Annotated in this window: 52 protein-coding genes and 1 tRNA gene (1 of these 53 cut by a window edge); 29 read left to right on the forward strand and 24 right to left on the reverse strand. The window is 59.6% G+C overall.

Annotation, left to right across the window (positions count from 1 at the left end; translation table 11 throughout):
- Positions 1–139: 139 nt before the first annotated feature.
- A complete protein-coding gene (locus K8U03_05875) occupies positions 140–3,805 on the reverse strand; it encodes a protein kinase (GenBank protein MCE9604419.1) in 3,666 nt (1,221 codons plus the stop codon).
- Between the two features lie 229 nt (positions 3,806–4,034).
- Here K8U03_05875 and K8U03_05880 point away from each other — a divergent pair, with 229 nt between their 5' ends.
- The 11 genes from K8U03_05880 to K8U03_05930 all read left to right on the forward strand — a co-directional run bounded on the left by K8U03_05880 (position 4,035) and on the right by K8U03_05930 (position 16,304).
- Entirely contained in the window at positions 4,035–4,784 is a 750-nt protein-coding gene (locus K8U03_05880) for a sigma-70 family RNA polymerase sigma factor (protein ID MCE9604420.1), read from the forward strand.
- 137 nt (positions 4,785–4,921) lie between these two features.
- Positions 4,922–6,127, forward strand: a complete 1,206-nt coding sequence (locus K8U03_05885) for a type VI secretion protein ImpB (GenBank protein ID MCE9604421.1) — start codon at positions 4,922–4,924, stop codon at positions 6,125–6,127.
- A 36-nt stretch (positions 6,128–6,163) separates the two neighbouring features.
- A complete protein-coding gene (locus tag K8U03_05890) occupies positions 6,164–6,415 on the forward strand; it encodes a hypothetical protein (GenBank protein ID MCE9604422.1) in 252 nt (83 codons plus the stop codon).
- A gap of 86 nt (positions 6,416–6,501) precedes the next feature.
- Positions 6,502–6,777 carry a hypothetical protein gene (locus tag K8U03_05895; protein MCE9604423.1) on the forward strand — a complete coding sequence of 92 codons (276 nt, stop codon included), beginning with the start codon at positions 6,502–6,504 and terminating at the stop codon, positions 6,775–6,777.
- 351 nt (positions 6,778–7,128) lie between these two features.
- Complete coding sequence (locus tag K8U03_05900) at positions 7,129–10,629, forward strand: class I SAM-dependent DNA methyltransferase (GenBank protein MCE9604424.1); 3,501 nt, start codon at positions 7,129–7,131, stop codon at positions 10,627–10,629.
- A gap of 265 nt (positions 10,630–10,894) precedes the next feature.
- Entirely contained in the window at positions 10,895–11,635 is a 741-nt protein-coding gene (locus K8U03_05905; GenBank protein ID MCE9604425.1) for a hypothetical protein, read from the forward strand.
- A gap of 183 nt (positions 11,636–11,818) precedes the next feature.
- On the forward strand, positions 11,819–12,097 hold the full coding sequence (locus K8U03_05910) for a helix-turn-helix domain-containing protein (GenBank protein ID MCE9604426.1): 279 nt from the start codon (positions 11,819–11,821) through the stop codon (positions 12,095–12,097).
- Positions 12,098–12,296: 199 nt separating this feature from the next.
- A complete protein-coding gene (locus K8U03_05915; protein MCE9604427.1) occupies positions 12,297–13,538 on the forward strand; it encodes a bifunctional DNA primase/polymerase in 1,242 nt (413 codons plus the stop codon).
- Between the two features lie 76 nt (positions 13,539–13,614).
- A complete protein-coding gene (locus K8U03_05920) occupies positions 13,615–13,815 on the forward strand; it encodes a helix-turn-helix domain-containing protein (GenBank protein ID MCE9604428.1) in 201 nt (66 codons plus the stop codon).
- Complete coding sequence (locus K8U03_05925) at positions 13,812–14,462, forward strand: hypothetical protein (GenBank protein MCE9604429.1); 651 nt, start codon at positions 13,812–13,814, stop codon at positions 14,460–14,462. The genes K8U03_05920 and K8U03_05925 overlap by 4 nt, the downstream gene beginning before the upstream one ends.
- A gap of 30 nt (positions 14,463–14,492) precedes the next feature.
- Entirely contained in the window at positions 14,493–16,304 is a 1,812-nt protein-coding gene (locus K8U03_05930) for a site-specific integrase (protein ID MCE9604430.1), read from the forward strand.
- A gap of 175 nt (positions 16,305–16,479) precedes the next feature.
- Here the strand turns inward: K8U03_05930 and K8U03_05935 are convergent, their stop codons facing one another.
- The 8 genes from K8U03_05935 to K8U03_05970 form a co-directional block, all read right to left on the reverse strand.
- The gene (locus K8U03_05935) at positions 16,480–16,896 is read right to left on the reverse strand and encodes a hypothetical protein (protein ID MCE9604431.1); all 417 of its coding nucleotides are present in this window, start codon (positions 16,894–16,896) and stop codon (positions 16,480–16,482) included.
- A 10-nt stretch (positions 16,897–16,906) separates the two neighbouring features.
- Complete coding sequence (locus K8U03_05940) at positions 16,907–19,945, reverse strand: phage tail length tape measure family protein (GenBank protein ID MCE9604432.1); 3,039 nt, start codon at positions 19,943–19,945, stop codon at positions 16,907–16,909.
- Positions 19,945–20,523: a hypothetical protein gene (locus K8U03_05945; protein ID MCE9604433.1), complete on the reverse strand. Its 579-nt coding sequence runs from the start codon at positions 20,521–20,523 to the stop codon at positions 19,945–19,947. The genes K8U03_05940 and K8U03_05945 overlap by 1 nt, the downstream gene beginning before the upstream one ends.
- A complete protein-coding gene (locus K8U03_05950; GenBank protein ID MCE9604434.1) occupies positions 20,523–21,107 on the reverse strand; it encodes a hypothetical protein in 585 nt (194 codons plus the stop codon). Before K8U03_05950 ends, K8U03_05945 begins: the two co-directional genes overlap by 1 nt.
- On the reverse strand, positions 21,107–22,657 hold the full coding sequence (locus tag K8U03_05955; protein MCE9604435.1) for a phage terminase family protein: 1,551 nt from the start codon (positions 22,655–22,657) through the stop codon (positions 21,107–21,109). The genes K8U03_05950 and K8U03_05955 overlap by 1 nt, the downstream gene beginning before the upstream one ends.
- The gene (locus K8U03_05960) at positions 22,650–23,033 is read right to left on the reverse strand and encodes a hypothetical protein (protein MCE9604436.1); all 384 of its coding nucleotides are present in this window, start codon (positions 23,031–23,033) and stop codon (positions 22,650–22,652) included. Before K8U03_05960 ends, K8U03_05955 begins: the two co-directional genes overlap by 8 nt.
- Before the next feature lie 78 nt (positions 23,034–23,111).
- Positions 23,112–24,497 carry a phage major capsid protein gene (locus tag K8U03_05965; GenBank protein ID MCE9604437.1) on the reverse strand — a complete coding sequence of 462 codons (1,386 nt, stop codon included), beginning with the start codon at positions 24,495–24,497 and terminating at the stop codon, positions 23,112–23,114.
- Between the two features lie 196 nt (positions 24,498–24,693).
- Positions 24,694–24,996, reverse strand: a complete 303-nt coding sequence (locus tag K8U03_05970) for a helix-turn-helix domain-containing protein (GenBank protein MCE9604438.1) — start codon at positions 24,994–24,996, stop codon at positions 24,694–24,696.
- 367 nt (positions 24,997–25,363) lie between these two features.
- Between K8U03_05970 and K8U03_05975 the strand changes: the two genes are divergently transcribed.
- Positions 25,364–26,773 carry a DUF5906 domain-containing protein gene (locus K8U03_05975; GenBank protein MCE9604439.1) on the forward strand — a complete coding sequence of 470 codons (1,410 nt, stop codon included), beginning with the start codon at positions 25,364–25,366 and terminating at the stop codon, positions 26,771–26,773.
- 73 nt (positions 26,774–26,846) lie between these two features.
- On the opposite strand, the gene K8U03_05980 is transcribed toward K8U03_05975, so the two are convergent.
- The 5 genes from K8U03_05980 to K8U03_06000 all read right to left on the reverse strand — a co-directional run bounded on the left by K8U03_05980 (position 26,847) and on the right by K8U03_06000 (position 30,309).
- Positions 26,847–27,368 carry a ParB N-terminal domain-containing protein gene (locus K8U03_05980; protein MCE9604440.1) on the reverse strand — a complete coding sequence of 174 codons (522 nt, stop codon included), beginning with the start codon at positions 27,366–27,368 and terminating at the stop codon, positions 26,847–26,849.
- Positions 27,369–27,470: 102 nt separating this feature from the next.
- On the reverse strand, positions 27,471–27,692 hold the full coding sequence (locus K8U03_05985; GenBank protein ID MCE9604441.1) for a hypothetical protein: 222 nt from the start codon (positions 27,690–27,692) through the stop codon (positions 27,471–27,473).
- Positions 27,693–27,778: 86 nt separating this feature from the next.
- Complete coding sequence (locus K8U03_05990) at positions 27,779–28,186, reverse strand: hypothetical protein (protein ID MCE9604442.1); 408 nt, start codon at positions 28,184–28,186, stop codon at positions 27,779–27,781.
- A gap of 651 nt (positions 28,187–28,837) precedes the next feature.
- Positions 28,838–29,956: a site-specific integrase gene (locus K8U03_05995; protein ID MCE9604443.1), complete on the reverse strand. Its 1,119-nt coding sequence runs from the start codon at positions 29,954–29,956 to the stop codon at positions 28,838–28,840.
- Between the two features lie 279 nt (positions 29,957–30,235).
- Positions 30,236–30,309: transfer RNA gene (locus tag K8U03_06000), tRNA-Val, on the reverse strand.
- A 369-nt stretch (positions 30,310–30,678) separates the two neighbouring features.
- Here K8U03_06000 and K8U03_06005 point away from each other — a divergent pair.
- The 3 genes from K8U03_06005 to K8U03_06015 all read left to right on the forward strand — a co-directional run bounded on the left by K8U03_06005 (position 30,679) and on the right by K8U03_06015 (position 33,233).
- On the forward strand, positions 30,679–31,419 hold the full coding sequence (locus tag K8U03_06005) for an NTP transferase domain-containing protein (protein MCE9604444.1): 741 nt from the start codon (positions 30,679–30,681) through the stop codon (positions 31,417–31,419).
- A 16-nt stretch (positions 31,420–31,435) separates the two neighbouring features.
- Positions 31,436–32,380 (forward strand): ribose-phosphate pyrophosphokinase, encoded by a 945-nt coding sequence (locus tag K8U03_06010; protein MCE9604445.1) that lies wholly within the window; start codon positions 31,436–31,438, stop codon positions 32,378–32,380.
- Between the two features lie 142 nt (positions 32,381–32,522).
- Entirely contained in the window at positions 32,523–33,233 is a 711-nt protein-coding gene (locus K8U03_06015; protein MCE9604446.1) for a hypothetical protein, read from the forward strand.
- A gap of 115 nt (positions 33,234–33,348) precedes the next feature.
- Here the strand turns inward: K8U03_06015 and K8U03_06020 are convergent, their stop codons facing one another.
- The 3 genes from K8U03_06020 to K8U03_06030 all read right to left on the reverse strand — a co-directional run bounded on the left by K8U03_06020 (position 33,349) and on the right by K8U03_06030 (position 34,648).
- Positions 33,349–33,603, reverse strand: coding sequence for a hypothetical protein (locus K8U03_06020; GenBank protein ID MCE9604447.1), 255 nt, complete (start codon positions 33,601–33,603; stop codon positions 33,349–33,351).
- Between the two features lie 3 nt (positions 33,604–33,606).
- Positions 33,607–34,440: a hypothetical protein gene (locus K8U03_06025; protein MCE9604448.1), complete on the reverse strand. Its 834-nt coding sequence runs from the start codon at positions 34,438–34,440 to the stop codon at positions 33,607–33,609.
- A gap of 82 nt (positions 34,441–34,522) precedes the next feature.
- The gene (locus K8U03_06030; GenBank protein MCE9604449.1) at positions 34,523–34,648 is read right to left on the reverse strand and encodes a hemin uptake protein HemP; all 126 of its coding nucleotides are present in this window, start codon (positions 34,646–34,648) and stop codon (positions 34,523–34,525) included.
- Positions 34,649–35,419: 771 nt separating this feature from the next.
- On the opposite strand from K8U03_06030, the gene K8U03_06035 reads away from it, so the two are divergent.
- From K8U03_06035 to dnaB, 6 genes are all read left to right on the forward strand, one after another.
- The gene (locus K8U03_06035) at positions 35,420–36,040 is read left to right on the forward strand and encodes a 50S ribosomal protein L25 (GenBank protein ID MCE9604450.1); all 621 of its coding nucleotides are present in this window, start codon (positions 35,420–35,422) and stop codon (positions 36,038–36,040) included.
- A 53-nt stretch (positions 36,041–36,093) separates the two neighbouring features.
- Positions 36,094–36,663: an aminoacyl-tRNA hydrolase gene (gene pth, locus K8U03_06040; GenBank protein MCE9604451.1), complete on the forward strand. Its 570-nt coding sequence runs from the start codon at positions 36,094–36,096 to the stop codon at positions 36,661–36,663.
- Positions 36,664–36,789: 126 nt separating this feature from the next.
- Complete coding sequence (gene rpsF / locus K8U03_06045; GenBank protein MCE9604452.1) at positions 36,790–37,221, forward strand: 30S ribosomal protein S6; 432 nt, start codon at positions 36,790–36,792, stop codon at positions 37,219–37,221.
- An 88-nt stretch (positions 37,222–37,309) separates the two neighbouring features.
- Entirely contained in the window at positions 37,310–37,831 is a 522-nt protein-coding gene (ssb, locus tag K8U03_06050; protein MCE9604453.1) for a single-stranded DNA-binding protein, read from the forward strand.
- Between the two features lie 152 nt (positions 37,832–37,983).
- Entirely contained in the window at positions 37,984–38,523 is a 540-nt protein-coding gene (rplI, locus tag K8U03_06055; protein MCE9604454.1) for a 50S ribosomal protein L9, read from the forward strand.
- A gap of 162 nt (positions 38,524–38,685) precedes the next feature.
- Positions 38,686–40,104 carry a replicative DNA helicase gene (gene dnaB, locus K8U03_06060; GenBank protein ID MCE9604455.1) on the forward strand — a complete coding sequence of 473 codons (1,419 nt, stop codon included), beginning with the start codon at positions 38,686–38,688 and terminating at the stop codon, positions 40,102–40,104.
- A 105-nt stretch (positions 40,105–40,209) separates the two neighbouring features.
- Here the strand turns inward: dnaB and K8U03_06065 are convergent, their stop codons facing one another.
- Positions 40,210–41,292, reverse strand: a complete 1,083-nt coding sequence (locus tag K8U03_06065) for a hypothetical protein (protein MCE9604456.1) — start codon at positions 41,290–41,292, stop codon at positions 40,210–40,212.
- A gap of 53 nt (positions 41,293–41,345) precedes the next feature.
- Positions 41,346–42,068: a hypothetical protein gene (locus tag K8U03_06070; protein ID MCE9604457.1), complete on the reverse strand. Its 723-nt coding sequence runs from the start codon at positions 42,066–42,068 to the stop codon at positions 41,346–41,348.
- Positions 42,069–42,342: 274 nt separating this feature from the next.
- Here K8U03_06070 and K8U03_06075 point away from each other — a divergent pair, with 274 nt between their 5' ends.
- Positions 42,343–42,870: a redoxin domain-containing protein gene (locus K8U03_06075; GenBank protein MCE9604458.1), complete on the forward strand. Its 528-nt coding sequence runs from the start codon at positions 42,343–42,345 to the stop codon at positions 42,868–42,870.
- A gap of 77 nt (positions 42,871–42,947) precedes the next feature.
- Here K8U03_06075 and ligA read toward each other — a convergent pair whose 3' ends face one another.
- The 3 genes from ligA to K8U03_06090 are packed head-to-tail and all read right to left on the reverse strand — an operon-like array spanning position 42,948 to position 45,684.
- The gene (gene ligA / locus K8U03_06080) at positions 42,948–44,972 is read right to left on the reverse strand and encodes an NAD-dependent DNA ligase LigA (GenBank protein ID MCE9604459.1); all 2,025 of its coding nucleotides are present in this window, start codon (positions 44,970–44,972) and stop codon (positions 42,948–42,950) included.
- Positions 44,969–45,361: a cupin domain-containing protein gene (locus K8U03_06085; protein ID MCE9604460.1), complete on the reverse strand. Its 393-nt coding sequence runs from the start codon at positions 45,359–45,361 to the stop codon at positions 44,969–44,971. The genes ligA and K8U03_06085 overlap by 4 nt, the downstream gene beginning before the upstream one ends.
- Positions 45,358–45,684, reverse strand: coding sequence for a hypothetical protein (locus K8U03_06090; GenBank protein MCE9604461.1), 327 nt, complete (start codon positions 45,682–45,684; stop codon positions 45,358–45,360). Before K8U03_06090 ends, K8U03_06085 begins: the two co-directional genes overlap by 4 nt.
- 183 nt (positions 45,685–45,867) lie before the next feature.
- Between K8U03_06090 and uvrA the strand changes: the two genes are divergently transcribed.
- The 7 genes from uvrA (at position 45,868) to K8U03_06125 (ending at position 55,541) form a co-directional block, all read left to right on the forward strand.
- Positions 45,868–48,759: an excinuclease ABC subunit UvrA gene (gene uvrA, locus K8U03_06095; GenBank protein ID MCE9604462.1), complete on the forward strand. Its 2,892-nt coding sequence runs from the start codon at positions 45,868–45,870 to the stop codon at positions 48,757–48,759.
- Positions 48,760–48,765: 6 nt separating this feature from the next.
- Positions 48,766–49,764: a hypothetical protein gene (locus K8U03_06100; protein ID MCE9604463.1), complete on the forward strand. Its 999-nt coding sequence runs from the start codon at positions 48,766–48,768 to the stop codon at positions 49,762–49,764.
- Entirely contained in the window at positions 49,761–50,807 is a 1,047-nt protein-coding gene (locus K8U03_06105; protein MCE9604464.1) for a ThiF family adenylyltransferase, read from the forward strand. The genes K8U03_06100 and K8U03_06105 overlap by 4 nt, the downstream gene beginning before the upstream one ends.
- A 203-nt stretch (positions 50,808–51,010) precedes the next feature.
- The gene (locus K8U03_06110) at positions 51,011–52,018 is read left to right on the forward strand and encodes a sugar-binding protein (protein ID MCE9604465.1); all 1,008 of its coding nucleotides are present in this window, start codon (positions 51,011–51,013) and stop codon (positions 52,016–52,018) included.
- A 22-nt stretch (positions 52,019–52,040) separates the two neighbouring features.
- A complete protein-coding gene (locus K8U03_06115; protein MCE9604466.1) occupies positions 52,041–53,552 on the forward strand; it encodes a sugar ABC transporter ATP-binding protein in 1,512 nt (503 codons plus the stop codon).
- Complete coding sequence (locus K8U03_06120; protein MCE9604467.1) at positions 53,549–54,493, forward strand: ABC transporter permease; 945 nt, start codon at positions 53,549–53,551, stop codon at positions 54,491–54,493. The genes K8U03_06115 and K8U03_06120 overlap by 4 nt, the downstream gene beginning before the upstream one ends.
- 130 nt (positions 54,494–54,623) lie before the next feature.
- A complete protein-coding gene (locus tag K8U03_06125) occupies positions 54,624–55,541 on the forward strand; it encodes a serine/threonine protein kinase (protein ID MCE9604468.1) in 918 nt (305 codons plus the stop codon).
- Between the two features lie 22 nt (positions 55,542–55,563).
- Here the strand turns inward: K8U03_06125 and K8U03_06130 are convergent, their stop codons facing one another.
- Both K8U03_06130 and K8U03_06135 read right to left on the reverse strand, forming a co-directional pair.
- Positions 55,564–56,991 carry a (Fe-S)-binding protein gene (locus tag K8U03_06130; GenBank protein MCE9604469.1) on the reverse strand — a complete coding sequence of 476 codons (1,428 nt, stop codon included), beginning with the start codon at positions 56,989–56,991 and terminating at the stop codon, positions 55,564–55,566.
- Between the two features lie 16 nt (positions 56,992–57,007).
- Positions 57,008–57,671: the 3' portion of an FAD-binding oxidoreductase gene (locus tag K8U03_06135; GenBank protein MCE9604470.1), read on the reverse strand. It continues 605 nt past the right edge of the window; only the last 664 of its 1,269 coding nucleotides appear in the window; its start codon lies off the right edge, out of view; its stop codon occupies positions 57,008–57,010.

Here is a 57,671-nt window from a genome sequence, read left to right on the forward strand (position 1 = left end):
TAATAACGCATTTTTCGGTAACGAAGAAGTCGCCATTCAGATCGTATCCGAACGTGTTTTCCAGGCGCTCCCTGCAAGTAATATCGCCTCGCACGATCGCGAGTTAATAGCCTCGCAGAACGCCCGAGCACTCGGCGCGTTATCGCTCGCTCGGGCGTGCGCCGAATAGCCAGCGGCGAGCCCAAGTCGTATACGAGTCGGTTTCCGTCGAGTCCTTGAGACGGCGCTCGAGGTTGATGAAGCTCTCCGACGGCACGCTCTCGGCGCGATCCGCACCCGCCGCGAAGCGCTGACCGGCGACCGCCTCCAACAATTCGGGAAACCAAGCCGGCGCTTTCCTGGAAGGGGTCGAGAAGTTCCACATCTTCGCTTGGAAACTATCCATGGAGACGACCGCCGACCGACCATCGGGGCTGACGGCGAACCGCGTACTGGTACCTTGAAAGCCGGTGCCGCCGTTGATGAATTGCTCGAGATGTACCGTCAGCGGATGGCACGTCTCGACATCCCACACTCGCAAACCGCGAAAGTCGAGCGTCAGCAAGCGTTCGCCATCGGCGCTGAATCGCAAGTTGCGCACTCCTTGCTCGTGCCGTAAGCCGCGCGAGTGAGGAAGCCCCGTCTCGGCGTCCCAGATCATGGCCGTCCGATCGCGCGAGGCCGTGGCTACATAGCGGCCGGTCGGCGAGTAGGCCGTGTCGATCACATCTCCCTGGTGAGGAAGAATCGCGAGCTCTTTCCCCGTGGCCGTGTCCCAGATTCGCCCGGTGAAATCGAGCGATCCGGTGAGCAACCGCCGACCGTCGGGACTGAAGAAAACCGTCATCACTTCATTTCCATGTCCGACGAATTCACGAACCAACTCTCCGGTCGAGGTGTCCCAGAGCCGTACGACGCGATCCTCTCCCGCACTCGCCAACTGAAGCCCATCGGAGGAGAAGGCGAGCGCGTTGATCTCCGAACCATGCCGCTTTTCCCACAAGGGTCGGCCGGTCGTCGCATCCCACACGCGCACCATCATGTCGGTCGATCCCGTGGCGAAGCGTTTCCCGTCCGGAGAGATTTCCGCGGGTTGAATCGTCGTGGGAAACACGACGCGCTCGGTCGCGAGCTTGCCTTCCGGGATCGACCAGAGCGAAACTTGGCCGCGCGAAGTCGTGGTGATGAGGCGACTCCCGTCGGGTGAAAACATAATTCCCCAGGCTCCGCCGGCGACTCGCAACGGCCCGGAAACGACCGCACCGGTCGCGCGATCGTAAATCCAGACTTCGCTCGTCGTCTTCGCCACCGCGACGAGGCGGCCGTCGGGACTGATCTTGCAGGCGTCGTGCGCGCCGGGATCGTCTGCTCCGAAGGAGCGGTCGAGTGGATTGCGACCATCGACGATTCTCCATAGTTGCGCGGCCCCGGTCTTCGTGTCGGACGACCGCGACTTCAGATGCGATACCGTTGTCAAACAAACCTCGTCGGTCGCGCGACGGTCGTACTCCGCATGGACGACCCGATGCTGATGGCGCATTGGTTCGCAATAGCTTCGGCCCGTCGCGACGTTCCAAATCTGCGCGCGAGAGTCGTCGGCCCAAGACAACAAATGCCGGCCGGCGTTGAGAAACGCGGTTCCTTCGAGCAAATAATAATGGGGGAGCGGAGGAGAAATCGGCCGAGCGGTACGTGCATCCCAGACCCGAGCGTAGTGGCTCAGTCCGATGCCGGCGATCTGGTCGTTGCCCGTTCCGAAGGCCGCATTGACCAGAATTCCATCGACGCCGATAAACTCTTTGCGGTTCTTTCCCGAAGGGAAATCCGAAATCCAACCGCGCCCTCGCGCATCGACCACGACGGCGCGCGTGAGATCGTCGCTGACGTCGGCATCGCGAAACGGCCCGACTTTCAAACCGGCTTGTTCTTCGCCCGACGGAAGTTTCCAAACGCGCAGTCGGGATTCTTCGCCGTTCAATTGAGAAGTGAAGAACGCTTTCTCTTCGTCGATGAAACGGGCCGCCGCGATTTTCCCTTCATGCCGCAACGGCCCGAGAAGGACCAGGCCGTTCTTGCCGTCTAAGATCGAGACGCTTTGCGGCGTCCGAGAGAGGAGATATCGGCCATCGGAACTAAATTGGATTTTCACGACCCGTTCGTCGTGTAAACATGGAGCCCCGACCGGACGGCCCGACGCGGCCTCCCACAGCCGCACCGTTTTGTCGTCGGAACAAGTCGCCAGCAGCGAGCCGTCGGAGTTGAACTCCGCCCAAGTCACCGGCCCCGCATGCACGAGCGGAGGTGCCGCGGGCTCCGAGGTCGAAGCGTCCCATAGCCGCGCCGTGCCGTCGTACGACGCCGTGACGATGCGCCGTCCGTCGGGACTTAACCGCGCGACCGTCAACTCGTTTCCATCCGGATGACGAATCAGCGGCGCAGCGGGAACGGGAAAGCGCCGGTTTTCCATCACCGACATCGCGAACATCGCGGCTTTCCAATCATTCGGATTCTCTCGCAGCAGTGCTGCCGTCTTCGCCAGCGCACTCGACGATTCCCCTTGCTCGAGCATCGCGTCGATCGCACCCCACTCCAGATGCGCGACGTTCTCCGTCAACGTGACGTTCGCACTCTGTGCACGTTGCCACTGCCAAAACGCAACGCCGGAGCCGACGATGATCGTGAACAGCAGCGTGCCGCCGAGAATGGAGAACCGCGGATTGCGTCGACACCAGCGCCAAGCTTGCTCGACACGACTGACCGGGCGAGCGACGATCGGCTCGTTGCGGATAAAACGTTCGAGCTCGTCGGCGACGGCCGCCGCCGAGGGATAGCGCCGCTCAGGCGCCTTCTCCAGACAGCGGAGCGCGATCGTTTCGATATCGCGATGCACGGCCGGATTCAATTGCCGCGGCCGCGTCGGACTTTGCTCGATCGCCGAGCGCATGGTTTCCCAGGCCGTGGCGCCCGCAAACGGCGGACGTCCGGTGAGCAACTCGTAGAGCGTCGCGCCGAGGCCGTAAACGTCGGCCGAGGTCGTTACCAGATCGAGCCGGCCGGCCGCTTGTTCGGGAGCTAAATAGCCGGGCGTTCCGAGAATCGCGGCGGAAAGCGTGAGGCCGCCGTCGTCGTTCCCCGTAAGTTTCGCGAGGCCGAAATCGGTGAGATGCGGCTGGCCTTGCTCGTCGATCAAGATGTTCGACGGCTTCAAATCTCGATGCAGAACGCCCCGTTGATGCGCGAACTCGATGGCCCGCGCCACTCGGGCCATCAGCTCGGCGATGCAAATCTCTTGCTCATGCTTCGCCGTGGTGCCCGACTTTTCGGTAAGCCGAAAATCTCGAATACATTCCGCGAGGCTGACCCCTTCGATCAGCTTCATGCTGAAGAAGTGCTGCGTCTCGAATTCACCGATTTCGTAAATCGGGACGATCGCCGGATGATGCAGCCGCGCAGCCGCTTCGGCCTCTAAGCGAAACCGACGGATCGATTCGGGGCTGGCTAACTGCCCTCCGAGAATCATCTTCACGGCGACGGTTCGGTTCAGGCTCCGCTGGCGGGCCCGATAGACGACTCCCATGCCGCCGCGGGCGATCTCCGATTCCAGTTCGTAGTCGCCGAACTGCGGTAAAACACCCTGTTTGATGAAGCGCTCGACGGCGGAAACCAAACCGCCGCTGAAGGTCGAGCGGGATTCGCTATCGACGCGCGACGACGACCCTCCGGAGCCGAGCCCAAGCTGCAACAAGCAATAAGCGCAACCGGCGTCGTTGCCGCCTGAAACCGGCTTTCCGCAAAATCGGCAAGTTGCTTCCGCATCGCGCGTCATTCGAGAAGCTACGTCACTGAGGGGGGGCTACCCACATCGCTCGCTCGCGAAGATCGGGCACCGTGTTTTCAGAACTTGTATGTCGTATACTGAAACGCTCTCGCTCGCAAACCGACCGGTCGCACGTTCCCCACTCGCCTGAATCAGGAAACTCGTTTTACGTCTATCTTATTCACGCCTACGCGGAAAGCGAACTAGGCTCCGCCGAATCGACCCCGCTCCCCTGCCCATGTCGGACTCGCTTCAAGACCTGCCGCCGAAGAAACGCTTCGCCACGACGCAGTGGAGCGTCGTCTTGCGCGCCGGTGCCGTCGGGTCGGAAGCTACGCAACAGGCGCTCACCGAGTTGACGCAGTCGTATTGGTATCCTCTGTACGCCTACGCGCGCCGGCAGGGAAACGGCGAACACGACGCGATGGATCTGACTCAAGGATTCTTCACGCACCTGCTGAGCGGCAATGCGCTGGAATCGGTGTCGCCGGAGAAGGGACGATTCCGCTCGTTTCTCTTGGTGGCCTTCAGAAACTTCATGGCGAACCAGCGTCGCGCCGCCGATACGATTCGTCGCGGCGGCGCGGTCAAGATTCTCTCGCTGTCGGCCGAAGACTTTCCGGCGAGATTCGATCGCGAACCGACGCACGCCGAGACGCCGGAGATGTGCTTCCAGCGCAATTGGGTCGAAGCGCTCTTGTCGAAGGTTCGTTCGGCCTTGGTCGACGACTATCGGCAAGCCGGAAAGGAAGCGTTGTTCGCGCTGCTGGAACCGTATCTCATGCATCGCGGCGATGCGCTCCCTCGCACGGAGATCAGCCGGCGCATGAACCTCAGTGCGGCGGCCGTTTCCATGTCGATCCATCGCATGCGCCGGCGCTACGGCGAATTGTTGCGTCAAGAAGTCGCTTCGACAGTCGATGATCCGGGCGAAGTAGAAGACGAACTACGGACGCTCATGGCGATCGCCGGCGGCGCGACGATTTGATTTGCGAGCCCTGCTGCTGAATTCGCGGCTTGCCGGACTCGCGGCAAGAGAAGCTCGCGAAATTGCTTGCTAAACCTTGCGCGTCTTATTCTATTAGTGTTCAAATGAACACTAATCTTATAGAGACGCATCCGGCCATGAACTGGATGTTCACGGACATGGATGCTTACTTCGCCTCGGTGGAGCAGTATCTCCGGCCCGAGCTGCGCGGGCGGCCCGTGGGAATCATCCCCGTCGAGACGGAGAGCACCTGCGTGATCGCGGCCAGTTACGACGCGAAGCGCTTGGGCGTCAAGGTCGGCACGGGCGTGCGCGAGGCTCGGCAGTTGTGCCCGGGAATCAAGCTCGTGAAAGCGCGTCCGAACATCTACGTGCAGATGCATCATCGCATTCTGCAAAGCGTAGATCGCTGCGCCGAGGTTCAGCGAGTTTACTCGATCGACGAATGGTCCGTTCAGCTACGGGGCGATCATCGCTGCGCAGAACAGGCCCGGAAAATCGCGCAAGACACCAAGTGGCAACTTCACGAAGATTTCGGGCCGTGGCTAACGTGCTCGATCGGCATCGCACCGACGCGCCTGCTGGCAAAAATAGCCAGCGACTTACAAAAGCCCGACGGCCTAACGGTGCTGCCTATAAGCGACCTGCCCGACCGCTTGGAAAGTTTATCGCTTAAGGATCTCTGCGGCATCAGCGACGGCATGCTCGCGCGGCTCGAGCGGCACGGCGTTCGGAACGTTCGCGCGTTGTGGGAAGTGAGCCGGGAGCAAGCCGTCCGCATTTGGGGCTCGATTTTAGGAGCCCAATGGTGGGCCGGCTTCCACGGCCACGACGAACCGGAACCGGCGACCCGTCGGCGGTCGATGAGTCATGGAAACGTCCTGGCTCCTCATCTTCGCAACGAGGCGGGAGCGTGCGGCATCCTGACGGTGCTCGTCTGTAAACTTGCGCAGCGCCTCCGACGGAGCGGATATTTCGCCGAGAAGCTGCGAATCTCGCTGACGGACGTAGCGGGCCGTCACGTGTCCGACGAGATCGGCCTCCCTTGCGTGAACGACACGCCGACGCTGCTGCAACAATTTCACAAGCTCTGGGAGCGCTGCTTGCCGCACGATTTCCCGATCAAGAAGGTCGACGTGAGCGTTACAGGCCTAGTGTTGGCGACTCAAGTAGCGCGCCCGCTCTTCGAAGAGACCGACAAGCTGCAACGACTCTCGCAAGCCCTCGACGAGATCAACGATCGCTGGGGCACGTCGACAGCCTACTTCGGCTCGATGCACGACTACCGCGAACCCTTAGAAAACAAAATCGCCTTCGGCCGAATCCCGGACGGATTCGAGTAATTGAAAATGTGCGAGTCGGGGCGACATGATTTGAACATGCGACCTCTACGTCCCGAACGTAAGAGCGATGCTACTGAAACGCCGCAAATTCAAGGCTCCGGCGCATCCTCGACCGCCGCTTGCACCGTGGCTTGCACCAGCGAAGCCGAAAACGTGAACGAAGGCACCGATTCGCTCGCCGCGCTGGCCGCAATGTTGACCGGCCTCGATCCGTCGTCGAGGGCGAAGCTGGCCGCGATGCTTATCGGGCAATCGGTTGGCTCGAACTCCACAACTGAAAGGGGATAGGGATGGCACCGTCACCTACGGATGATAACGGTCGGAAATCGAGCGGCCGCTTCGCGCCGGGCAACCGGCACGGCCGAGGCAATCCGATGGCGCAGAGGGTTCAGCAACTAAGGGTCGAGTTACTGGATCGAATCACGCCCGACGACATTGGGGCGATCGCCAACAAACTTATCGCGCTCGCTGTGAGCGGTGACCTAGGGGCGATTCGCGAACTTCTCAACCGAGCGATCGGCCGGCCGACGGAGTTCGTCGAGCCGTCGGATGACGACGACGATCCTGCCCGACTCCCGCCGTCGAAAGAAGAACTCGAACGGCTCATCGAAGATTGGGGCAAACGACACCTGAATGATCGGCCGGGGTAGAATCGAACGCACGGTGAGCGTCCGGATGCGGACACAGTTCCAAGGACCCGAAAGACCGGGGGCAGCTCCCAAGATACGAGGAACCAATCTTACCTAGTCCACCGTCACACACGGAGGGTAACGGTTGTTTTTGGAAAGCTGGGAAGACCTGCGTCGGTTCGCAGGGCCCCGGCATCGCGGGTCCTTTCCGGCCGATATTTCGTCGCGGGCCTTACCGATGGGAGGCAGTATGCAACTCTCTGTCCTTCCTTTCGTGCAGCCGGTCGGCCGTTGCGCACCCTCTCCGTAGCCCCCCGCTGGTGGAGCGGGTAAACTGCCCCCTTTTGCGTTCTCGCACCTCGGGCCAGCTCCATGACGCCGGAAAGTTTCATCAGCCGTTGGAATAGATCCGGCGCAGCCGAGCGAGCGAATTACGGTATCTTCCTGACCGAACTTTGCACTTTGCTCGATGTTCCGCAGCCTGATCCTGCGCAAGACGACGACGCCGAAAACGCTTACGTCTTCGAACGCAACGTAACGTTCTCCGAGGCCGACGGCTCGCACTCGATCGGCCGGATCGATCTTTATCGCCGCGCGTCGTTCGTGCTCGAAGCGAAGCAGGGGAGCGACGCCGACACCGCCGAAGACGACGAGGCCGAGGCGCTCCAAGCGGCGACCGCGAAGAAGCCGAAGCGACGCGGCACCGCGATTCGCGGCACGAAGGCTTGGGACGATGCGATGGTCCGCGCTCGCGGACAAGCCGACCGCTACGCTCGGGCCTTACCCGTCTCGGAGGGCTGGCCCCCGTTCCTGATCGTGGTCGACGTCGGCCACTCGATCGAACTCTATAGCGACTTCAGCCGCTCGGGCAAAACCTACGTTCAATTCCCCGACCCGCAATCGTTCCGGCTGACGCTCGACGATCTCAAACGGGAAGACGTTCGCCTTCGGCTTCGGCAAATTTGGCTCGACCCCCTCGCGCTCGACCCAAGCCGGCGGGCCGCAAAGGTCACGCGGGAGCTTGCCGAACGACTGGCCGAACTCGCGAAGCTGTTAGAGAAGGCGAAGCACGACGCCGAGGACGTCGCGAAATTCCTCATGCGCTGTCTCTTCACGATGTTCGCCGAAGACGTCGAGTTGATTCCTCGCGGATCGTTTAAGAACTTGCTTGCCGATCTCCGCGACGAGCCGGAGAACTTCAAGCCGGCGGCCGAGGACCTCTGGCGGACCATGAACACCGGCGGCTACTCGGCCGGCTTGCGTAAGTCGCTGTTGCGGTTCAACGGCGGACTCTTCGCCGAAAGCGAAGCGCTGCCGCTGACGAAGCCGATGCTCGCGTTGTTGCACGAGGCGGCCGGGTCCGATTGGACCGACGTCGAACCGGCGATCTTCGGCACCCTCTTGGAGCGCGCCCTCGATCCGATCGATCGCCACAAGCTGGGCGCGCACTACACCCCTCGGGCGTATGTCGAACGGCTCGTCCTGCCGACCGTAATCGAACCGCTCCGCGAAGATTGGCAAGCGGCCTATGCGGTCGCCGTGTCGGCAGCGAAGCTCGGCGACTTGGCGGCGGCACAAAAGACCGTGCGCACGTTCCACGAGCAACTCTGCAAAACACGCGTTCTCGATCCGGCATGCGGCAGCGGAAACTTCCTCTACGTCACGCTGGAGCAAATGAAGCGGCTTGAAGGTGAGGTGCTCAACGCGCTTGTCGAGTTCGGCGACAAGCAGGGGACACTGTTCGAAGTCGATCCGCATCAATTCCTCGGCATCGAAGTGAACCCTCGGGCCGCGGCGATCGCCGATCTCGTCCTCTGGATCGGCTATCTGCAATGGCACTTCCGCACCCGAGGCCACACAGCGCCGGCCGAGCCGATCATCAAGAACTACAAGAACATCGAATGCCGCGACGCCGTTCTCGCTTGGGACCGCAAAGAAGCGGTCCTCGACGAGAAGCAGCAGCCGGTCACGCGCTGGAACGGCCGGACGATGAAAATTCACCCAGTGACGGGCGAGGAAGTGCCGGACGAATCGGCCTACGTGCTTGTTGAGCGTTACATCAACCCGAGAAAAGCGGAATGGCCGGCGGCTGAATTCGTGGTGGGCAATCCACCATATATTGGCGTCCGAAAGCTGAATTCTACTACGGGCCCCGACTACGTTGATGCCGTGGTCTCAAGCTACCCCGACGTGAAAGAGACCGCCGATTTTGTGATGTATTGGTGGCACCACTGCGCTGCACTAGTCGAGGACAATCTCCTTCGGCGATTCGGACTCATTACTACTAATAGCATCACGCAGCAGTATTCTCGACCAGTGCTGGACTTCCATCTTTCCCGCGTGCCTGGCGTGAAAATCGTTTTGGCTGTCGATGACCATCCTTGGGTCGAGGATCAAGACGGAGCATCGGTTCAAGTGGCGATGACGGTCGTCGCCAGTGCCGCTCACTATCAAGGCCCACTACGTTTGGGCACCGTTAAGCCGCAGTCGAGCCCTCTAGTCGAAGTCGAATATTCAACCGTCGCTAGAATCACAAGCCTACTTCGAAGCGATCTCGACATAACGCAATTGAAGCCCCTAGAGTCCAACATTGACTTCTGCTTTCAAGGTGTCATTCCGGGAAACAGCGGATTCAAATTAGATTCGAAGAGCATGGCAGAGATGAGTATCAGCACTGCGAAACTACCTCGCATCGTCCGGCGTTATGTAATCGGAAAAGACCTAGTTCAGAGAATTACGCCGAAATGGGTAATGGATTGTTTCGGACTATCGGCCGAGGAAGTGAAATCCGAGTTCCCGCAGATTTTCCAAAGACTTTTCGATCGCGTGAAGCCTGAGAGAGACCAAAACCCAAGAGAAATACGACGGCGCAATTGGTGGCTTTTCGCAGAAAACGCGCCGAAACTACGATCCGCTATTCAAGGTCTCTCCCGATACATCGCAACGCCAAACACTGCAAAGCATCGTCCATTCATGTTTCTCGCGCCGGACGTCCTACCCGATGCGATGGCTTATGCCATAGCGTCGGACGATGCACAGATACTCGGCATTCTAAGTAGCAAGCCTCATCAGATATGGTCGCGGCAAACTGGAGGAACTCTGGAAGACCGACCGCGGTACAACAGCAAAGTAACGTTTCTGCCTTTCCCATTCCCAAGTGGCAGCGATGAGCAACGTGAGACCATACGCGAACTCGGCGAGCAGCTCGACGCGCATCGCAAGCGTCAGCAATCGCTCCATCCGAAGCTCACGTTGACCGAAATGTACAACGTGTTGGATAAGTTGCGGAATGGCGAGACGTTGACGCCAAAAGAGAAGGCAACGCACGAGCAAGGGCTCGTCTCCGTCCTCAAGCAGATCCATGACGACTTAGACGCCGCCGTGTTCGACGCTTACGGCTGGCCCGCGACACTGACCGACGAAGGGATTCTCGAACGGCTCGTCGCTTTGAACGCCGAACGGGCCGCCGAGGAAGACGAAGGGAAAATCCGTTGGCTCCGCCCGGAGTTTCAGAACCCAACCGACGGCCGCGCGAAGCAGAAGGGGTTGGCGCTGGTCGACGACGACTCGGACGACGACGAAGCGGACGAGGCCGAGAAGCCGAAGAAGCGCGGCAAGGGAGCGAAGAAGAAGCCCGCCGAGGTGAAAGCGAAGCCAGCCGCCAAGACCGCGAAGCGCGACTGGCCCAAGACCCGAGAGGCGCAAGCGAAAGCCGTCGCGGCGATTCTTCGGGATTGCGAATCGTCGGTCACGCCGGACGAACTGGCCAGACGTTTCACCCGAGCGCAGCGTGATACGATCGAAGAGCTACTCCAAGCCATGGTGACGCTCGGCCTCGCCCGTAAGCTGCGCGGCGGGAAGTTTGCGAGCTAGGGCGCGCTCGTCGTCGGGTAGGGTGGGTCGAATCTCTGCAGGGTGACGACTCTAGACCAAAGCCCCACCGCGCAGATTTTTCTGCGAAATTGAGGGATTTCGGCGCGCCTGCCAAGTTCTGCCGGCTGGTGATAAAATAACGCCTTCGGGCGCGGGTTGTCGGCGACGGTCGACGATCTGCTTCATTCGGTGGCGGCGGCGCAATGGTGTCCTTTCGTGACAAATCGCCGCCGCGACCGGCCCGACTTCACGAAGGATTCCGATCATGGCCGAGGTGTTGCCCGACGAACCACCCCCGGTACTCTCGCCGAAGATCATTGAGCAGGGAACGGTTCACGACTCAATCCGACTGGCGCTGGTGACGATCTACGAGATGCGCCGTTGTACAAAGAACAGCGGCATTCCCTTCCTGGCGAGGTGTCGCCATCTCGTTACCGACGGAGCCGTGAGAAGAAACGAGTTTTTCAGCGATGACGAATTGGTGAGGCGGCTGGGGACGGTGAACGACAATCGTGTTGTCGACTTCTACGGCTATAGCGGTAACAGTTGGGCAGAGGTAGGGCGGAAAATCGTTGACGATTGGACGCAGACGATGCTGAATGAAACCTTCGAGGTTGTGGACGGCAAGCCGAGGCGTTTTTGGGAGATAGACGAAGCGGCGTTTAAGTTGAAATGGTCGACTTTGTCCGTGGCCTTAGCGACCAAACGAGTATTCAGTTTTCAGAAGTTGGAAGCCGAGCTAGTGGCCGAAGAGCGACGATTAGCCGCGGCTGTCGAACCTGCTCTAAAGGGCCCTACTGGGGGGCGCAATCGCGATCCGTATGTAACCCGTCGAGCAGATTTTGCTAAACCATTCCGTGAGCAAGACCCGCCGCTCCCATACCCTCAAATTCTCGAAAAATATCAGAGGAAACATCGCGACGACACGCAAGTGAGCGCCGATACAATTCGCCTTGCCTATGAACGCCGATGCAAACCCACCGACCCGACAAATCCGACAGAATAATTTTGTCGGTTCGATGGAGTAGAAATTGTCACGGATTGCAATGCATGGCCTCGCATAGGCTTATGCGATCTTTGAATTACTGCTCGGCGACAAAATTGAGTCGGCAGATACTCCGAACTGTTGTGACGAAGCACGTCGCCATGTGGGCGAAGGGCAGAGTCGCTTATCAGTAAGGAGTCCCGAATGTCCCTGTTTCATCGAAGCGGTCCATCGACCGCAAACGACGGACAATTGTCCGTCGCCTCACACACCTCGCCCGCGTTGCTTGACGTGCGCGCCGTCGCCGAACTGCTCGGCGGCTGCTCGACTAGGCACGTCTACCGACTGAGCGATGGCGGCAAGATGCCCCCGCCTGTACGACTCGGAGCGTTGGTTCGCTGGTCGAAGCCGACGCTCGACGCTTGGCTGGCTGGCGGCTGCAAAGCGGTCCGAACGGTTGCGTCGAAGGGGGGCTCGCAATGAACCCCAACTATAAGGGCAACGGCTCGAAACCCGGCGAGCGGCGGCCGGGCGGTACGACTTCCCGGCGTTGGGAACTTGACGACCACGGTAAGGCCGAGAAGTTGCTCGGCTGCGGCCTGAATCGCTGCCGCTCGACTAGTGATTTCCCCAAAACGAAAATGGCCCCGCGGGTGCAACCGCGGGGCCGAGGGGGTGAAAGATGATTCGTCGCTCATCCCCGAAGTGCATTGTATCGCAGCCCGAAATGCCGTCGATGGTTGAGCTAGCGCTTAAACTGCGGCGGCGCAATCTGCCGATTACGCTCTGCGATGGAAAGAAGCCGCTCGGTCGAGGTTGGAGTGCCACCGGCAATGGCTCGGAGTGGCCGCAACACGCGTGGACCGACTCGGACATCAGGCGGGCATTCGCTTTGCGAGGTGATCTAAATTTAGGCATCGTGCTTGGCCCGCGGTCCGGTTTGATCGATTTAGAAGCCGATAGTGCCGACGAGGAGCGGGCCTTTACGGAACTATTCGCTGGATGCGAACCTGACGTTACGCCGACGTTTAAGAGCCGTCGAGGGAAACACCGGCTTTTCCGCTGGCACGATGACCTTCAGCAAACTGGCAAGGGCATCGTCAACTTCCGTGGCCTCGGCATTCGGATCGGTGCCGGAAGCAAGGGTGCGCAATCGCTGCTGCCGCCAAGCGTCAATTCCGACGGTACTCGTCGAGAATGGCTTGTCTCGCTCGATGAATGCGACACTGCGCCTCTTCCGAACGTCGTCATAAAGCGAATCCTCGAAGCGAGCAAGTCGGTTCGGGCTGACACAGAGAACACAGAAGGCGCAAGTTATGACCTGAGTCTATCTGTGTCTTCTGAGTGTACTGCGTCCTCTGTGTCAACTTACCGTATCGACGAGGCGATAGCAGCGACTTTGCCGACGGGAGAGGGCAAGCGGAACGAAAGGCTTTTTGAATATGCACGACGACTAAAGTCGATTCCTGAATTAGCTGGATTGCCGGTCAAAGCATTGAAACCATTGGTCCGTCGTTGGCATGCTGCGGCGCTTCCGGTTATCCGCACGAAGCCGTTCGAGACGACTTGGCTCGAATTTGCCCGCGGCTGGAAAGTCATTCGATTTGCCGCCGGGCACGGTCCGGTCGATGAGGCTTATGCTGCCGCCTTGAAAATGGCTGCCGCTTCGATGCCTCTCGTCGCCCTGGAATATGAGCAACCGAAACTACGTTTTCTCATTTGCTTGTGCAAGGAACTTCAGCGTCCGTTGGGCACGAAGCCGTTCTTTCTGGCAAGTCGGACTGCGGGCGAGCTGCTCGGTGTTACGCATACAACGGCATGGGAGTGGCTGAAAGTACTGGCCGTCGACGAGGTGCTGCGCGAAGTTGAAATAGGCGACCGGGCAAAACGGCGTGCGACTACCTACCTTTACTTGGGCGACTAGAAACGGCCGAGCCACCGGTGAGAGTTCGGCGAATGTATTTGACGTGGCTTGCCGAATATGAGACAGTTGGCGCACTATGGCAAAGCGAAAGAACAAAACGATGACCGAGGTGTTGCGGCAAGCGATCGTCGATAGCGGTCTGCCGCTGTTGACGCTCGGCAAGGCATCGGGCGTCGACCGTGCGAGCTTACGGCGTTTCGTCAACGGCGAGCGGTCGCTGCGGCTCGACATGGCGGACAAGCTGGCGACTTACTTCAATGTGAAGATAATACGATGAATTTCACTAACTTTTCGCTAGCCATATCGGCAGTCCTGTTTGCGTCTGGTTGCAATGGCTCGAAGGAGAATAGCAAGCAAGTCGAGAAACACGCCGCAGCGATCGAAGTAAAGACCGAAGAGCAACTGTTTGAGGAAAACATCAAGAGAGAGCAGGAACTAGCAATAAAAGCATTCGGTGCCGATGGAAGGCCAATCGAATCCATTGCTTCAGAAGCGCAAATCGCGATCGACAATTTCGAGTCGTATGAAAGAACGATTTTCACCGTCGACGTGCAGCGCTACTTTCGACATCCGAGAAAGGTTTGCATTCGCGCACGTTTACGCGACGTGGTCGAGAATGACACAGGCTTCTCCGTTCGATTCGGAGCCGTACTCGTTGACGCCGCTCAATTGCATTTCGATTTTGAACTCAAAGCGAGCGAGGCTCAAGTTGCTGAATTACTGAAAGATCGGCCTGGCATGGGTGACGAATATGTGGTCGTCCTCGAAAGCTCTAAAGTTCTTCGCCGTGAGATCGAAATCTCGACGCATATTACACCGGCTGTAGATGACACCGCAGCGAGCGCCGAAGTAATGGTAGTTGATATTCCGGTAGACAAGATTCTTAAAGGTTCACTGATCTACTTCAAGTTAGTGCGTTATTGAAGCTCAGGTTTAGTACGCTGGAGTAATTTTATGGGCACCGTCTACCGCAAGTCGTTCACGAAGCCGCTACCAATTGGTGCGGAAATCTTCATCCGTGTCGGACAACGTTTCGCACGTTGGAAGGATGCGAAGGGAAAGACGCGAACCGCGCCGCTGACGACCGGCACTGGCGGGACCGATCGCATCGCGGTCGAGGCTCGCACGTTTACCGCGAAGTATCGCGACGGCGCGAACGTCGTGCGGGAAACGGCGACCGGCTGCCGCGATGAAACCGCGGCGCGTAGCGTGCTTGGGGACCTCGAACGTCGGGCCGAGTTGGTTAAGGCGGGCGTGATGACCTCGGCCGAGAATGCCGTGGCCGACCATCAATCGGTGCCGCTGGCGCAGCACGTCGCCGCATACATCGCGCACCTGACCGCAAAGGGTGTGACGAAAACGCGAATCAAGACGACGGAGAGCCGCCTCAATCGAGTGGCTGCCGATCGCCGCTTCAACCAACTATCGGACCTGAACGCCTCGGCGCTGGTCGATTGGCTGAACGCCCGGGCCGCGGCGGGTATGTCGCCGGGCGCTCGCAACGGCTTCCGCGAAGCGTACATAGGCTTTTGCAACTGGTGCCGTCAGTCGCACCGACTGGTCGACAATCCGTTCGCCAACGTGCCGAAGGCGGACGCCAAGGCCGATTGCCGCCGCAAGCGCCGATCGCTGACCGAGGCCGAGCTTGTGAAGTTGCTCGACGTGGCGCGACGGCGACCTCTGCTCGACGCGATGACCATTCGCCGAGGTGCCCGAACGGGCGAAGTCGCCGGCAAGCTGCGCGACGACGTTCGGGAACGGCTCGAACTGCTCGGCCGCGAACGGGCGTTGATCTACAAGACGTTGGTACTGACCGGGCTGCGGAAGGGAGAACTCGCATCGCTGACCGTCGGGCAGTTGGAACTCGACGGGCCGACGCCGCTGGTCGTGCTACATGCCGCGGACGAAAAGAACCGCCAAGGGTCCGACATACCGCTCCGGTCCGATCTGGCCGAGGATCTGCGGGCATGGGTGAGCGATAAAGCGAAGGCCTACGAAGCCGCTACGCAATCGCCGACGGTCCCGTTCGACACCGAGGCCGCTCGAACCGCGAAACGCGATACGCTCGACGCTGCTGCTTTTAAGCTACGGTTGTGCCAGCAAGGGACTAAGGTGACGCGATTGCCTGCCGAGACGCCGCTGTTCAATGTGCCGACCGGATTGGTTCGCATCCTCGACCGCGACCTGAAGGCGGCCGGCATCGCCAAGAAAGACGAGCGCGGCCGCACGGTCGACGTTCATGCCATGCGACACACCTACGGCACGCTGTTGAGCAAGGCGGGTGTCGCACCTCGCACGGCGCAAGCTGCGATGCGTCATTCGTCGATCGATCTGACGATGAACGTTTACACCGATCCGAAGCTGCTCGACGTGGCCGGAGCGCTCGAATCACTCCCCTCGCTACCGCTTTCGGGCGGCCCCCAAACGGATCGAATCGCCCTAAAGTCAACCGGGACCGATGGCTATCGTTCATCGCCGCTTGCACCGCCGCTTGCACCAACTGCTGACGAATCGAGTAAATCGTGGTCGTCCGCTGACAAATCGGCACCCATGAGCAACGGGCGGAACGTCACGCCGCGAATCGTCACAAGTGACGAAGTGGCAAAAGAAAAACGCTCGCTGACAACTGAGGTCAACGAGCGTCAAAAGTCGGGGCGACATGATTTGAACATGCGACCTCTACGTCCCGAAGATTGCCAGATAACTCGTCGGCAAGACTTCATCCTCCGCAATTCCCAGCATCTTACCGCATGCACGATGCACTAACAACTGTGTGAAAGTGTGTGATCTTATAACGTAAATAACGTGGATTGCTTCCGAGCGATATTCATCAAACGTGGACGTCCACGTTTACTTCCGCGCTCACACCCAACGAACGCAAGTGCCCATAGCATAAGCAGATGATGAGTAGCAAACGGGCAGCGGGTAGAGGTCGGCATCGTCAAGGTGCTACGGTGTCATCACGATCACGATTCATCGTCTCCAATGCCTGCTGTCGAAGGATTACGGCAGCCTCTTTGCCGATCGTCCAATCGATCGAACGTAACCCTCGGGAGACGGCACGCGATCCCATGGTCCTGATGAGGTGCAAGTGGGCTTCGACCCAGTGAATCTTCAGCTTCTCTTTCGCGATCTCCAAGTCCTCCAAGAGCACGAGGTCGAGGTTTCGGCAATCGAAGATCATCCATGCCACGAGCGTCGCTAGGTGCGATATGGTGGCGGAACGGTCTAAGCCGATCTCCTTACATGCCGTGACGTCGTGCGGGCCGTAGCACGTGCCTAGCGTGGTGTACTGCCCTTCGGCAATCGCCAGCGATACTTCCTTGGTCAAATCATCGAACGCTTCGTCTACCTGCATTTCTAACCCCTTATTTATTGTCAAGCGAACGCTTCGCCCCGACGTTGATTCCGCGACGGATCATTTCATGTTCGATACGGTCGGCCTGTTCGCGAACGTCTCCGGCACCATAGATATTGAACGTCACGGCCTGCTTCTTATCACCCACCGCAATGAGTGACGCCAAGTCGTAACCTGCCTCACGACGAGCTTGTTTGGCCCGTTCTTCCTTTTCCAACTCACGTGCTTTGTACGACTCGGTATGCACCTTCTCGGCTTGGACCCTCTCCTCGGCTTCCTGGCGAAGGACTTCCATCTTGTGCTGCTGCAATCCGTTCATTTCCTTCTGCAGGTCATTCAAGGCTTGTATCCCGCCCCCGAAGCTGGCCGCGTTAATGCGGGCCTGCTCCATGCGAGCCGCGACGTTGTCGATCGCCAGTCCTAACTTGGCTACCGGGTCGGTCGTCTGTTGCATGACGGCCTCTAGAGTCGCCATGCCCGCTCCGATACCCGACATGGCGTTGCTAAAGTGGCTGCTGATCTGCTGAGCCATACCGAAGATCGAGTCCATCATTCCACCGCCGCCACCACCCATCAACGCATCGTCGGCCTGACGTGCCGCGATAATGTTCTGCCGCTTCTCTTTGGCACTTATCGCTCGCTGCCCGGCCGTCTGCTTTCCGATGTCGCCTTCCTTTTTCGCATCGGCGATCAACTGTTCGACGGTCTTTTTACTGCCATCACGAATCGCCTGATACGTTTTCGCCCAAGCGTCGGTGATGACCTTCAGTTGCTCGATGTTCGCGGCGCGAGCGTCGCCCGTCGAATTCTTAATCCGGACCATTGTGGCCTGGTACTCATCGGATAACGACTTGAGCCCGCGTTTCTGCTCCGGGGAAATGCCGGCGACACCGAGAGCGTTTTGAAACTGTTGGCCGGACGATGCAATCTTCTTTTGCAGCTCGTTCCTGGTCATCTTTTGCAGGCTAGCGAAGTCGTCGGTCGGCTTGGCCTCGCCGAACGCTTTCGGCTTCACCGCTTTCGCGAACACTTCGGCACCTTTGGACGCGGCGGCCGTCACTCGATCGAAGTAGAGCTTTTGCATCTCGGCCGAGGCCGTGAGGCTGGCCGTTGCGTTGGTCATGATCGAGTTTCGGATCTTCATGAACGCTTCGTCCGAGTAGTCGGGCATCTTCGACAGCACATGCCGATAGTTGACGAGCATTGTTTCGATGTTCGCGACGTCGACCGCTTCCCCTTCCTTCGGCGTCATCGCCTTGCGGATGTCGTCGGCCATCTCCTTGAACATCCCGAGCGATTCGCCATGCGTGGCGCTGCCGAGTGCGGCCTTCGTCGTGCCGTCCATGCCCGTAAGGTTCAGCGGCGTTGCCCGCCCCTTCGCTCGCTCGGCTTCACGCTCGGCGAATTCCTTCGCCTTCTTTTCGGACTGCTCCATCCGCTCATCGTGTGCATCGAACATCTTGGCCGATGCCTTCACGGCCGAATCGGCTGACGCCAGATGGAATGCCCGTTGCTCACCTTCGCTCTTGGCGGCTTTGTGCAAACTCTCCCTTACGCGGGCTTCGGTCGCATCCCACATCTTCGCGTTGTAACCGGGCATCAATTCGAGCGATGCTTTGTATTTTCGCAGGATGTCGTCGATGGCCGTCTTGCTCTTGTCGTCTACCCTCATGTACGAGAAGTCGAACTTGAGGTCCGGGGCGAGCGTCTTCAACTCGTCCTGCATCCCGCTGATGAAGCTGCGGGCTTGATCGGATCCAACGGAAGCGAGATCGCTTTTCCCCGCGGCCGTGCCGGCGAACGCTACGGCCGCATCGGCTGCCTTGGTCCGGTCGATCGGTACGACGGTCGGAGCGGCGGCCGTCGACGATCCATCCGAGGTAGCCGTTACCAATGCCGTGCCGGTCGACGTAACCACGGGTTGACCTGGCTTTGCAGCCGATGGCTTGGACTTCGTAGCCGGTGCCGGGCCGATCTCTTGTTCAAAGAGCATCGCTTCCGACTTGGCATGTAGTGCTTTCGCTTCGTCGCGAAGCTGCTTGGCTTTTTGCATGTCGCCGCTTCGAGCGGCCCATTGAGCATCGGCCTCCATAGCCTTCGCTTCCAACCGCATCTGAATACCGTTGGCCCGCTTCACATCCCCCTCGAACATTGCGAAGCCGAGAGCGAAGCCGTCGAACATCTTGCCGAAGATGCTGGCAGTAGCGTCGATCATGCCGCCGCTCGTGTCGGCAAGGTCGCGAAGGGAAGGGGCGAGTTCTTCGCCGATCCGCTCCTTCATGTCGCCCATTTTCTTGTTCACACGATCGAGCGAGCCACCGAGCGAATCGTTAAGTTCTTTTGCCGTTCCGGCGTACCGCGATTTGAGTTCATCGAGGATAACCTGCTGCGCCTTCATCGTGTCGCCCGACGCCATCAACCGCTTCACGAGAGCCGTTTGCTCGTCGGTGAATGCGACACCTTGGCGACGGAGTAATGCCATGCCGCGTTCCGGGTCGGTCAACGCCTTGCCGAGCATCGTGACGGCCGGCTCCAACGACATGCCGAGTGCCGAAGCCATATCGACCGCGGCTACCATCGTATCGCGGAAGACGTCCCCTTTGATCTCTTTCATGCTGGCGAGCAACGCCATCGTGCTCAATGCCGCATCGTCCTCGAATTTCGACGTCTCGTGAATCTGCGTAGCGAGTGCCTTCATCTGTTCAAGCGTGAAGTCGGCCGCGTTGCCCGTCGCGCGGATGGCGGCCGACGCTCGGATCTCCGACGCTTCGGCTTCCGCGAAAGCATGGATGCCGTCGATGGCGAAGTTCATCGCCTGGTCTGCGATGCGAGACTTGATCCGGTCCATCGCCGAGCCGAGAGCGGCAGTCATCTCGCCGAACTTGCCGGTGAGCCGGCCGAACGACGAACCGCTATCGGCGGCGAGCCCGTCGAAGTTTTCGCCCATGTCCTTGCGCAGCGCCGCGATAGCCGCTTCCGCTTCATGCGAGCCCTTTTTAAGCCCGTCTACGTTTAAGCCGAGTTCGCCGGCGAGTGCAAAAATATCCATTATTCGTCAATCTTCCCTGTGCGGAGTAGGTTTACTAATCGCGTGCGAAGTCGGTTCAAGATTCGATCACTTACCAGCGGCCACGAGCCGCGAAACGGCGGAGCGAATTCTTCGGTGCTGGAATTGTTGGCCTTCGCGAGTTGCTTTTCGAGCGTGGCCCGACGCTTGCTGCCGCTGCGAGTGCGGCCGAATTTATCTTGGAGATCCTGGATGCCCATGTCCTTCGCGGCCCAATGGATGATGGGCGACATCCCTTCCTTCCAGATGCTCACGGCCTTAATCAGCCCGCGTGCGTTTTCCCCGCCTAGCTCAAGGTACTTGAGATAATCGAGGTTGCTGCCGACCGCTCCGGAGATACGGCCGCTCTCGTCTTGCGCGGCTGCCCGAATCTGGATCGACGCACGAGCAAGCCCGTTGTCGATCGGCATGTGCCTTTGGATCTCTCGACCCCATATCGCGAGCCCGGCATTTAGTTCCGCGATCACAACCTTCGGGCCGGCAAGTCGGATCGCTGCAAGGTAGCCGATCGCCTTCGCATACGACTCCTCATTGATCTTGAACGTCGTACCGTCGGCCATTACAAAACCAGTGCATCGGGATTCGATCCGACTGCTACCGCCGACAACTCGGCAAGATCCCAATCGGTGAACCGAAGAATCTCGCACGTGCCCGACACCGGGTTGCCGTCTTGATTGACGCCCTCGGTAGCGACTTCATCGATCGAGAATGCCCGGCCGATGAAGCCGATCGAAAACGCTTTCAAAATCCCGGCGTCGAACATCCGATGAATGTTCGCCGAGAACGGATCGCCCAAGTCGAAGCGAGCTACGACGTCGATGAAGTCAGATTGAAGCATCAACTCCGGAACGGTGCCGAGCGGCAGGTTGCCGCGGACGGCATCGAGCCCATGTTGCCAGAGCAAAACTGGATTGCGGACGAAGCTGGATGCATCGCAGCCGGCCGGATCGACGATCGTGTCGTGCCGATCGATGGCGAGAGTGTTGATTCGAGCGTGAACTTCCGCCGGCAGTGGCTCGTTCTTCTTTCGCACTGCCACCTCGCGACGAACCGCGACGATCGATGGCGAGGCATGCCGGAGCACGGTGCCTTCACCGATGGCACGCTTCGCACGTTCAATGAGTTCTCTCGTCGATCGTTGCATTAGAACCTTCCATTAAGTTGAATTGCGTTGGGGCTTGGTTCGCCGCTGAACCAGGGGTGTAATCGTTTCGGCTGGTCAGGCCGCGGCTTCGCACGTTCTGCGGCAACCATCGCTTCGATGCGGCCGTAGACGTCGGGCAATGGGCCTTCGGCGAACATGATGCCGGGCCGGCCGAGAGCATCGGTCGATCGGGAACCGTGGAGCATGAGAGCGAGAGCGATGGCACGATCGGCGTGGCCGGCAGCCCCACGCTCGGCGTCAATGCGATAGCCGTAGGACTTCTCTACGACCTTCAGCGATCGGAGATCGTCGAGCAACGCGGCATCGTTGTACAACTCGATCTGCCCTTCGGAGAACGTCTCGACGGTAGCCGATGCCATCTTCTGCAAGTTGGGACCGGAGAACGGCACCTCATGCACGGAGATTCCCCGGCTGCGCAACCGTTGGGCAAGCAACTCGGCCTGCCACGGATCGTAGAAGAGATCGAAGCCGTACTCTTTATGGAGTCGAACGATCTCTTCTTCGAGCTTCATCAAGTCGAGAGTCTTACCCGGTTCCGCCTTCCATGAATCCGTATGTGCGAGCCTCACACGGCCGCCGTTCGCTTCACAACCGCCGATGGCGATCGCCGATGCGTCACGTTTGATTCCGAGATCGAGGCCGGCGATGAACGTCGCACCGACGAACGATTCGCGAGTTGGCTTTTCGTGCATCGTGATCGCACGGAGAATGTCGGCTTCGGTGATCGCATCGCCTTGGCCGGTCGTCCACTTGTTCAACCAGAGGCGATCGAACGCAACGGGCGGCAGAATGCGACGTTGTTCGGCGAGATGTTTCGGACTAATCCACGAGGCTTGCGGGCCGTCGATCGTAGAGAAGTGCCAGTCGGCATCGCTACCTTCCGAGCCGAGTCGAGCGGCTTCGCGGAAATTCCATTGCCACGATTTACCCTGACCGACGCCGGCGTTGGAAATCGTGACGAGCATGCACGTTCCCTTTTTCGCGGCAGCCGAGAAAAGAGAAACGAACAACGCCTCGTTGATCCAGTGCGTAATTTCATCGAGCACGATGAAGTCCGGAGTCAATCCGTAAGAGGATGCGGCATCTGCCGATAGAATCTCAAGCGTCGAACCGCTTCGCTTGTTTACGACCTTGTAGGCTTGCACCTCAAGAAATTGAGACAGCCACGGATTGAGTGAGATAAGTTTTTCGATCGCATCGCGAAGCAAGCGAGCTTGATCCTTGTCGGCCGCCGCGGCGACTCCCGAAATCATGCGTTGCGTAGCGAACAATACCCATGAGACTTGCACGGCGAGATCGGCAGTCTTGCTATGACCACGCGGACGCTCAAAATAGGCGCGGAGTTTTACCGGACCCGTGATCGTCTTGTTCCGTGCGACCGCTTTCCATCCATTGTCGACGGACGCGAAGTCGGCGGCCTGCCAAGGATCGAGTTTCGATCCGAGCAACTCCGGGCCTGTGTCGGTCTCAATGAAGAGAGCTTCACGAAAAGCCCGCGGCGAGGAAAACATTTCCGGTAACTTAACCATTCGCCTTCGCCTTCTCCTTGTCGTACACGAGGCCGTCTAACGTCTTGCCGTCATCCTCGATACGGAGATCGGCGATCGGCTTATCGCGGGCCGTAATGCTGGATCGCATGTCGCGCATGATCGTCAGCTTTTGGTCGGTGGTCAGGTCCGCTTGCGTCGTGAGGAAATGCAACAACAGGCGGTAGATCGTTTCGTGCCTGTGGGCCGATTGGATCAATGCTTGTTCTCGTGGGCCGATAGAATTGCGGAGATTGAGCACCGCCGTTTCGAGAAGGTTGCGGAGCTTGCGTCCTTCGCGTGCGATGTGCTCGCATCCCGCGGGCAGTAGTCCGCTCGTAAGGTCTCGTCTTGCTCCGTGCTTGACTCGTGCCGCCATGCTTGCCTCTGATAAACCGAGCCCGCCGGCCGTGCGGAAATCCCTTAGCGCACGACCGGCGAACGTCGGATTCGGTTCTTAGCTGATGCCCGTGAGCAGCCTCGATCGCACAAACGCGACCGACGTAGGCGGTGCCTGGTATCGCGAGCCCTGTCGCTCGCTGATGCGAATCCAGGTCTGCCCTTTTTCCCAGCTGTCGCCGGCCTGATCGGTTGTCGAGAGCAACAGAATTCCGCGGTCCCACACGCAGAAATTTTTCATTGCGCCAATTCCGACATAGTTATTCGGCAAGGAGTTATTGACGATGACTGGCCGACCGAGAATGTAAGGTCTCATCGCAGTCGTGGCGTCTTGGACGAAAATCGGGCGACCGCTCAAGTCGACGAGTCCGGAGCACGCGCCGAGCACGACCTGATTCATCTGCCATACGCAACTTGGATCCGTAGACCAGCGAATGTCTACTCGGAACAGGAGCTTGTTCAAGTTTGCGTACGAGATCGACGTGACACCGGCGACATCCGTGATGCCGCTCGAATGGTAGATGCCGGTCGGTTCGTTCGTGCCGGTGCCGATTGCAGTAGCACGCTCACGCTCGGTACGCATCGCTTCCGTAATGAGCTTCTGAACGATTTCGATAACCGAAGGGTCGGAATCCTCGATGACGTTGTTCGTCATCTTCGTCATCGCCGAACGACGGTACATCGTGTACGTCCCCTCGCCGAACGTGGGCTGCGATTCATCGAACGCCGCGGTCTCCGCTCCGTACGTGACCACCGGCACGGCAGAAATCGTTGGGTGCGTCCCATCGTTATTCAGGGTCGGAATCTTCGTCGCGAGGTCGTACAGCGAAGTAAGCGGCAACGGATCGGTGATCAACAATTTCAGATAGCCGGCCGGGATTGCGAATCCCCCCGCGTTTCCGGTGCCGGCCGAGAGCAGCCGTTTATTCCATTCGTGTTTCGCGTAGGCGTGCGGCTGTCGGCAGTCGGTAATGACGGCCCGGCAGAAGTCGGCGAGCAGAGTGCGCTCTTCGTTTTTCGACGGCTCGCCGAAGATGATCGAAGCGGCACGCTTGTTCCGTTCGTCGGGATTTTCCTGCGACGCTTCGTGGAACTGCCCGAGATACCGACGGTCGATCCAATCGCCCGGAGGAAGGCCGCGAGATTCCCGCCGCGGTTCCGGCAGAACGTACCCGTCGATGACTTCTCGGACTTCTCGGGTCGTGTTGCGCTGGCGACTGAGATCGCCGTGCATGGCACGCTCCACGAAATCATCTCCCTCGTCTCCCTCTTCGTCGCGAGCCGGATTGTTCGGCACGTTGGGCGTTCGTCTTGCAGGCGACGTCGCTCGGGTTAAGGCTGGCTTGATCGGATCTCGTGCCGGCCCGCTGTCGGTAATGACGCGGCGTCCGGCTTGCATATCGCGAGTCGAGTAGCCCGGACCCCAGTTGTATTTGTTGGACATTCGTTCTTCCTGAACTTGTTTTTTTGTGGCTAACACTTCCCGGCGTCGCCACATTCCTCCCGGCAGGAACTTCTCCGAGGCGATTCGCATCCCGCGACAGCCGACGTCCCGAGGGACCGCATACATCGCGTTCGTCGCATCGCCCCGGAGACGTCGCCGGGTCTATCGCTTCGTGCCGAAGCACGTTGCATCCTTCTTAACAGCCGGCCGCCGCCAGCTTTCCATCAGCGAGCTTTGCGGCCCGCTCCAATTGCAGATCCGTTCGCACAATCGTCGCAGGTGCGGACGGCTCGTCTCGCAGGCCGCTTGTCAGGGCCATCCAGTTATTCAAGTCGTTTTCGAGAATTGCGTTGCGACCACCGATCATGAAGAAACGCAGCTTGTGACCCTTCACGCCGACTCGCCGCCAACTGTAGACCGTCTCGACGCGCACCCCGGCCAACTCGGCAACCTCTTGGACCGTGTATCGCTTTTGCGCCAATCGTTCCGTAGGACTCATCTCGTCACCTCTGAAAAAAGTTACAACGCTCGTCATCTCCCGGCTGACCGGTGAAATTGATTCACATTGGTCTGCTTGAAATCTATGCGTTACCTTGCGGTTGCGAGGTCCAAGGTCAAACTTTCTGGCCGCTGATGCTTCGCAAGATTCGGGGCATGGTGGGTGTGGCGGGTCGAGAACTGTTTTTAGGAAACTATTCATCATGCATGCGTAAGGGAACTTTTGGAAAAACGCCCCCTGACCCACCATACCCACCATGCAGTTCGTCGCTCGCTCGGAATTCAGTCGCAGGCAGGAACTCGCAAACGCAAAGTTCCGCATAGATTTCATGGCGGGTGTGGTGGAGGTTCACAAAAGGAAGGCAGCCATGAGTCAGAAAGCAAGGAAGCAAGGTCGGGTGTCGAGTATCGATATCGATCGCAAATTGACCGACACTGCTAACGGTCAGCGGTTTATCCGGCAGCACGCGGGAAACGTCCTGTTCGTACGGAAATGGAACAAGTGGATTGCCTGGTCCGGCCGGCTTTGGGACGTCAGCGGCGACGTGCAAGAACTCGCCAAGAAAACCGGGGATGCAATCTGGCGAGAGGTAGCGAAGGTAAGTTCCGAGGGGTACGACGTCAGGGACTTACTTCGACATGCCAAGTACGCGCATTCGGTGCGTGGAATGCGGGCGATGGCGAGTTCGGCGGCGAGCGATCCGAGCGTGCAAGTGGAATGCACGTCGCTCGATGCCGAGCCGATGCTGCTCTGTCTCCCGGATGGCACGCTCGATCTCGCCATCGGAGAACTAAGGGACCATCGGCGAGATGACTACATCACGCAAATGATTCGGACTGAATACGATTCAGCGGCCGAATGCCCGCGGTGGATTAAGTTCGTCAATGAGGTGATGGACGGCAAGGAAGACATGGTCGCCTATCTGCAAAAAGCAGTCGGCTATAGCCTTACCGGCGAGACGAAAGAGGAAGCGTTGTTCGTCCTCTACGGCGACGGCGCGAACGGTAAGTCAACCTTCGTCGAAACGATCTCGGCGCTGATGGGGTCTTACGCCGGCGTCGCCTCGCACGACTTGCTCTTGTCGAAGGGAGTCTCGCACCCGACCGAGATTGCGTCGATGTTCGGCAAGCGTATCGTCACCTGCTCCGAGACGGAGTACGGCCGCTCGTGGTCCGAGGCGATGGTGAAAAAACTTTCTAGTCGTGAACCGATCGCCGCTCGGCGGATGTACGAAGACGAATGGAGTTTCACGCCGACGCAAAAAATCTGGCTGTCCACGAACCATCGCCCGAAAGTTCGCGGGGTCGACAACGGAATTTGGCGGAGACTCAAGATGATTCCGTTCACGGTGACGTTCCCGCCCGAGCGCAGAAATAAAAATCTTTCCGCCGAGTTGCGAGCAGAGCTTCCCGGCATCTTGGCGTGGGCGGTCCGCGGTTGCATGAACTGGCAACGCGACGGGCTGCTCGACCCTCCCGACGTGGAGCGGGCAACAACCGACTACCGAATCGCCGAAGACGTAGTTCGTCGCTTCGTCGGCGAGGAGTGCATCCAAGGCGATGACCAAATTCGTACGCCTGCGATCACGATGTATGAGAAGTTCTCGGCATGGTGCAAAGCCAGCGGCGAGGAGGCGATGACGAGCACGATGTTCGGCATCCGCATGAAAGAACTCTGTGAGACGGGCACGGCCGGCTTCCGAAGGAAGGCGATGACCACAGGTATGTTCTACCTTGGCATCGCACCGCGAGCGGCATCGCATGGCATAGCTGCCTAAACCACGCAGTTATGGTTTTCAGCGTGTCCGCGCGAACACGCTATTCTGGGTGGGTCGCATACGAATCACGCTGCTAACTCTTGCCTAGCTTCTTACCCAGCTTGCCGGGCTTGCTGGCGTCCGGTGTCCGCGCGGACACCGTTGGTTTTTTGCGTCTGGGCGTTTTACTCTGCATGGTGCCTTTCGGCCTAAGCAGTTCCGGCTTTACAGAACGCAACCCGGTTTCGAGCGGCTTGTTTTCTTCTCGGGCTTTGCGGCACAGCAGGAGCATACCGTTGAGCAAAGTCATGGCTCGCTCCAACTCAGCGGCATCCGGTTGCCGCGACGCTACGTTTATCGTCGTAACGTGAGCGAGCATTTCCTCGACCGACCCAACGAACTCGGTGAATGGATAATCGATGTCGAGTTGAGCGGCGATCGCGGCCCTGTGCTGGCCGTCGACGATCACGAGTTTTCCTCTTTCTTCCGGATTTTTCCAGACGACAAGCGGGGTCTTCACGCCGTTCTTCCGGATGTCGTCTGTCAACTCGGCGACTCTCTCTACCGAGTGCATCCGCCATAAGCCGCAGACATCGTGTACGTCGTGGCGAATCATCATTCGATCTCCGTGGAAGGGTCGCCTAGTTATATCGTGGCGAGTAAGCAAATAGAAACGAAAATGCCCGGCGAATTGCTAGCTCGCCGGGCATCGGGTTTATCATCGCTGCAACTCTACACTCATCGCGTTTCTTGTTGCAAAGCAAGTCGCATTCACCTTCTCCACGAACTTCTCTTTGGCCCACTTATTTTCGATAGTCTGTCTCGCCAAGTTTCGGATTTGGCCCTTCACGCCCGGGCGAATCTTATTCGTGCCCAGTTTGAAGCAGCCGTAAAAACTAGCGATTTCGACACCCTCATTCATGAGATCATTGATATTCATGCACCACCTCGATTTGATAGTCACAACACCCGACCTGCCAACCTACCAGACGATTCCACGTTGCGAGGTCTCGCCATCGGATTCGTCTATCCGCAGCTATCTAGCGACTTTCGGTATCGCGCTACCTCGGCATCCTCTAGATGGTCCCAATCGGGAGACGTTGCACCGACAACCCGCTGCCGTCCAAGATCGACGAGCGGTATCTGCCGGAGGAGTTGCTTCGCAAACGGGATTTGTAGATCCAGTTGCACGACCACGGCACGTTTACATTCCTTGCACACGCTCGGATGATTGAACGTCTCCGCGGTCTGGTACAACTCGGCGAGTTCCATCTCCGTGACGCCGGGGATGGCGACGTTGTCGACGAAAGTCTGACCGTCGATATGCTCGACGAGCAGCGCGAAGATCGTGACCTTCGCAGTTACCGTGCGTGGCGGGAGAGGCTTCGGCCGCTTCGTGGATATCTTCTTCGGCTTGGTGGTGGTGGTGCTCATACGGTCACCGCCTTTCGGGACCGGGCACGTACGACCTGAACCGGCGGGGCCTTCGGGATTCGCAGTTCGACGATCGCGTCTATGGCGATCCGGTTCGTCGCTGATGCGGCCCAGTCCATGCCGCATAGGCTCTCTTGATAGACATCGTAGATGCTGGCGTTTCCGTCGTCATCGTACTCAATCGCGAAGCAGAGTTCTTGCCGCACGAAACTAGGTCGAATTGTCGTCTCTAAGTCTGGAACCGTATCCATTTTGCGTTCTCCGTAAACGACCGCGAGCCCGGCAACTCTTTTTATCAGCGCCCATAGGAACGCCCCGAACGCCTTGATCCCCGCCAATGCGGATCAAATCTAGAACGCTCGGAAAAGCTGCCGGGCTCGCGGCCCGTAATGTTGGATTACGCATCGTCATGTCGCCTATGCTTGGTCGCTCGGTGGTGATAAAGCCACTGATGAACGACGCACGTATCATCATCATCGATCAAATAAAAATCAAGACCGCTTCGCTTGGACCTCGCAACGGGTTCTCATCGATTAGTATCTTCCTAGTTGAATGCCGTGCGTTTTTTCCTCGATAGTTTGGCGCACGGCACCGCAACACCCGACCCATCGGCATGTTTCCCTCAAGTTTTCATGCCGATGGGTTTTTTCGTTAGCCGAGTTCACGCGCCACACGCTCGGCAGTCTTCCAGTCGCGAGCCGCGTACATCTGAGTGATGTCTGCTCTCGAATGACCGAGCACGTTCGACGCGGCTTCGAGCCCGAACTTCTCACGGATCTCGGTAGCGGCCGAATGGCGAAGTCGATTCGGAGCCCATGTCCATCGCTCCCGCCAGAGGTTCGCTTCCTCGCGGCGAGTCTCTTCCGCCTTGAGCAACGCTTCAGGCATCGGTTGCTTCGCTCGCTTGTGGCGTTGATACGCGGCCGAGTATTCCTTCGACGCCGCACGTAGCTCGATGGGCATGCCGAACGCCTGCTCGCACGCTCGCGTGATCGCACGACGATAGGTGTCCTCGCTGTAGCAGAGACCCGGGGCACGCTTAGGCTTGCGTGTACGACGCCTCACAGCGGCATCCGGATTCTTCATCTTGTCGGCATTCTGCTGAGCGACGACTTCCGCCGGCGAGAAGCAGTAGTCGGTAGCGGGGCGATCGAGATACGGAAGCAAGATCGCTTGTGCCTTCGGGCCGAACATGATGCGACGATCGTGGCCGTGATGCTCGGTCTTGTGATGCGAGGGGCGATAGGACCACACGTCGCCCTTACGATCGACGTCGCACGGACGCATGATGCAGAGTTCCGTAGGCCGACAGCCGACGAGCCGTTGCAGCCGGACCATATCGGCCACGACCGGGGGCAGGTGCGGCAGCGTGGACTCGACCACGGCATCGTCGACCGGTACGACGGGCTTCGTTTCGCGAGCCTCGCCCTTGCCCTTCCTGGGACCGGAGACGCATTGGAGAGCTTGGAGCGTGGTCACGGCCACAAGCTGATTGGCTGCCGCCCACTTGAAGATGCGACGCACGTTGCGAATGAGGCTCTGAATGTACGAGCGGGATAGGTCGTCGGCCACCATCCGTTGGATGATCGCTTGGAGAGCGAGCGGCCCGAAGTCCTCAGCCTGAGTGCTGCCGTAAGTCGTGCGGAGATAGCGTAGGGCGATCTTGATCCCGTCGATCCTGCCGCCGTAATAGGGTTCCGCGAAGGCGAGGTACTTGACGAGTAGTTCGCTGAGCAGCAGGGGCGGGAAGCCGCTGTTGGTGCGTGGCATCGACCGGCCGTTCGCCATCCATTCGCCGACGATCCGATCGTACGCGAGGCGGCTGGCCGACTTGGGGCTATTGCTCCACGGGCCGAGGGGTACCTGCCGTCCCTCTAGGCGGACGAACGCTTGGCCCGAGCGTCGATGACGCGAGTATTTCGGGGGCCTACTGACGAGCTTTGGCACTGGCTGAATCTCCGAGATAAGTTCCCAAGCGTGGATGTCCACGTTTGGAGATTACCAGGGAAACTCGCCGTGCGAGGTCCTAAGTCGTTACTAGATAAGAAGTGGGCGATACAGGACTCGAACCTGTGACCCCTAGCTTGTCGAGCTAGTGCTCTAACCAACTGAGCTAATCGCCCTCGCGCGGCCGCCGGGCGGAATTCGAAGCGTGTTGGTTACGCGCTTCTCCGACGGCGACAGACTTCCAAGTGTGCCTTCCGTTTCGGTGATCGTCAAGGGTCGGCAAGCGAATCCGGGCAGCTCGTTGCCTGCTCCGAGTCGCACTGGCGTTAAAGTTTGCCTGAGCGGTACGAGCGACGACCGGGGGCGATGCGGATTTCGGGCGTACTTCCCGTTGCTCACGCTTAAAGAACCGCGTAGCTAAGCACGTCGGCGGCTCGCTTCCGAAGTCCCGTTCGCCCCTAGTTTCGGAATGAAGTTCCGGGCAAGATACGGCGTGCCTCGCTGGAGCGAGGGCGGGGGATTACGGCAATGGAGCGCAAGGGACTATGAGCGAAGTACGAGCCATCGTGTTGGCGGCCGGGCAGGGGACGCGCATGAAGTCGGACTTGCCGAAAGTGCTGGTTCCGGTCGACGGGCGGCCGATGATCGATTACGTCGTCGACATGCTCGCCGCCTGCGGCATCGCGCAAACGATCGTCGTCGTCGGCTATCGATCGGAATTGGTTCGCGAACATTTGGCCGGTCGGCCGGGTCTTGTCTTCGTCGAACAAACCGAGCGCAAGGGGACCGGGCATGCCGTGATGATGTGTCGGGATGCGCTCGCAGGTTTCTCGGGGCAAGTCGTCATCGTTGCCGGCGATTCTCCTTTGATCCGTCCCGAATCCATCTCGGCGTTGCTGGCAGAGCACCAACGAAACGGAACCGCTTGCTTGCTCGGAACCGCTCATAAGGAAGACCCCACCGGCCTGGGGCGCATCGTCCGCGATGCCTCGGGGAAGTTCGTCGGGATCGTCGAAGAAAAGGATGCCACGCCGGAGCAGCGTCGGATCACGGAAGTGAATATGAGTTGCTACGTCTTCACGAGCCAGGCTTTGCTGCGCTCGCTCGAGCGGTTGCGTGCCGACAATGCTCAGAAAGAGTATTATCTCACGGACTGTCCCGGCATTCTGCGCGCGGCGGGAGACGAAGTCGACGCGCTGGCCGTGCTCACCCCTCGCGAAACTCTCAGCATCAATACCACCGACGAACTCGCCATCGTAGAAGCGGCGATGAAGGGGCGAAGCTAACTCCATGGGTTATGTGATGAACGACCTCAAAATCTTCAGCGGGCGTTCCAATCCGTCGCTCACGGCGCGGATTTGCGAATATGTCGGCATTCCTCAGGGGCATCTCGCCCTGACGAGTTTTCCCGACAGTGAGATCTCGTGCAAGCTCGAAGAAAACGTGCGCGGGCGCGATGTCTATCTCGTGCAAAGCACCTGTTCGCCGGTGAACGAGACCTTGATGGAATTGCTCGTCATGATCGACACGTGCAAGCGTGCAAGCGCCGAGCGCGTAACGGCCGTAATTCCGTACTTCGGTTACGCGCGGCAAGATCGCAAGGATGAAGGCCGAGTGCCGATCACGGCGAAGCTCGTCGCGAATCTGATCGAGCGTTCCGGAGCCGATCGCGTGTTGACGATGGATCTGCATGCCGCGCAGATTCAAGGCTTCTTCGATTTGCCGGTCGACCACTTATACGCCGCGCCGGTCTTAAACGATCACTTCAAGGAGATGAACTTCGCGCTCGACGACGTCGTCGTGGTGAGTCCCGACGAGGGGAGCATCAAGCGTGCGCTGGGGCATGCGAAACGGATGGGAGTTCGCTTGGCGATCGTCGATAAGCGCCGCTCGAGCGCGGAGAAGACGAAGCAAGAGAACATCCTCGGCGCGCCGATCGAGGGAAAGATTTGTCTCATGTTCGACGACATGATCAGCACGGCCGGGTCGATTTGCGGCGCCGCGGAGAAGGTGGCGGAAGCAGGTGCGCGAGAAATCTACGTCGCCACGACGCACGGCATTCTCTGCGGCAACGCCATCGCGAACTTGCAGCAAGCTCCGATCAAAAAAGTGATTCTAACCGACACGATTCCGCTGCTTCCGGAACGAAAGCTGCCGAAGATGACGATCCTCAGCGTTGCCCCGCTCTTGGGCGAGGCGATCAAGCGGATTCATCGCAACGAATCGGTGAGCCGGTTGTTTACCTAACGCGCATGCTTCATAATAAGCCGCTCGGGAGCGAGCCATCCGCAGGGCCGGTAGCCAAGCTCATGTGAACCGCCGTCGTCCGTCGAGCGCGGTTCGAAACAACTCTTGGTTTTATCGAAACGGTGATTTTATGTGGAAGCGAATGACGTCTCGTTCGTTGTTGGGATTGGCTGCGTTGTTGGTCGGCGTATCGTCGGCCGGTGCGCATTTCGTCTGGATCGAAACGACTGCCAAAGAAGGCCAATTGCTGGTGCGCAGCGGCTTCGGCGAGTCGGGCGGTTGGGATATCGACCTCGTCGACAAGATCAAGGCCACGAAGTATTGGGCCCGAACCGGGGGCGTTCTCGAACCGCTGGCATTGCCGCTCGACACTACGGAAAAAGAATATCGGGCCAAGATCACGGGCAAGGCTCCGTCGGCCATCATCGGGCAATGCGATTACGGCGTCATTCAATTCGGAAATAGTCCGGCGTCGCTGTTGCGCTACACTGCGAAGAGCCTCGTCGGTGCGCCGGCAGCTTGGCAAGATTCGACTCCTAATAAAGACCTGCGTATCGAACTCATCGCATCGGTCGAAGGGGAAGCCGTGAAGTTGCAGGCGTTGTTTCTCGGTAAGCCGCTCGCCGATGCAAAGATTAAGGCCGATATTCCGGACGGCAAAAGCGTGGAATTCAAGACCGACTCGACCGGAACGGCTCATTGGCCGCTCGTCGGTGGGGGAACGTATCGTTGCTACGTCGGCACGACGACGAAAAAGCCCGGCGAACTCGACGGCAAGAAATACGATGTGCTGAAAGATTACACCTCGCTGACGTTCGAGATCGGCGGAGACAAGGTAGCGACGAAGAAATAAGCCGCCGCTCGCGGTTAGGTTTGCCATTAACCAGCGACATTACGAACAACGGCCGCCGTGGCGATCATCGCGCGGCGGCCGTGTTGTTGAATGAACGGCGTTCATCGAGCGATGCTTATCGTGTCGGCGCCGGGCGTTGCGTGCCACGCCGCAGCGGGTCGTAGGTGCGTAGCGGCGGCCGCTCGTCGGTCAACGTCTTTTCGAGCGTGCGGACTTCCATCAGCCAGCGCTCGCTCCGGCGATGCCGAACCTTAAAGACGCGATCGGCCGCCTCGATGAAGAGTCGGCGTGCGATCGGTGCGATCACGAAGCCCAGGCTCATCGCCATGGCGACGCCGAAATGGACGGCGGTAAGACGCAAGAGTTCCATGGGTCATATTCCTCGGGTTCGAGGCATTTCGACGGCATTTCGACCGGCGTGAGCGGTATCGAGCTGCTTCGCTCCGGCGCCGCTGCGCGCGCGATCGAGCGAGTGTTGGGCGAGCCGTGCGAGCGCGGAGTCGCGCCTGGCGATGTCGCCGTGGCGCTCGAACACGCGCGCCATGAACCGCACGCACGTTTGGCAGTTCATGTCCGCAATCCGCAGCGGCGCGAAGAGCATGTACGACTCTTCCCAATTACCGGAGCGAGCACAGAGCACCGCCAGGCTGATGCGATACAGACGCGAGTCGGGAGCGAGCGAGATGGCGCGCCGCAACAGCGGCACCACGCACTCCAGCGGGTAATCGAGCTTATTCATATAGTACGCCATCGCGTACAACGCTTCGTCTTGCTCGGGCTCGCGCTGCGAAGCATCGCGGCAAACTTCGAGCGCTTGCTGGTATTCGCCGATGAGCCCCAACGCGGCGGTCAGGCCGGGAAGCATGATCGCCGGAAGATCGGAACGCGTGACGAGAAAGTTTAAGATCGTTCTCGCATCGTCTTTCTTGCCGCAGCGTCGATACACGTCGGCCATCGCCAGCTGCGCGGCGGGCGAAAGGGGGACCAGCGTCGAGGCGACTTCGAATGCGCGGCAGGCCGACGAATAGCGGCGTTGCGCGTGCCAGAGCAAGCCCTGCAACTGGATGAAGCGGCCGTCGTCCGGGAAGCGAAGCAAGGCTACGCGCAAAAGCTCTTCGCATTGCGGCAGTTCGCCGTGCTCGTAGTGACGATACATCGCTTCGTGCAGCAGTTGCGAATCGTCTTGTTCCGTCGTCGAAAAATCCATCTTCGTTAACTCCAGAAAACGATGCCGTCTAAGGGTGGGGAGAGAGGCGAGAGGTGACTTCTGCATGCCGAATGCAGGAGGATCATTTCTGCAAGATGAGGCGGTTTTGATTGGTGATCGACATGCGGTAGATCATGCCGCGGTGCTCGATGTGGATGATTCGGGACTCGCCGAACAGGCTCTTGGAGTTGATGATTCGCGCCGCCATGGGAAGCTCGGCGCCGGCATCGGTCGATTCGGAAAATTGCGGCTCGGAAGTGCGGAACTCCGGCTGGTCGGAGTCGGTCATATACATGGTTGTGCCCTGTGCATGCATGAGTGTTGGGGAACGAAATCCTGCCTCTCTGGGCAGAAAACTCAGGCAAGACGTTGGCGAAACCATGAGCAATCCTTGCTCGATGCCCGTTTCTTGATGATAATGAGTCTCAGTAGCGATAAAATACAAAGTTGACCGGCGGTTGTCAAATGTTTTCTAGCTGACCGTCGCATTAAGTGATCGCGGAAAGGCTGCGATCCCGGCGTCGACTTGGTCGGCCTGCTTCATCTTTATAGACCAGATGGAAATGGTCCGAATAAGTAGAGTTTGCCGAGCAGCTTCCACTCAGATCGAGGTCTTTCTTTAGCGAGAATCTGAAGGGCGAATCTCGGTTTTTTCTGTCTCGAAAAGGCTCCAGCAGTCGCCCCTAATTTTCTCGTTCCCCTGGGGTTGCTAATAAGTCGAATTCTTGGAGAATAGACCGACTCGGCGGTCCGCTAGCGGCACCGTCATACCCATCGCAAGACGCGCGACGCGCCGTTTTTACGCTGGAGTAGCGAGTGTTGGAGTCGTGCTGTCGAAACGTAAAGCTTGCGTTTCCCCGGCCGGTATCCGGCGTTTCTAAGATGGGTTTGGGTTTACGTCGGTCATCACGCCACGCGAGTTTCGCTTGGCGATCGCATAATTTCTCGCATTTGAGATCGTTTTTTTCGGGTGTCATCCATGTCGGAAGTGTTCCACGTCAGTCTGCGTGAAGAAACCGGTTCTCGTAACATGCATCGGCTTCGCCGCGCGGGCAAAGTCCCGGCGGTGCTATACGGTCACGGCCAGCCGAGCATGAATCTCGCGCTTGGGTCGGATGAGGTGAAGGCCCTGGTTCGCCACGGTGCCCGCGTCGTCGATCTCGAAGGAGCGGTCGCCGAGAAGGCGTTCGTTCGCGAACTGCAATGGGACACGTTCGGTCGCGAGGTCTTGCACCTCGACCTGACGCGCGTCTCGGCCGATGAGCGCGTGACGGTGGAAGTGCAGATCGAGCTCAAGGGGGATGCCCAGGGGGTGAAAGACGGCGGCGTGCTCGACTTCCAAACGCACAGCGTCGAAATCGAGTGCTTGGTCGTCGCGATTCCGGAGAAGCTCATTCTCCGCGTCGGCGGCCTGAAGCTCGACGCGCACCTCAATGCCGATCAAATCGAATTGCCGACCGGTGCGACGCTCGTGACCGATGCCCATACTTGCATCGTTTCCTGTGCGAAGCCGATCGACATCAGTGAAACGGCTGCCGGCGACGGCGCCGAACCGGAAGTGATCGGTCGTAAGGCCGGTGAAGAAGCTGCCGACGAATAAGAATCGATGAGTAAGAGTCGTGATTCGGGGCGGCGGGATGGCCCGCGAAAGGCATGAAGCTGATCGTCGGCTTGGGAAACCCCGGCAAGAAGTACGAAGGAACGCGTCACAACGTCGGGTTCGACGTTCTGGCGGCTCTGGCCCGGCGCAACGGCGCCGCCGGAGTCAAGTCGGCGTTCCAGGGAGAGACGACGGACATATTGGTGGGTGGAAGTGAGCGGACCATGTTGCTCTGGCCTCACACGTTCATGAACCGGAGTGGTTCGAGCGTCGTAGGGGCTCGCGACTTTTACAAGCTCACGAACGCCGACTTGCTCGTGGTGTGCGACGATCTGAATCTTCCCCTGGGAAAGCTTCGGGTTCGAGCCAAGGGCTCATCAGGTGGTCAGAAGGGGTTGGAAGACACGATTCGGTGCGTCGGGGGAGACGGCTTTGCGAGGTTGCGAGTCGGCATCGGATCGCCCGCCGACCTGCATGCGGAGATGGACGCGGCCGATTTCGTGCTCGGTAAGTTCGCTAAGGCGGAACGAACCGAGATGGAGATCGCCGTGACGCTGGCTGCCGAGGCCGCCGAGGTTTGGGTTCGCGAAGGGATCGCTGCGTGCATGAATCGCTACAACTGAAATTAAAAATCAATCGAAGTGCTGGTAAGAGGTTGTGGAGTGGTGGATGGTTCGGCGTTTAGGCTCGCCGTTTCGTTCTGATTCCGGTCATCTTCTTCCTAAAAAACGTTTTTGAGGAGTTGCGTCTTGGCTAAGCAAGTTTACGAAGCGATGTTTATTTTCGACTCGAATCGCTTCGCCCGCGATCCGAATGGAACTTCCGGTGCCATCGCGGCATTGGTGCAAAAATTCGGTGGCGAGGTTCTCGCCAGCCGTCTGTGGGAAGAACGCCGACTGGCCTATCCGATCAACGGCCAACGGAAGGGAACCTATTGGTTGACCTACTTCCGTCTCGATAGCCGAGAACTCACCAACTTCAATCGCGAAGGCCAGCTCAACGAGTCGATTCTTCGTTCGCTGGTCTTGAAGGTCGATGCGCGCATCGTCGACGCGCTCGTCAGCCATGCGTTGCAGTCGCCGCAAGAAGCCGCCGCGAAGGCCCGTCGCCCGGAACCGGTCGCTGCGGCCTCCGGTATCGATGTTTCCATTCCGGAAGAAGCGATCGGTTTGAACGACTAGGTGCCTTAAGCGATTAGGCGCAGTGTGCTTGTCTCCCGTTCCTGTGTTTGCGTTTCGTCGGAGCCGGTTCTCTAGAACTTAGAACAGCATGGCGAGTTTCAACAAAGTCATCTTGATGGGCAATCTGACCCGCGATCCCGAGGTGCGTTATACGCCCGGGGGTACGGCGGTGTCGGAGATCGGCCTCGCGGTGAACGATCGTCGCAAAGATGCCAAGGGAGATTGGGTCGACGAAGTCACGTTCGTCGACATCACTCTCTGGGGACGCCAAGCCGAAATCGCCGGTGAATACCTCAACAAGGGCTCGCAGATTTTGGTCGAAGGTCGGCTCAAGCTCGACTCTTGGGAAAAAGATGGTCAGAAGCGGTCGAAGCTGCGCGTGGTCGGAGAGAACATGCGCATGCTCGGCGGCAAGGGCGGGGGCGGAAAAGGGGGCAGCGGACCAGGGCCTGACGAAAGCGAATTCGGCGGCGACGAAGGTCCCCCGCCGAGCGCGAGTTCCGGCTCGAGTTCCTCGCGGCCTCCTGCCGGTCGCGGCAATGCCGGCGGCGGCAATGCCGGTGGCGGACAGCGTCGCCCACCGGTAGACGATGGCGACATTCCATTCTAAGTAGGGCCTGTTCTAAGTCATGCTCGGTTGAATGAATTTCGATCGGCCTGAATTGAGCTAGAACCGATAATCAGTTTGCAGATCTCACGAACTTATTTTTGTAATCGCCGCGAGCTTCCGTCTTGCGGCCCGTTGAAGACGAGGATTTCGTTATGCCAGGTTTGAATAACAAGCGTTTGCCCCGTGCCGCCAACGGCGGCGTCGAACTCATGCTCATCCAAGATGTCGATCATCTCGGCAAGCAAGGGGACGTCGTCAGCGTCAAGCGCGGCTATGCGGCCAACTATCTCTTGCCGCAAGCCTTGGCGACCATCGCCACCGAGCATCACAAGCGGATGGTTGAGAAGCATCGCGCTCGCCTGCAAGAGATTCAAAAGGCCCGCATGGCCGGCCTGCGAAACATGGCCGAAGAATTGGCCAAGCAGAGCGTCACGATCGAAGCCAACGCCAACGACGAAGGCCATCTCTACGGCTCGGTCGGCCCGACGGAAATCGTCAACGCACTCAAGAAGGCCGACTACACGATCACGGCCGATCAGGTTCGCCTCAAGGGCCCGCTCAAGGAACTCGGCCTCTACACGGTCAAGATCCATCTCGGCCACGAGATCGAAAGCGATCTCAAAGTGTGGGTCGTTCCGGCCGTGGCCGACGAACACGCCCATGCCGACAAGCCGGCTGCGGAAAAGAAGTAGTTGGGCTCCCTTCGGGATTCGCAGTTCGACCTAACAGTCGCGTGCAGCTTCCGCTCCGTTATAATCAGGCGGCGTCTACCGAGAACGAATCGGTAGACGCCGTTTTTCATGCGCTCTCCTGCGCTGCGCCGAAGCGTCACACGGAAGGTTTCAGGTTCATTCATGGCGACGCAAGATCGAGATCGTTTTCCGGCCCGTCGCGATAGCGCACCGCAGCGCCCTGCCGCCGAGTTGCTGGAGCGCGCTCCGCCGCATAGCTTGGAAGCGGAAAAAGGGGTACTCGGCAGCCTGTTGCTCGATCCGCGCATGTGCGACGAGGTCGCGATGGTCTTGCGAACCGAGGAGTTTTATTCTCCCGGGCATCGCAAGCTCTACGAAATCATGATGGAGATGCACAATGCGGGGAAGCAGATCGACATCACGCTCTTGCTCGATCGGCTGAAGTCGCAAGGCGATCTCGAAGTTCTCGGCGGCATGTCGTTTCTGATGGACATCGCCGAAAGCGTGCCGACGGCGGCCAATGCCGTTTGGTACGGTGAAATCGTCCGCGATAAGGCGATCGTCCGCGAGTTGATTCACGCCTCGACCGAGATCCTGCGCGACGCCTACGATCAATCGATGGATCCCCGCGAGTTGCTCGCGCAGGCCGAAGCCAAGGTGTTCGGCATCTTGGAAGAGAAGGCGACCGGCGACGTGAAGGGGATGGCCGACATTCTGCATGAAACGATGCTCCGGATCGACGACCGGATCAGTCGCGGCGGCGGCATCGGCGGCATCTCGACCGGCCTGACCGATCTCGATAATCAAACCGGCGGCCTACACGACTCGGAGCTCATCATTCTCGCGGCTCGTCCCAGTATGGGCAAAACGGCGCTCGCGGCGAACATCGCCGAAAACATCGCGATGGGCGAGAGCAAGCAGCCGGTGTTGTTCGTCAGCTTGGAAATGTCGCGGCTCGAGTTGGCCGAGCGTATGCTCTGCTCGCGCGGCCGCATCAACGGTCACAATCTCCGCAATGGCATGCTTTCGTCCGGCGATCGGAAGAAGCTGATCGAAGCTTCGAGCGATCTCAGCCAAGCGCCGATCTTCATCGACGACTCCCCGAGCCGGACGATGACCGAAATCGCCGCGACGGCCCGTCGCTTGAAGCGTCGCGATGGGTTGCGATTGATCGTGATCGATTATTTGCAGCTGATCGAGCCGGATAGCTCGAAAGATCCGCGACAAGAACAAGTCTCGAAGATCGCCCGCCGCCTCAAGGGAATGGCGCGCGAGTTGAAAGTCCCGGTCCTCTGCCTCAGTCAGTTAAACCGGCAGGCGGAAGCCTCGAAAGACAACCGCCCCAAGCTCAGCCACTTACGGGAGTCGGGTGCCATCGAGCAAGACGCCGACGTCGTGATGTTCGTGCATCGCGAAGAGTACTACGTGTCGAACGAAGACGAGAAAGCCAAAGTCGCAGGCAAGGCCGATCTAATCGTCGCCAAACAACGCAACGGCCCGATCGGCGACGTGAAGGTGAAATGGGAAGGGCAGTACACGAAGTTCGTCAACTTGGCGAAAGAAGAATACTCGTTCGACTAAGGCAGTGGTCGGTGGTCAGTGGCCGGTGGTCAGTCGACCGAACCGCTGCGAAGCGTCGCCGCAGATCGTGGATCGCTTGCGATTTCGCGGACGCCTCGTCGCAACTTACACCAGCGACGCGCCGCCTCGCAACTCCGCCTCGTCCGGCAAGTATCCATACGCCGTAGCTTCGTTTTTGTTGGCGTTCAAACGGCGCAAGCAGTATTCATAGCCGGACGCTTCGAGCACTTGCTTGACGTCTTCGAGTTCCGCGTCGTCATCGCGCCCGCGGAACTTCACCGTGACGCAAAAGAAGCGACAACGGCGTTTGCCCAGCCAGTCGGCGAGCAACTCGCGGATCCGATCGGGAAACGCGATGATATCGCTCAGCAGCCAATCGACGGGCACCGGCGGTGCATAGCGAAACGCATCGGCCTGGAGAAATTCCAACCGCGCGTGGCGCATCAAGTCGTCGCGGAGCGGACTTCGATCGATCGCCGTCACGCGGGCCCCTCGCTGGAGCGCCGTATAAGCCCAACTCCCCGGCGCGCTCCCCAGGTCGACGCAGGTCTCGCCCGTCGCGATCGGCCGCCCGAGGCGAATCTCCGCTTCGACCAACTTGGCGAAAGCCCGCGATGGGGCCTCCTTATCGACCGCCGGCTCGATCTCCCCCCCGATGAAGCGCGAGATGCAACGTCGCAGAGTTTGCCGAGTCGGGGCATCGACGATGGAGACGAATCCTTCCGTCGGCGACGTCAAAAGGATTTGCACGAGTGCTTCATTGTCGAGCCACGTCGCTTCCGCCTCGGCATTCATGCGCTTCGCCAAACGTCGGCGAACTTGCTTGAGTTTTTCCAACAACCGTTCGTGAATCAATTGCCCACGCCGGAATCCCGTCGAGCCGTCGGCAAACGGCGTGGCGAAGATGTGTAAGCGCCATGGAACATCGAGTGTGTCGAGCTTCGCGGAGATGCGCTCGCACGCAATGTCGGCCCATTTCCCGATCGATTCGGCTGAGACGGGTTCCGCATCGGGTAGGCATTGGCGCGCGAAGGCGATCGTCGGTGCGAACGAAAGCTCGTTGTTGAGCACCAACTCGACGCGTCCGCCGCCCCTATCGATTTGCGCAGCGTCTCCGAACGTCCGTCTTAGTTCGTCGGCGAGTGCCGATTCCCAATCCGGTTCGCAGGTAAAAACGTGCCGCGTCAACGCAGATCGACTTTCCGAAGCGCTCGTAGAGGCCGCGACCGCGTCGCGCCTGATTAGGTTTCGTCGTCCTGGCGAATGTCGACCTTCAACGCACCGAGCAATTGCATAATTTGCTTTTCCTTGTGTTTGATGAAGGGAACGTTGTCGAGAATGATGGCCCGTTCGTTGGCCGGTTGCAAGATGAGACGACCGGAGTGCAGCAACATATACTCGAAGAGATCGTTGATCTCTTTGTCGATCCGCAGGTTCGGCGCGGCGCGGCGTTCGAGATTGCTCAAGAAGCCGTGGTGGTGCAAGATCTCGTTCGGCCGAACTTCCCAATAGTCGAAGCTGAACGTGAGAAACGCCATCGCAAAGATGCTGCCGACGATCGCCGTGAACGACCAGTAGAATGTTGCATTCGCGAGCGGCCGGAATCGGGCCAGCAACTGCGTAATGGCCGGCAGCAACTCCGGCTTCAGCGTGAACAGCAATACGAGCCCGAGTATCACGGCGGCGATGCAAAAGAACATCGTGAGCGAAGTCGTTCGGGGAAAGTCGAACGCCAGCACGACCAGATTCACCGCCAGCACGGCGAGAAAAACCGTGTTCAACAACACGACGATCTGATGATCTTTGTTCAGGGCGTGGTCTGAAAAGCTGAGATACAGCGCCGTGATGAACCCGAAGATCAGGCTGGGGTACAAGAAGATGATCTTCGGATAGGAAACCAAGATCACGCTCTCGACTTCGTCGTTCGGTTTCTTAAGGGGAGGAGTCGGCGAAGGCTGCGACATAGGGTTCTCTCGGCCGGCGGAAGTTTCTCGGGTCGAACGAATCGCTCGCGCGATGGAGTGCGAGCGCGTTACTCAAACTACTCAAACTCAAAGCGTCATTCGTCGGCGGTGCCGAATTATTTCCGACATTATCACGGTTGGCGCTCGGAATGTCACGGGTTTGTCCGTCATTCAGGGGATCGGGCGGCGAATAGACTCGGTGCGCGGCGTGTGTTAGGCTATTTTTCCTGTTTGACCGCTACGCATTCTCATGCCCCTCTGGAGCCTACCGATTATGAAGAAGATCCTCTCGCTTGCGTTGGGTTTGATGTTGGCGAATCTCGCCATCGGAGCCGAAGCCGCTGACTTGAAGGCCGGCGATCCGGCTCCCGACTTCTCGCTCGTCGGCAGCGACGGCAAGACCTACAACCTCGCCGATTTCAAAGATAAGTCGGCCGTCGTCGTAGCTTGGTATCCGAAAGCATTCACCGGTGGTTGCACCGCCGAGTGCAAGAACATGAAGGCCGAAGGAGCTAAGATCCGCAACTTCAACGTCGCCTACTTCACCGCGAGCGTCGACGACGTGAAGAAGAATACCGATTTTGCGAATTCGCTCGATCTCGACTACCCGATCTTGAGCGATCCCTCGAAGAAGACCGCCACCGACTACGGAATTCTCAACGACAAGGGTTTCTCGAACCGCGTGACGTTCTACATCGGTGCCGACGGCAAGCTCCTCTACATCGACAAGGGTGTGAAGACGGGTTCCCACGGTGCCGACATCGCCGCCAAGCTTGCCGAACTCGGCGTGCCGAAGAAGTAAGCCCGACGTCGAATTGCGCGACATCGGTTGTTTAATAAATCGTTTAACGGGCGTCGACTTTAAGTAGTCGACGCCCGTTATTCTTGCGCAGACCTATCGTCTTGCGCGAGCAGTGCGTCGAACTCTTCTTCGGTCAGCACTCGTACTCCGAGCTTCTGCGCCTTTTCGAGCTTGCTCCCCGCCTCAGCTCCGGCGACGAGATAATCGGTCTTCTTCGACACGCTCGACGATGCCTTGCCGCCGTGCGACGTGATCAGCCCTTCGATCTCGTCGCGTTTGTATTTCGTGAGCGTGCCGGTGACGACGAGCGTCTTCCCGGCGAGCTTTCCCTCGGTGTTGGCGGCTACGCGCTTCTCGGCCGTCATGTCGACGCCGGCCTCGCGCAAGTCGGCGATGAGCTTCGTCCCTTCTTCGCGATGCAGGAAATCGAACACGCTAGCCGCGACCGTCGGGCCGACTTCGTTGATCTCCTCAAGTTGCTCGGCGGTCGCCTTCGCCATCGCTTCGATCGACCCGAAGTGCTCGGCCAAAATCACTGCCGTGCGCGCGCCGACGTGCCGAATCGCGATCGCGTTCAGCAATCGCGCCAAGCCCCGCTTCTTGCTCGCTTCGATTTGCGACAATAACGAACTCGCGCTCTTCTCTTTGAAGCCGTCGCCGATCAACTTCTCGGGCGTCAGCCGATAGAGGTCGCCGTACGATCGAACGATGCCGGCGTTCACGAGCTTATCGACGAGCTTATCTCCAAGCCCTTCGATGTCCATCGCGTTGCGACCCGCGAAATGGCGTAGTCGTTCTTTGATTTGGGCAGGACACGCGAAGTTCGGGCAGCGGATATATACACCCCCTTCGTCTTTCACGACCGGCGTGCCACACTCCGGGCAGACTTCCGGAAACGGAAACGCCGGCAGTTCCGTCTCGCGAAGATGCTTCTCGACTCGCACGATATGCGGGATCACTTTGCCGGCTTTTTCGACGACGACGAAATCGCCGATCCGAATATCTTTGCGTTCGATTTCTTCGGCGTTATGCAAGCTTGCCCGGCTCACGGTCGTGCCGGCGAGCTCGACCGGAGCTAGGTCGGCAACCGGGGTGATCGTGCCGGTCTTCCCGACTTGCACACGGATCCCGTTGAGCTTCGTCACCGCTTCGTACTTCTCGAACTTATACGCCACGGCCCAGCGAGGGCTTTTGCTCGTCGCACCCAGGCGACGACGCTGCTCGAAGTCGTTCACCTTGAGCACGAGCCCATCGATCTCGAATTCCAACGTGTGCAATTGCTCGATCGTCTCTTCGCAGTATGCGATGGCTTCATCGAACGTGGGGCAAAGGCGAACTAGCGGGGTCGCCGGGAGTCCATACTTTTCGATTTCGGCGAGAAATTCCATGTGCGTCGTTGCGCGGAGCCCGACGACTTCGCCGATGCCGTGGCAAAAGAATCGCAAGTGACGCTCGGCCGCGATTTTCGGATCGAGTAGCCGCACGGCGCCCGACGCCACGTTGCGCGAGTTCTTAAACGGTTCTTCGCCGCGGCTCGCTTGCACTTCGTTCAGCCGCACGAGATCGGCGTTGGTCATGTAGACCTCGCCGCGCACTTCGAGCACTTCGGGAATGTTCTTACCGCGCAGCCGTTGCGAGCATCCCTGGATCGCCGGCACGTTGTGCGTGATGTCGTCGCCGACACGCCCATTGCCGCGCGTCGCAGCATAAGCCAGCTTGCCGTTATCGTAGCGCAGCGAAATCGCCACGCCGTCGATCTTCAACTCGACGACCCATTCGATCTTCTCGTCGGGCAGGTGCTTCGCGGTGCGCAAGGCATAAGCGCGCAGCTCTTCCAGACTATAGGTGTTGTCGATCGACATCATCGTCACGCGATGTTCGACCGGCATGAGCTCCGATACCGGCGCATCGCCGAGTCGTTGCGTCGGGCTATCGGTCGTCGCGAGTTCCGGATGCGCGGCTTCGAGTTCCTTCAAGCGCTCGAGCAGCCGATCGTATTCCAGATCGGAGACCGTCGGCGCGGCGTCGACGTAGTAGCGCCGATCATGCTCGCGAATCTCTTGGCGAAGCTGCTCGATTTCCGCAGCGGGCGATTTCGTCATGTCGCAGCGGGCCGCGCGCATTCGGCGGCCATCGTCACGGGTAGATTGCGGTGGCTATTCGGGACGAAGCAGAGAAACTTCAGGGTCGAGGAGCCGTTGTTCTTGAATTGATGCACCTCGTCCGGCGCGACGAACACGACCGTGCCCGGCCGGAGCGGTTGCGCTACATCCCCTTCGTAGATCTCGCCTTGGCCTTCCAGCACGAACACTTCATGTTCATACGGATGGCTGTGCTTCGGCGTGTAGCCGCCGGGGGCGACCTCGAACTGCCGCATCGCAAAATTCGGCGCGCCGTCCTGCTCGTCGACGAGCCACCGGACGCGGCAATCGTGCGAGCCGGGCATCGTCACTTCGACCGATTTGACGGCTTCGTACGGCGTAACTTTCATGATTGCTTCTCCGTGGTCGTGGCTTTGAGGCGAGCGTCGGCGGCCACGGCGCGGCGTGTCCAATAACCGTCGGTCGCCATCGCCGCAAAGGAAAATAGAGCGAGAAACGCCAACTCACCGAGCAGGAGTTTCTCGCCGTCTCGTTCGAGAAACGACATCAGCGGGTGCGGTGGCTCGACAACGGTTCTCGCCGAGGTTACCTGTCGATCCGGCCTGAGCGAGCGCATCGCGAGCACGCCGTAGGCGCACGCCGAAATGCAAAACGCCGTGCCGGCGATCACAAGCAAAAGGTAAAACGGATTGAACGGTTTTTTCGCAGCCATACTCATCGAATTATACAAAGCTCGTTCGGAGCCGACGAGTGTCTCGCCGCGGCACGATTCCTTCGCCGGGCCTGACGAACTTGTGCGATCCCGCGGCCCTGGTTTCACTCCCTAGTCGGGCTTATACTGAGGGATTACGATCGCGCGGATTTCGTCGATAGGGAGTTCTCTCGCTTGAGCCGGATGATTCAACTCCGCAAAGTCGAAGTGCACAACCTTAAGGGGATCGATCTCGATCTCCCGCGCGGAAAGCTCATCGTATTTTGCGGCTTGAGCGGCAGCGGCAAGAGCAGTCTCGCCTTCGACACGCTCTACGCCGAAGGACAGCGACGCTACATCGAAAGCTTTTCGGCCTACACGCGGCAATTTCTCGAACGCTTGGAAAAACCGCAAGCGGAACGGATCGAAGGTCTCCCCCCTTCGATCGCCGTGGCGGCGAAGAACTCGAGCCGATCGACTCGCTCGACCGTCGGCACGGTGACGGAAGCGAACGATTATTTGCGACTCTTGTTCGCGCGGATCGGCCGGCTCTTTTGTCACGGTTGCGGGCGGGAAGTCTTACGCGATAGTCCGCAAAGCGTGGCCGATGCCTTAGCGAAGCTTCCGGTCGGTCGGCGGTTCATGATCGCCGTGCCGCACGCACTCGAGGCCGACGAACAATTGCCGGAGCGGCTGGCGGCGATGCGCGAAGACGGTTTCGCGCGGCTTCTCTTGCGCGGGCGCATGGTCAACCTGAGCCAAGACTTTCAGCCGACCGCCGAGGATCTCTCGGAAAACTCGTTCGACGTCGTGATCGATCGTTTACGCACCGGCGAAGCGACCACGCAGCGCGTTCGCGACTCGCTCGAAACGGCCTTCGCCGCCGGCGATGGAAGATGCGTGCTCTACGTGGAGGAATCGCTCGCTACCGGCGCCGTGGACGACGCTGCTCCGCACATCGATGCTGCTACCGCTTTGGGTGGGCACTCTACTTTGGTCGACGGTGCCGCTTGGCGGCGAATCGGTTATGTGAATCGCTTAGCTTGCGAAGAATGCGGCATCACGTATCCCGAGCCTGAGCCGCGGCTGTTTAGTTTTAATAGCCCGCTTGGTGCTTGTCCGGAGTGCGAAGGGTTCGGCAACGTCATCGATATCGACATGGATCTCGTCGTTCCGGACGGGCAGAAGAGTTTGCGCGAAGGAGCCGTCGCGCCGTGGAATTCGCCGGCCTATGAGCATGAATTGAAAGAGCTTCTCGCGCTCGCGAAAGATTATCATCTGCCGGTCGACGTGCCGTTCAAGAAGCTCACGCCGGAGCAAATGCGGATCATCGTCGAAGGGGTGCCCGAGCGCAAGTTCGGCGGCTTGAAGGGGTTCTTCGCCTGGCTGGAGAAAAAGAAGTATAAGATGCACATTCGCGTCTTTCTCAGCCGCTGGCGAAGTTACCGCGAGTGCCCGAGTTGCCGCGGAGCAAGGCTTCGGCCCGACGCGCTGGCCTGGCGCATCGGCGGCGCGAACATCGCCGAGATTCTCGCGCGCAAGACCTCGGTCGCGGCGGCGTTTCTGCGCGAGTTGAAGCTGAGCGACTACGATGCGGCCGTCGGGCGAACCATGCTCGAGCAAGTGCAAACCCGTCTCGGTTATTTAGAGCAGGTCGGTCTCGGCTATCTCACGCTCGATCGCACGATTCGCACCTTGAGCGGCGGCGAAATGCAACGGGTCACGCTCACGTCGACGCTCGGCTCGGGCCTCGTCAACATGCTCTACGTGCTCGACGAACCTTCGGCCGGCCTCCACCCGCAAGACACCGATCGCTTAGTCGAAGCGGTGAAGCGCTTGCGCGATCGGGGCAACTCGGTCGTCGTCGTCGAACACGAAGAGGGGATGATTCGAGCGGCCGATCAGGTTGTCGAGATCGGCCCCGGCGCCGGTCGCAACGGCGGCAAAGTCGTGTTTCAAGGGACGCCCGATGTGATGCAGGCGACGGTCGGCAATATGACCGGCGACTTCTTGGCCGGTCGGCGCGGCGCTTCCGTTCCTGCGCTGCGGCGTAAGCCCGAGCATGGCTGGGTTCGGCTCACGAACGCACACGGCAACAATCTGAAGAACCTCACGGTCGAGTTTCCGCTCGGCGTGTTGTGTGTCGTGACCGGCGTGAGCGGTTCGGGCAAAAGCACGCTCGTGCAAGACACGCTCTACCCTGCTCTTTGCCGACGCATGCATATCGAAGCGGATCGGCCCGCTCCGTTCGACGACGTCTTAGGCGATGGTCAACTCGATGACGTCGTGTTGGTCGATCAAAGCCCGATCGGTCGTTCGCCTCGCTCGAATCCCGTCACTTATGTGAAGGCATTCGACGAGATTAGGGCCGTCTTCGCCGACACGCCCGAAGCGAAGACGCGCAACTACACGGCCGGCTATTTCAGCTTCAACGTGAGCGGCGGGCGTTGCGAAAGGTGTGAGGGAGACGGCTATCTCGAAGTCGACATGCAGTTCCTTGCCGACGTATTCATGAAGTGCCCGGAGTGCCGAGGAAAGCGTTACCGCAAAGAGATTCTCGACGTCACGTTTCGAAATGCGTCGATCGCCGATGTGCTGGAGATGACGATTCGCGAGGCGTTCACGTTCTTCCGCGGCAGCGCGAAGGTGCAAGCTCGGCTCAAGAAATTGATGGATGTCGGTCTCGACTATTTGCAGCTCGGCCAGCCTGCCAACACGCTCAGCGGCGGTGAGTCGCAGCGGTTGAAGCTCGCCGGCTACATGGCCGCGGCGCGCAAAGGGCGAGCGCTGTTTATTCTCGACGAGCCGACCTCGGGTCTGCACTTCGCCGACGTCGTGCAGTTGATGGATTGCTTCGACGCGCTCTTGGCTGTCGGCCACTCGTTGATCGTCGTCGAGCACAACATGACGATCATCAAAGGGGCCGATTACATTATCGACCTCGGGCCCGGCGCGTCCGATGAAGGGGGCCGAATCGTGGCGAAGGGCTCGCCCGAGCATGTGGCGCGGGTGCCGGAATCGGCGACGGGGCGAGTGCTCGCGAAGATTTTGGCGAAGGAAGCGAAGGCGGCGGCCGAGCGAGAAAAATCGGCGTAGCAACGAGTGAGATCGCCGTTTCCGGTCGGCAAATGGACCGTCGGCAAGAAAGTAGTGACAACGATGCAGTTCGAGTGGACGGTCTTCTTCGGCGATGCGGGGGATGCGGAAGCGCGCGTGTATGTGCTTGCCGCGCCGATCGTTGCCGGCGATCCTTCGACCGTGGATCAAGCCGAGTTGCTTGCGGGTTTGAAGATCACCGGCCGAGTCGAAGGCCCGAAATGCCGCTACTCGCACACGCTTCCGGCGCGAATTCCGGTGCAATTCCGCGGCATGAAAACAACCGACGGCAAGTCGCTGCTCGTCGGCGAGGCGATCGTGCCCGACCCGAATATGTGGACGCCGGAGTTGCCGTTTCTTTATCGCGCGACGGTTGAAGTGCGTCGCGGCGCGGAAGTGATCGCCTCGTATGAGCAAGACTTCGGCATCCGCCCGCTCGGCGTCATCGGCAGACGGCTCGTCTATTGCGGAAAGACTTGGGTGCCGCGGGTGGTCAATCGCGATATCGTGAAGCCGGTGGTGCCGCTTGAAGAGTGGCGCGACGCGGCGACGGCAATGAGCGTCGTCGAGCCCGACGACGCTTTGTGTCGCGAGGCGAGCGAAATCGGTGTCGTGCTTATCGCCGGAGTGCGGCAAGGCCCCGGTCGCGATGCTTTAGCGACGGTTCGCCGATTGAGCCGGTATCCGGCAGTCGTTATCGCGCTGATCGAATCGGTGCTGCCGCTACCGCCCGAGTTTCGCTTGGCGGCGCGCAATACGCTGTTGGCAAGTTGGCAACCGAGCCCCCCTCCGGCCGAAGAGGCCGATGCGACCGATGTGTTTCTCGCAACGAAGTATTCGTTCGTGCGCATCGGCGATCTCGATACCGTCTGGGATTCCCTACGGCCGGTCTTCGCGTTCTCGCCGCTGCAGAATGCGCACTCGCTCGAAGAAGCCCGGGCTCGCTGCGACGAGTTGCAAGCCGATCTCGCCGGCAAGTGCCATCCGGCCGGGTACTTGGTATGAGCGAAGAACTTGATCCCGCATTCGCGCGCTACGCCCGCCAGATTCGCTACGCCCCGCTCGGCGAAGAGGCTCAGCAGCGGTTGCGCTCGAGTCGCGCGCTGGTCTGCGGCGTCGGAGCGCTCGGTTCGGTCATCGCCGATACGCTGGCCCGAGCCGGCGTCGGCAAGCTGCGGATCGTCGATCGAGACTTCGTTGAACTCAATAACTTGCAGCGGCAAATGTTGTTCGACGAGCGCGACGTCGCGGCGCATATACCGAAGGCGATCGCTGCGGCCGAAAAACTACGCGCTATCAATTCCGAGGTCGATATCGAGCCGATCGTTGCCGATATCGATCCGTCGAATATCTTGCAACTCTGCGAAGGGGTCGATGTCATTCTCGACGGCACCGACAACTTCGAGACCCGATTCTTGATGAACGATGCCGCGCTCAAGCTCGGCATCCCGTGGATCTACGGGGGCGCGATCGGTGCCGAAGGACGCACGATGACGATCTTGCCCGGCGAGACGCCGTGCCTTCGTTGCGTGATGGCCGAGCCGCCCCCTCCCGGCACATCGCCGACGTGTGATACGGCCGGCATCGTCGGGCCGATCATTCACGTCGTCGGGGCGATTCAAGCGATGGAAGCGCTCAAGATTCTCTCCGGCCGACGGGAAGCAGTGCAACGTGGGCTGCTGGTGATCGATCTCTGGAACAACACCACGCGCTCGATCGGGCTCGCGGCGTTCGCCGCAGCGGTCGATTGCGGCGGCTGCAAACGGCGCGACTTCCCTTGGCTCGACGCCGAGCAAGGAACGCGCTCGGCCGTGCTGTGCGGTCGCAATGCCGTGCAGATCGGCAGCGCGCGGCAACAACCGGTCGCGCTCGAAGCGCTCGGCGAAAAACTGGCGACGGTCGGCAAGGTCGTGCGGAATCCGTTTCTGCTCCGGGCCGTGATCGACGGCTATGTGCTGACGGTGTTTCCCGACGGTCGGGCCATCATCGGCGGCACCGACGACATCACCGAAGCGCGGTCCGTTTACGCAAGATACATCGGTGCTTAACGCCCACGACGAAAGCCACGGGGCCGAGTATGCGAGGCCGCCTGAAGCAGTCAACCGAATCTTCGGAAAAGCTCTAGCTAGCAATGTTCGGCGGCAATAACATAAGAAACTTAAGAAATTCATCCCGCTGACGAAACCGGCCGCGGAAACATCGCATTTCCCGGCTGGCAACTCTTCCTCTCGCCCTCGTTACGAGTGTTTTCATGACGCACGCTTCGACGTTCCGTCGCCTTCTGCTTGCCGCATGCGCGGCCATGACTATCGGTTGCAATAGGTCGAGCGACGACAAAGTGCGCGTCGCTTTCGTGACGAACAACCCACATGAGTTTTGGACGTATGCGGAACGAGGCTGCGAAAAAGGTGCGAAGGATTTCGGCGTCGAGGTTTTGTTTCGTCGTCCGCCGCAAGGGAGCCCGGCCGAGCAGCAAGAGATCGTCGAGAAGTTGGTGCTGATGGGAGTGAAGGGGATTGCGGTGAGTCCTTGCGATGCGAAAAATCAGACCGTGTTCTATGACAAGATCGCCGAGCAAATTCCGCTCGTAACGCAAGACAGCGATCTTCCGGTCGGTAGCAAGCGCGTCTGCTATCTCGGCACCGATAATTACGGCGCAGGCAAAGCCGCCGGAAAAATGATCAAGGAAACGATGCCCGATGGCGGCAAGGTCGTGGTCTTGGTCGGCAGCCTCGACGCGCAGAATGCGCAAGAGCGCCGGCAGGGAGTGCTCGATGAATTGGCGGACGCGAAAGATGCGCAAGGCCCGACGCTCGGCAAATACGAATTGGTGAATACCTACACCGACGACGGCAAGCAAGACGTCTGCAAAACGAAGGTCGACAACGTCCTCGTCAGCTACCTGAGCGATTCGAAAAACGATCCGGCACGGCTCTGCTTCGTCGGCCTGTGGGCCTACAATCCGCCGGCGGCGCTCGAAGCGGCCAAGTCGGCCGGGGTTGCCGGTAAGGTGAAGATCGTCGGCTTCGACGAGCATGAGCAGACACTTGCGGGCATTCAGTCCGGCGCAGTCCACGGCACCGTGGTGCAATCGCCGTTTGAGTTCGGCTACGAAGCAGCGCGTATTCTCGCCGGGCTCGCGAAGGGGGATAAGTCCGTGCTCCCGTCGGGCGGCGTTAAGTTCATTCCGCATCAAGTCGTGAAACAGCCGGACGTCGCGGCGTTTCAAGCCAAGCTGAAGCAACTGCTCGGGAAGTAGAGCGAGCGCGGCGCAGCGCGGAGTGTCGAACTTGCTGGAAGCCAAGGCCATCGGTAAGCGTTTTCCCGGCGTGCATGCCCTCGACGGCGTGAGCCTCGCGGTTGCGCCGGGAGAGATCGTTTGCGTCGTCGGGGAAAACGGCGCCGGCAAATCGACGTTGATGAAAATCTTCGCCGGCGTGCAGATGCCCGACGAAGGAACACTCGCGCTGGATGGCCGCGAGGTCGAGTTGCGCTCGGTCGATGAAGCGCAGCGAGCCGGGATTGCGCTGATTCATCAAGAGCTGAATCTCGCGGAGACGCTCGACATCGCGAGCAATATCTTCCTCGGCCGCGAGCCTCGTTTCGGCGGCCCGTTGGGGTTGATCGGCTCGCGCATTTATCGCGACGCCGAAACGTATATGCGCCGGCTCGGGCTCGAATGCTCTTTGCGAACTCGCACCTCGGATCTTTCGCTCGGGCAGCGGCAACTCGTCGAAATCGCACGGGCCCTGAGTCTGAAATCGCGCTACATCATCTTCGACGAACCGACCTCGAGCTTGACGGAGCGCGAATCGGCGCGGCTCTTCGAGATTGTCCGATCGCTCAAGAGTGAAGGGGTCGGAGTGCTCTACATCTCGCATCGGTTGAAGGAAGTGCAAGAGCTGGCCGACCGGGTTGTCGTGCTGCGCGATGGCCGCAACGCCGGAGAACTGCGCCGAGGCGAAGTCACGCATCAAGCGCTGGTCGAACGGATGGTCGGCCGCGAATTGAAGCAATTCTTTCATCGCTCGCAACATGCCGGCGGTAAGGGGAGCGAGCCGCTGGTCGAAGTGCGAAACATGCGTTGGCGAGCGGAACAGGAGCAAGGAATCTCGTTCGACATTCGGCCGGGTGAGATCCTCGGCCTAGCCGGCCTGATGGGGGCGGGACGAACGGAACTGGCTGAAACTCTGTTCGGTTTGCGTCGGCGCGTCGGCGGCGAGCTTAAAATCGGCGGCAAACCGATCGAAGCGCAGTCGCCGCAGGAGGCGATCGCCGCGGGAGTGTTTTTGGTGCCGGAAGATCGACGCCTGCAAGGGCTCGTGATCGATTTTCCGATTCGTGAGAACATCGGTTTACCTTCCCTCGCTCGATTGAGCCGGGTGGGGTTCGTCGATCGCAAGGCGGAGCGAACCCTGGCGGAGTCGATGCGCGAGAAGCTGGCGATCAGGACTTCGAGCGTCGATAAAGCGGTCGGGCTATTAAGCGGCGGCAATCAACAGAAAGTCGTGCTTGCGAAATGGCTGGCGCGAGGGCCGAAGCTCTTGATCCTCGATGAGCCGACGCGCGGGGTCGATGTCGGCGCGAAGGCCGAGATCTATGCGCTGATGGATCAACTCGCTGCGCAGGGCGTGGCGGTGTTGATGATTTCGAGTGATCTGGAAGAAATACTCGGCGTCAGCGATCGAGTCTTGGTGATGCACGAAGAGCGGCTGGCGGGCGAGCTCGAACGCTCGAAGCTTTCGGAGCAAGCCGTCATGCACTTGGCTACCGGTAGAGAGGCTACGGGATGAAGAAGCTCATCGGCTCGTTGACGTTTATGCTGCTGCTCTACGCGGCGTTGTACTTCACGGGCGAAGGCGCGTTCGACCTGAGAAATCACGCCAACATGGCGCGACAGATCGGGCAACTCGGCATCCTCTGCTTAGGTGCCGGAACGCTGATCATCGCCGGCGGAATCGATCTTTCGATGGGGTCGTTTATCGGCCTGTGCGGGGCAGTGCTCGCCGTCGGGTTGTCGAAGGGGTGGCATCCCGCGGTAGGAATCGGCGTGGTTTGCACAATGGGAGTCGTCGCCGGCACGATCCACGGACTCTTGGTTACGAAACTTAAAGTGCAGGCGTTCATCGTGACGTTGTGCGGGCTCTTTATCTATCGCGGGCTCGCGCGCTGGTGGACCGGCGAGACCAATGCCGGGCTGGGGGGCGGATCGCTGGAATTTCGCTATCTTTTTAACGGCGCGCGGTTGCTCGGAATTCCGATCGAGTTCGTGTATCTACTTGGTGCGGCGGCGCTGGCGGGCCTGTTGTTGCATCGCAGCATTTACGGACGTTATCTGTTTGCGATCGGCAGCAACGAGCTGGCCGCGAAATACTCGGGCATCTCGGTCGATGCTTATAAGATCTTGGCTTATGTCGCGTGCTCGCTTTCCGCGGTGTTGTTTTCGATCTTGAAGCTCGCGGAGACCGGCAGCGTCCCTCCCTCGAACCACGGCGCCTCGATGGAACTCTACGCGATCGCCGGCGCGGTTCTGGGCGGTTGCAGCTTGCGGGGAGGAGAAGGCAACGTGATCGGCATCGTCATCGGTGCGGTCATCTTGGTGTTGCTCAATTCGGTAGTGAATTTCGCGATGATCCCGCAATCGCTCGAATACACGGCGATCGGCAGTGCGCTCTTGCTGGGAGCGATTCTCGATGAGGCTCTGCGCCGACGCAGCGCGGTGCGTAAGGGTTAATCGCACGAAAGATCCCCACGCTGCGATCTGTTTGAAAGTCATGCCGAACGGGTCGCGCGGACGATAAAAGAGCGGGGAAGTGCGCTCGCTGCTGCGCGCCGGCAAAGTTTCCGAGAACGTCGAAAATCGCATGGCTCGCGTCGTTTATAAGCCGTTTTCCTTCGATCGCCAGGCGCGCATGCAAGCCGCGGCACAGCCAGGCGACGGGGGCGCTTCGCAGCGCGCGGGCGAATGGCAGCTCGGCGCGAAGCTGTGCGAGCATGCCGGCGTCGAGGTCGTCGAGGCCCGGCCGGTAAAGTCGCGTGAGACGCGCTATCGGTATGTCGTGAAGCGTTGGACTTCGGCCCTCGTTTCGACGGAACAGCAAGCATTGCTGCGGCGCGAGGCGCTCGCCGGCAATGCCGTTAACAGCCCGCATGTGGTGCCGATTCTTTCGGCGCATGTCCATGAGGCTCCGTTTTACTATGTGATGCCTCGGCTGGAAGGGACCACGCTCGATGAGATCGTCTTGCGCTGCGGCCGGCTCTCGGTTGCCACGGCCCTGTGGTACGGACGCCAAGCGGCGGAAGGCTTGGCTGCGCTGCATGATGCCGGATGGCTCCATGCCGATGTGAAGCCGAGCAATCTGTTCGTCGGGCCCGACGGTCATGTGACGTTGATCGACCTCGGCTATGCGCGCCGTCGCGACGACGAGTCGAATTCGGAATCGCAATGCGTGCTGGGAACGGTCGACTACCTCGCGCCGGAAGCGATCTGCTCGCGGCTTCGAGTCGACGAGCGGAGCGATCTCTACTCGCTCGGCATCGTGCTCTATCGGCTACTCGGAGGACGATTGCCGTTCGTCGGCGCCACGCCTGCGGAGATCGTGGCGGCGCATGTGTCGGCCGAGCCGCAACCGCTGCGCGAACTGGTGTCGAGCTTGCCGAACGACGTCTGCGGGCTCGTACGCCGACTGTTGCACAAGCAACCGGCCAGGCGACACGACTCGGCTCATGAGCTCGTCGCGGAACTCACGGCGCTCGAGATCGCTTATCTCGACGAGCGCTGATTCGCCGGAACAAGGCGTAGCGTCAAATCGGCGGCTTCACTTTTCGATAGCTCATGTCGAGCAAGTCGATCGGGTGCGCGATCCAAAGCGGTTTACCTTGCACGCGCGCTTCGCGGGCGATTTGCAGTAAACAACCGGCGTTGGCCGTGAGCACGGCGCGGGCACCGGTCGAGAGGATATTCTCCAACTTGCGTCGGCTCAGTTGGCCCGACATCTCCGGTTGCGTGAGGTTGTAAGTGCCGGCAGCTCCGCAACAGAGCTCGGTTTCCGGAAGGTCGACGACTTTTAGGCCCGGGATTTTCGCCAAGAGCTTTCGTGGCGCGTCTTTGATTTTTTGCGCATGGCCCAAGTGGCAGGCATCGTGATAGGTCGCGGTGAAGTTCATCTCACCTTCCGGCGGGATGATGCCGAGTTCGTCGAGAAATTCGTTGATGTCGCGAGTCTTGGCGGCCAGGGCTTCGCGCTCGGGCGAGCCGGCGTCGTGCCAATGGTGGCCGTAATCCTTCATCATCGCCCCGCAGCCGGCGACGTTGACGATGACGCGATCGACGTCGGCAAACGATTTCACGTTCACGTCGGCGAAGGCTCTCGCCGGTTCGCTGGCGGCGGCATGCAGATGGATCGCACCGCAGCAACTTTGATCGCGCGGGATCACGACGTCGCAGCCGTTTTGCTGGAGCACGCGCGCCGTGGCCCAATTGGTTTGGCGGAACATCACGTCGTTGACGCAGCCCGTGAAGAGGGCCACTCGGGCTCGGCGGCGACCGATCGCCGGCAGAAACTCCGGCAACTGCGGCTCGTTCGAGAACTGCTCGGGCAACGTGTAGACGAGTTGCCGTAAGCGCGTCGGTAGTAATCGTAGGAGCCCAAGCTTTTCCGCGAGCTTGAGCAAGCCGAGTTTTTGCGCGAGCTTGGCCGGAGCCAATGCCCAGCGCAAACGGCTCGGATACGGAAATAAACCGAACAGGATATAGCGGTGGAACCAATCTTGGTTCTTCTTCGGTCCCTCGCCAAGTTCTTCCATCGCCACGCGAAACGGCTCGATCAGCTTGCCGTATTGCACGCCCGATGGGCAGGCTGTTTCGCAGGCGCGGCAATCGAGGCAGAGTTCGAGATGCCCGCGCACTTGCTCGTTCAACGGCAGACGACCATCGGTGACGGAGCGCATGAGATAGATGCGGCCGCGCGGGCTGTCGTTCTCGTTGCCGTTGATGACGTAAGTGGGGCACGAGGCCGTACACAAGCCGCAGTGGACGCAATCGAGAAAGAGACCGTAATCGATCCCGCTGCCGGGATTCGTAGACGTCGCGAGGCCTCCGACGTGGGCATGAGCCGCATGTCCGGCGGTCGGCGTCGGCTCGGCGGCGAATTCGCCGCGGGCTTCGCTATGGCTCAGCGCAGCCGGGGGAGGCGCGGTGTCGATGTTCGAATTGTCGGGAGAGTGCGTCATGATTTACGAAACGTGTTCACCACGGGAAGCGGCCGGGATTCAGAAGACCGTGCGGATCGAATTGTCGTTGTAGTTTGCGCATGACTGCAATGTCGCCGCGGAGCGGACCCCAAGCGAGTTGGCGAGTGAACTCTTCCGCGACGACCGATTGCCAAAGGACGCATTGTCCGCCGACCGCCGCGACTGCCGGATGCAACGCTTGGATGAGCGGCTTCACAAGTTCATGGCTCGCCGTCTCGACGATGCTGACGAGGATGATGCCGGAGCCCGCACGTGCGAGAAACGAGGCTTGCGGGAACGTGGCTCGGACTAGTTCGCAAAGCGACACGACTCGGCTCGGCGGCACGTTGAGCTTGAAAACCAGATTCGCTTTGTCGCTCGCGCCGGCCGACGCGGCGGGGGTGCAACCGAAGTCGATCAAGCGTTGCCAGAGTTCGTTGGCGGCGGCATCTCGGATGAATCGCGGCTCGGCGACACCGAGCGTTTTCCATTCTTGGCGCAAACGTTCGGTCATCCATTCGACTTCGGCATCAGTCCCTTCGAGGCCGACGACGAGACGATAGGAAGTGGAATCGCCGGTCGAGTTAAGAGCCGCGAGGTCGTTCCAAGCGTGGCCGGCGAGAAGCTCGATCGCCGTCGGCGTGGTCTTCGAGTCGATGATCGCCGACAGAAGCGATTCG

It is taken from the genome of Planctomycetia bacterium, from assembly GCA_021413845.1.
In the GTDB taxonomy this organism is placed as follows: Bacteria; Planctomycetota; Planctomycetia; order Pirellulales; family PNKZ01; genus PNKZ01.

Coding starts and splice junctions, on each gene's coding strand:
- K8U03_05975 (MCE9604439.1), top strand. CDS start 25,364: ATGAGTCAGAAAGCAAGGAAGCAAGGTCGGGTGTCGAGTATCGATATC.
- K8U03_05895 (MCE9604423.1), top strand. CDS start 6,502: ATGGCGCAGAGGGTTCAGCAACTAAGGGTCGAGTTACTGGATCGAATC.
- K8U03_05905 (MCE9604425.1), top strand. CDS start 10,895: ATGGCCGAGGTGTTGCCCGACGAACCACCCCCGGTACTCTCGCCGAAG.
- K8U03_06010 (MCE9604445.1), top strand. CDS start 31,436: ATGAACGACCTCAAAATCTTCAGCGGGCGTTCCAATCCGTCGCTCACG.
- K8U03_05875 (MCE9604419.1), bottom strand. CDS start 3,805: ATGACGCGCGATGCGGAAGCAACTTGCCGATTTTGCGGAAAGCCGGTT.
- K8U03_05940 (MCE9604432.1), bottom strand. CDS start 19,945: ATGGATATTTTTGCACTCGCCGGCGAACTCGGCTTAAACGTAGACGGG.
- uvrA (MCE9604462.1), top strand. CDS start 45,868: ATGATTCAACTCCGCAAAGTCGAAGTGCACAACCTTAAGGGGATCGAT.
- K8U03_06105 (MCE9604464.1), top strand. CDS start 49,761: ATGAGCGAAGAACTTGATCCCGCATTCGCGCGCTACGCCCGCCAGATT.
- K8U03_06015 (MCE9604446.1), top strand. CDS start 32,523: ATGACGTCTCGTTCGTTGTTGGGATTGGCTGCGTTGTTGGTCGGCGTA.
- K8U03_06125 (MCE9604468.1), top strand. CDS start 54,624: ATGGCTCGCGTCGTTTATAAGCCGTTTTCCTTCGATCGCCAGGCGCGC.
- K8U03_05945 (MCE9604433.1), bottom strand. CDS start 20,523: ATGGCCGACGGTACGACGTTCAAGATCAATGAGGAGTCGTATGCGAAG.
- K8U03_05930 (MCE9604430.1), top strand. CDS start 14,493: ATGGGCACCGTCTACCGCAAGTCGTTCACGAAGCCGCTACCAATTGGT.
- K8U03_06110 (MCE9604465.1), top strand. CDS start 51,011: ATGACGCACGCTTCGACGTTCCGTCGCCTTCTGCTTGCCGCATGCGCG.
- K8U03_05970 (MCE9604438.1), bottom strand. CDS start 24,996: ATGAGTCCTACGGAACGATTGGCGCAAAAGCGATACACGGTCCAAGAG.
- K8U03_05935 (MCE9604431.1), bottom strand. CDS start 16,896: ATGCAGGTAGACGAAGCGTTCGATGATTTGACCAAGGAAGTATCGCTG.
- K8U03_05890 (MCE9604422.1), top strand. CDS start 6,164: ATGCGACCTCTACGTCCCGAACGTAAGAGCGATGCTACTGAAACGCCG.
- K8U03_06020 (MCE9604447.1), bottom strand. CDS start 33,603: ATGGAACTCTTGCGTCTTACCGCCGTCCATTTCGGCGTCGCCATGGCG.
- K8U03_06085 (MCE9604460.1), bottom strand. CDS start 45,361: ATGAAAGTTACGCCGTACGAAGCCGTCAAATCGGTCGAAGTGACGATG.
- K8U03_05980 (MCE9604440.1), bottom strand. CDS start 27,368: ATGATTCGCCACGACGTACACGATGTCTGCGGCTTATGGCGGATGCAC.
- K8U03_05960 (MCE9604436.1), bottom strand. CDS start 23,033: ATGGCGGCACGAGTCAAGCACGGAGCAAGACGAGACCTTACGAGCGGA.
- K8U03_05955 (MCE9604435.1), bottom strand. CDS start 22,657: ATGGTTAAGTTACCGGAAATGTTTTCCTCGCCGCGGGCTTTTCGTGAA.
- K8U03_05885 (MCE9604421.1), top strand. CDS start 4,922: ATGAACTGGATGTTCACGGACATGGATGCTTACTTCGCCTCGGTGGAG.
- K8U03_05995 (MCE9604443.1), bottom strand. CDS start 29,956: ATGCCACGCACCAACAGCGGCTTCCCGCCCCTGCTGCTCAGCGAACTA.
- K8U03_05915 (MCE9604427.1), top strand. CDS start 12,297: ATGATTCGTCGCTCATCCCCGAAGTGCATTGTATCGCAGCCCGAAATG.
- K8U03_05910 (MCE9604426.1), top strand. CDS start 11,819: ATGTCCCTGTTTCATCGAAGCGGTCCATCGACCGCAAACGACGGACAA.
- ligA (MCE9604459.1), bottom strand. CDS start 44,972: ATGACGAAATCGCCCGCTGCGGAAATCGAGCAGCTTCGCCAAGAGATT.
- K8U03_06035 (MCE9604450.1), top strand. CDS start 35,420: ATGTCGGAAGTGTTCCACGTCAGTCTGCGTGAAGAAACCGGTTCTCGT.
- K8U03_05880 (MCE9604420.1), top strand. CDS start 4,035: ATGTCGGACTCGCTTCAAGACCTGCCGCCGAAGAAACGCTTCGCCACG.
- K8U03_05920 (MCE9604428.1), top strand. CDS start 13,615: ATGGCAAAGCGAAAGAACAAAACGATGACCGAGGTGTTGCGGCAAGCG.
- K8U03_06070 (MCE9604457.1), bottom strand. CDS start 42,068: ATGTCGCAGCCTTCGCCGACTCCTCCCCTTAAGAAACCGAACGACGAA.
- K8U03_06130 (MCE9604469.1), bottom strand. CDS start 56,991: ATGACGCACTCTCCCGACAATTCGAACATCGACACCGCGCCTCCCCCG.
- K8U03_06090 (MCE9604461.1), bottom strand. CDS start 45,684: ATGGCTGCGAAAAAACCGTTCAATCCGTTTTACCTTTTGCTTGTGATC.
- pth (MCE9604451.1), top strand. CDS start 36,094: ATGAAGCTGATCGTCGGCTTGGGAAACCCCGGCAAGAAGTACGAAGGA.
- K8U03_06030 (MCE9604449.1), bottom strand. CDS start 34,648: ATGGCGGCGCGAATCATCAACTCCAAGAGCCTGTTCGGCGAGTCCCGA.
- K8U03_06025 (MCE9604448.1), bottom strand. CDS start 34,440: ATGGATTTTTCGACGACGGAACAAGACGATTCGCAACTGCTGCACGAA.
- rplI (MCE9604454.1), top strand. CDS start 37,984: ATGCCAGGTTTGAATAACAAGCGTTTGCCCCGTGCCGCCAACGGCGGC.
- dnaB (MCE9604455.1), top strand. CDS start 38,686: ATGGCGACGCAAGATCGAGATCGTTTTCCGGCCCGTCGCGATAGCGCA.
- K8U03_05900 (MCE9604424.1), top strand. CDS start 7,129: ATGACGCCGGAAAGTTTCATCAGCCGTTGGAATAGATCCGGCGCAGCC.
- K8U03_06075 (MCE9604458.1), top strand. CDS start 42,343: ATGAAGAAGATCCTCTCGCTTGCGTTGGGTTTGATGTTGGCGAATCTC.
- K8U03_05965 (MCE9604437.1), bottom strand. CDS start 24,497: ATGTCCAACAAATACAACTGGGGTCCGGGCTACTCGACTCGCGATATG.
- K8U03_06120 (MCE9604467.1), top strand. CDS start 53,549: ATGAAGAAGCTCATCGGCTCGTTGACGTTTATGCTGCTGCTCTACGCG.
- K8U03_05925 (MCE9604429.1), top strand. CDS start 13,812: ATGAATTTCACTAACTTTTCGCTAGCCATATCGGCAGTCCTGTTTGCG.
- K8U03_05985 (MCE9604441.1), bottom strand. CDS start 27,692: ATGAATATCAATGATCTCATGAATGAGGGTGTCGAAATCGCTAGTTTT.
- ssb (MCE9604453.1), top strand. CDS start 37,310: ATGGCGAGTTTCAACAAAGTCATCTTGATGGGCAATCTGACCCGCGAT.
- K8U03_05990 (MCE9604442.1), bottom strand. CDS start 28,186: ATGAGCACCACCACCACCAAGCCGAAGAAGATATCCACGAAGCGGCCG.
- K8U03_06005 (MCE9604444.1), top strand. CDS start 30,679: ATGAGCGAAGTACGAGCCATCGTGTTGGCGGCCGGGCAGGGGACGCGC.
- K8U03_05950 (MCE9604434.1), bottom strand. CDS start 21,107: ATGCAACGATCGACGAGAGAACTCATTGAACGTGCGAAGCGTGCCATC.